Source organism: Geodermatophilus sp. FMUSA9-8 (genome assembly GCF_037034165.1).
Taxonomy (GTDB): domain Bacteria; phylum Actinomycetota; class Actinomycetes; order Mycobacteriales; family Geodermatophilaceae; genus Geodermatophilus; species Geodermatophilus nigrescens.
In genome coordinates this window covers 57,672-114,547 of record NZ_JBAGKE010000009.1, presented here as the reverse complement: position 1 = coordinate 114,547, position 56,876 = coordinate 57,672, and the positions used below count along the sequence as shown (strand labels likewise).

The window sequence follows — 56,876 nt, the reverse complement described above, 5'->3', positions numbered from 1 at the left end:
GCGATCACCGTGGCGTTGCAGCCGATGGAGATGTAGCCGCCGTAGTCGTTGTACCAGTGGCCCTCGGGGTCCTTCTGGCCCTCGGGGATCTCGTCCCAGGTCTCCACCTGGTACGGCGCGAGGAGGTCCTGTGCCTGCGCCTGGCGGGCGAAGGCGGTGCCGAGGTCGAGCACGTCGGGCGCCCGGTCCTGGCCGCGCTGGCTCTGGACGGCGTTGAGCTCGTCCTGGCTGGAGCCGTCGGGCAGGGCGCTGTTGACGGTGATCCCGTACTCCTCCTCGAAGGCGGAGATGATCTCGCCGTAGTTCGCCCAGTCCGGCGGGAGCGCGATGACGTTCAGCTCGCCCTCGGCCTGCGCGGCCTCGACCAGGGCGTCCATGCCGCCGAGGTCCTCGGCCGAGCGCGCGCTCGCCGCGTCGCCGCCGCCCCCGCCGCCGGAGCTGCCGTCGTCACTCCCCCCTCCGCAGGCCGTGAGCACGAGGGCAGCGGCCGCCAGCACGGACGCGGTCCTCAGGGTGGGGGTGCTTCGCACGGGGTCCTCCAGGGGAAGGGAACGGAACGGCCGGAAGGCCGTGCGGATGGTGACAGAACCGGACCGTCCGGGAGGCGGGATCCGGTGGCCGGCGGCGGAACAGTCGGCGACGGGGAGCCCTCAGCGGCCGGTGAAGGTCGCCTTGCCCGGGCCGCTCTCCAGGAACGAGCGCATGCCGGTGGCCTGGTCCTCGGTGTCGAAGAGCTCGGCGAACAGCCGGCTCTCCAGCTCCAGGCCGCCCTGCAGCGGCAGGTCCAGCCCCTCGTCGACCGCCCGCTTGGCCGCCGCGAGGGCCAGCGGCGGCCCGGCGGCGAACTTGCGCGCCATGGCGACGGCGGTGTCGTACACCTCGGCGTCGGGGACGACGGCGTCGGCCAGGCCCATCTCCAGGGCCTCCTCCGCGCCGACGTGCCGGCCGGTGAAGACGAGGTCCTTCGCCTTGGCCGGGCCGACCAGGCGGGCCAGGCGCTGCGTGCCGCCGGCGCCGGGGATGACGCCGAGCAGGATCTCGGGCTGGCCCACCTTCGCCCCGGCGCCCATCACCCGGAAGTCGGCGCACAGCGCGAGCTCGTAGCCGCCGCCGAGGGCGTAGCCGGTGATCGCCGCGACGACGGGCTTGGGGATCCGCGCGACGGCGGTGAAGGAGTTCGTCAGCTCGCGGCCCCAGGCGACCATCGCGGTGCCGTCGAGCTGCGACATGGCCTTGATGTCGGCGCCGGCGGCGAAGACCCGCTCGCCGCCGTAGAGCACCACCGCGCGGACGTCGGCGCGCTCGGCGGCCTGCACCGCGGCGGCGCGCACCTCGGTGTGCAGCTGCTCGTCGATGGCGTTCATCTTCGGCCGGTCGAGGCGGATCGTGCCCACCCCGTCCTCGACCGACAGGGTCACGAACTCCGGTGTTCCAACCATGCCCGGCACCCTAGCCAGGCGGGCGGCGTCAGGACCGGCGGCGAGCGGTGAACCGGCCGTCGGCGCGGGTGAGCTGCAGGGGCAGGCCGAAGGTCTCCGACAGCGTCTCGCCGGTGAGCACCTGGCCGAGCGGGCCGGAGGCCACCACCCCGCCGCCGCGCAGCAGCAGCGCGTGCGTGTAGCCCGGCGGGATCTCCTCGACGTGGTGGGTGACCAGCACCTGCGCCGGGGCGAACAGGTAGCGGGCGAGGTCGGACAGCCGGCTGACCAGGTCCTCGCGGCCGCCGAGGTCGAGGCCGGCGCCGGGCTCGTCGAGCAGCAGCAGCTCCGGGTCGGGCATGAGCGCGCGGGCGATCTGCACCCGCTTGCGCTCCCCCTCGCTGAGCGTGCCGAACGGCCGGTGGGCGATCGCCTGCACGCCCCACTGCTGCATGAGCAGCGCCGCGCGGGTGAGGTCGTGGATGTCGTAGCGCTCCCTGCCCCGCCCGACGACGGCGTAGCCGGCCGACAGGACGACGTCGCCGGTGCGCTCGCCCGGCTCGATGCGCTGGGCCAGGGCGGCGCTGGTCAGCCCGATCCGCGGCCGCAGCTCGAACACGTCGACGGCGCCCATCGTCTCGCCGAGCAGCCGCACCTCGCCGCGGGTCGGGTGCATGTGCGCGCCGGCCAGCTGCAGCAGCGTCGTCTTGCCCGCGCCGTTGGGCCCGAGGACCACCCAGCGCTGGTCGGGCAGGACGGTCCAGTCGACCCCGCGCAGCAGGTGCGAGGTGCCGCGCACGACGTCCACCCCGCGCATCTCGACGACCGGCTCGGCTCCGGGGGGTGCGGCGCTGCTCGACACGGCCCCATCCAAACAGCACCCCTGGTCCCGCCGCCCGGGAGGCGGACCGGGCACGATCGCGGCGTGAGGACTCCTGAGCACGGCACCGGCGGCCCGGAGGTGTGGCCCGGCTCCCCCGCGCCGCTCGGCGCGCACTGGGACGGCACGGGCACCAACTTCGCGCTGTGGTCGGCCGGGGCGAGCGCCGTCGACCTGTGCCTGTTCGACCCCGACGGGACCGAGTCCCGCCACCGGCTGCAGGAGACCACCCACCAGGTGTGGCACGGCCGGCTGGCCGGCGTCGGCCCCGGCCAGCGCTACGGCTACCGGGTGCACGGCCCCTACGACCCGGGCGCCGGGTCGCGGTGGAACCCGGCCAAGCTGCTGCTGGACCCCTACGCCCGCGCCGTCGACGGCGAGCTCGCCCTCGACCCGGCGCTGTTCGGCTTCCGCCCCGACGGCGTCGACGCCGCCTCCCCCGACCCGCGCGACTCCGCGCCGTTCGTGCCGCGCGGCGTCGTCGTCCACGACTCCTTCCCGTGGGACGGCGACCGGCGGCCGGCGACGCCGTGGTCGGACACCGTCATCTACGAGGTGCACGTCAAGGGCGCCACGATGGGCCACCCCGACGTCCCCCCGGCGCTGCGCGGCACCTACGCCGGCCTCGCGCACCCAGCGTTCGTCGAGCACCTGCAGTCCCTGGGCGTCACCGCCGTCGAGCTGCTGCCGGTGCACCAGTTCGTCAGCGAGCCGCACCTGCTGCGCCGCGGCCTGACCAACTACTGGGGCTACAACACCCTCGGCTACTTCGCCCCGCACGCCGCGTACAGCTCGGCGGGCTCGGGCGGCGCGCAGGTGACCGAGTTCAAGGCGATGGTCAAGGCGCTGCACGCCGCGGGCATCGAGGTCGTGCTCGACGTCGTCTACAACCACACCGCCGAGGGCGACTCGACCGGGCCGACGCTGTCGCTGCGCGGCATCGACAACCCGGGCTACTACCGGCTCGACGGCGCCAACCGGGCCCGCTACACCGACTACACCGGGTGCGGGAACACCCTCGACGTCCGCCGGCCGCAGGTGCTGGCGATGCTCATGGACTCGCTGCGCTACTGGGTCACCGAGATGCACGTCGACGGCTTCCGGTTCGACCTCGCCGCGGCGCTGGCCCGCTCGATGCACGACGTCGACCGGCTGTCGGCGTTCTTCGACGTCGTCCACCAGGACCCGGTGGTCAGCCAGGTGAAGCTCATCGCCGAGCCGTGGGACATCGGCGAGGGCGGCTACCAGGTGGGCAACTTCCCGCCGCTGTGGACCGAGTGGAACGGCAAGTACCGCGACACGGTGCGCGACGTGTGGTCCGGGGCGCGGGTGGGCGTGCGCGACCTCGCCTACCGGCTGACCGGCTCCTCGGACCTCTACCGCTCAGACGGCCGCCGGCCCTTCGCCAGCGTCAACTTCGTCACCGCGCACGACGGCTTCCCCCTGGCCGACCTCGTCACCTACGAGCACAAGCGCAACGAGGCCAACGGCGAGGACAACCGCGACGGCGAGAGCCACAACCGCAACTGGAACTGCGGCGTCGAGGGCCCCACCGACGACCCGGAGGTCACCGCCCTGCGCGCCCGCCAGGTGCGCAACCACCTGGCCACGCTGCTGCTGTCCACCGGCGTGCCGATGCTCACCGCCGGCGACGAGCTCGGCCGCACCCAGGGCGGCAACAACAACGCCTACTGCCAGGACAACGGGATCTCGTGGATCGACTGGGAGGCCGTCGACGGCGAGCTGCTGGAGTTCGTCAGCCGCCTGGTCGCGGTCCGCCGCGGCGCCCCGGTGCTGCGCCAGGAGGCGTTCTTCGAGGGCCACGAGATCCCCGGCACCGGCGGCACCCGCGACGTCGCCTGGTTCGCCCCGGGCGGCGGGCAGCTGACGACGGCGGAGTGGTTCGACGGCGGCCTGCAGACCGTCGGCATGTACCTCGACGGGCGCGGCATCCGGCACCGCGACGCCCGCGGCCGCCGGGTGGTCGACGACTCCTACCTGGTGCAGCTGCACGCCGGCCCCGACCCGGTGACCGTGCACCTGCCCGGGCCGCCGTGGGCCGACGGCTACGAGTTCGTCGTCAGCACCGAGTACCCGACCGGCGTCCCCCCGCGCCCGGCCGTCGTCGCGCCCGGCCCGATCGAGGTGCCCCCGCGCTGCGTCTGGCTGCTGCGCGTCCTGCGCCGGCCCTGACACGGCGAGAGCCCCGGTCCGCGGGGACCGGGGCTCTCGGCGTGAGCGGTGCCGCTACTCCTGCGGCTGCTCGTAGGTGATGACGGTCCAGCCGAGCAGGAGGCGGTCGCCGTCGGAGAGCGGGTGGGCGACGCCGGGCTCGAGCTGCGTCCACTCGGTGGCCTCGGGGCCGGCGACGTGGGTGCCGTTGAGCGAGCCGAGGTCGGTGAGGGTGACCTCGCGGCCCTGGCGCTGGATGGCGGCGTGCGCCGAGGACAGCACGTTCTGCGTGTCGGCGATCGGCACCGGGCGGGCGTTGCCCGCGGTCACCAGCTCGTGGCTGTCGGGGCGGCGGCCGAGGACCAGGTCCTCGTCGACGGTGACGACGAGGCCGTCGTCGAACCGGAGCACCGGCGCGGAGGCGCTGTCGGGCTTCCAGAACGCCGTCTCCTCGCCCTCGTCGGCGCGGGAGGGCGCCGACGACGCGGCCGAGGAGCCGCCCGGGGTGTAGGACGGCGCGGCGCCGAAGGAGGAGGGGCCGGCGAACCCGGCGTCGGAGCCGGCGGTGAACGACGACGGCTGCGCGGGGGCCGACGGCGGGACCGCGGCGCCGGCGGACGCGGCGGCGGCGAGGTGCAGCAGCGCGCCGGAGCCGGGCACGGTGCCCTCGGTGAGGTCGTAGGCGACGCCGGGCGGCATCGACGGGGCGGCCTGGCCGGGGCCGACGTACAGCGTGCCGCCGAGCGGGAAGCCCGCGGCGAGGCTGCAGCCCTCGGTGGGCTGGCCGGAGACCGGGACGCCGTCGACGGCGGGCTGGCCCTTGCCCGACCAGAGCGCGACGCCGGTGCCCGCGCCGCCCTGGGAGTCGGTCAGGACGAGCGCGAAGGACGCCGACCCGCTCCCCAGCGAGTGCACCTGCGCGGCGACGGCGGCCAGGACGCGGTCGGCGCCGGGGCCGGAGACGCCCAGGCAGGCGTGCAGGGCGGCGACGAGCGCCGGCGAGCCGGGAGCGTCCACCCAGAGCAGGCCACCGCCGCGTCGGGCGACGACGGCGTCTCCGGGCAGGACTTCACAGCGGTCGGGCATGCGCGCCAGCCTAGTGACCGGGCCGGGGTCCGCGCGGCCCGGCGGCCACCGCCACGCCGGTCGCCCGCGCCCGGTGGGGACGCTGCGACCGGCGTGACGGGTGATCCCGGGGGCTCGCCGGGGTCAGGCCGAGCGGACCAGCCCCAGCTCGGCCGGGTCGGCCAGGTGCTCGGAGTGCGGGAGCACGCGCACGGTGTAGCCGAAGGCACCGGTGCGCTCCAGCGGCAGCGTGGCGGTGAACCAGTGCCGGGAGCCCTCGGTGTGCTCGTGCGCCATCGGCACCGTGGTCACCTCGTGCAGCCCGTCGGCGTCGTCGACCCGCCCGTAGGCGGCCTGCACCTCGACGTCGCCCGGCGTCAGGTGCGGCAGCTCCACCTCGGCGCGCAGCGCGAGCGTCGAGCCGATCTCCGGGGTGTCACCGGCGCCGGTGGCCTCCACATGCGCCACCCGCACGCTGCTCCAGTTCTCCAGCAGCCGGGCCCGCCACTGCGCCTCGTCGCGCGCCGGGGCGTAGCCGCCGTCGGCCATCGACCGGGCCGAGCCCGCGGCCGGGACGTAGAGGTGCTCGACGTAGTCGCGGACCATCCGGGTGGCCAGCACCTTCGGCCCGGTCTCGCGCAGCGTGTGCCGCACCATCTCCACCCAGCGGGTCGGGATGCCGTCGCGGTCGGTCTCGTAGAACCGCGGCAGCACCTGGGTGGCCAGCAGGTCGTAGATGGCGCGGGCCTCGACGTCGTCGCGGCGGGTCGGGTCGCTGACGCCGTCGGCGGTCGGGATCGCCCAGCCGTTCTGGCCGTCGAACCACTCGTCCCACCAGCCGTCGCGGATGGAGAGGTTGAGCCCGCCGTTGAGCGCGGCCTTCATGCCCGAGGTGCCGCAGGCCTCCAGCGGCCGCAGCGGGTTGTTCAGCCAGACGTCGCAGCCCCAGTAGAGGTAGCGGGCCATGCCGATGTCGTAGCCGGGCAGGAACGCGATGCGGTGCCGGATGGCCGGGTCGTCGGCGAACTTCACCATCTGCTGGATCAGCTGCTTGCCGCCGTCGTCGGCGGGGTGGCTCTTGCCGGCGATGACCAGCTGCACGGGCCGGTCCGGGTCCAGCAGCAGCGCCCGCAGCCGCTCGGGGTCGCGCAGCATGAGGGTGAGCCGCTTGTACGACGGCACCCGGCGGGCGAAGCCGATGGTGAGGACGTCGGGGTCGAAGGCGGTGTCGGTCCAGCCGACCTCGGCCTCGGCCGCGCCGCGGGACAGCGCGGTCTCCCGCAGCCGGCGGCGCACCTCCTCCACCAGCCGGCCGCGCAGCATCCGGCGGGTGTTCCACAGCTCCAGCGCCGGGATCCGGTCCACGCCGTCGAACACCGCGGCGCCGGCGCCCTCGAACGGGTCGCCGCTGCGGGAGGTCTGGGTGCCGAGCTCGACGAGCTCCCGCGCGGTCCAGGTGGGCGCGTGCACGCCGTTGGTGATCGAGCCGATCGGGACGTCGGCCTCGTCGAAGCCCGGCCACAGGTCGCTGAACATGCCGCGGCTCACGTGCCCGTGCAGCTCGCTGACGCCGTTGGCCCGCTGACCCAGCCGCAGCCCCATGTGCGCCATGTTGAACTTCGCCGGGTCGTCCTCGGCGCCGAGCGGGATGAGGTGCTCGAGCGGGACGCCGAAGCCCGCGAAGTAGCGCTCGATCAGCGCGCGCGGGAAGCGGTCGATGCCCGCCGGGACCGGCGTGTGGGTGGTGAACACGGTGCCCGCCCGGACGGCCTGCAGCGCCTCGGTGAAGGTCAGCCCGTGCGACTCGGTGAGCTCGCGGATCCGCTCGACGCCCTGGAAGCCGGCGTGGCCCTCGTTGGCGTGGAACACCTCCGGCTGCGGGGTGCCGGTGAGCTGGCAGTAGGCGCGCAGCGCCCGCACGCCGCCGATGCCGAGCAGCATCTCCTGGCGCAGCCGGTGGTCCTCGTCGCCGCCGTAGAGCCGGTCGGTGACGACGCGCTCGGCCGGGGTGTTCTCCTCGATGTCGCTGTCGAGCAGCAGCAGCGAGACCCGGCCGACCTGTGCCCGCCAGACGTGCGCGTGCAGCGTGCGGCCCTCGGGCAGCGGCACGGAGATGACGACGGCCGACCCGTCGGGCTGGCGCAGCAGCTTCACCGGCAGGCCGTGCGGGTCGAGCGAGGGGTAGTGCTCGAGCTGCCAGCCGTCGGCCGACAGACCCTGCTCGAAGTAGCCGGCCCGGTAGAGCAGCCCGACGCCGATCAGCGGGACGCCGAGGTCGGAGGCGGCCTTCAGGTGGTCACCGGCGAGGATGCCGAGGCCGCCGGAGTACTGCGGCAGCACCTCGGTGATGCCGAACTCGGCGGAGAAGTAGGCGATCGACCGCGGGGCGTCGGGCCCCAGCGACTGGTACCAGTGCTCGGCGGACAGGTAGTCCTCGAGGTCGTCGACGACGTCCTGGAGGCGGCGCAGGAACCGGCGGTCGGTGGAGAGCGTGGCCAGCCGCTCGGCCGACACCTCCCCCAGGACCTTCACCGGGTCGTTGCCGCACCGGCGCCAGAGGTCGGGGTCCAGCGTCTCGAACAGGTCGCGGGTCTCGGCGTGCCAGGACCAGCGCAGGTTCATGACCAGCTGGGACGCGGGTGTGAGGGCCTCGGGGAGGGCCGCCCGGACGGTGAACCGACGGAGTGCTCGCACGGCGCGAGCCTAGTCAGGCGGGCCCCGCGCGACAGGGTGGACGGATCACACCCGTCACGGCACCGGGACGTGCCGGAACCGGACGGGTGGGCGGCCCCCGGCCGAGGTGTGGGCGACCCCCCGGCTGGATAGCGTGGCCGCGATGACTCGCCGACCTGACCTCCGCCTCGGCATCTCCGATGTCGCCCCCGTCGTGTCCTGCGGGTCCTTCTCGGCCCGCGCCGTGGTCGGTGAGCACCTGCCGATCACGGCCACCGTGTTCCGCGAGGGCCACGACGCCGTCGCCGCCGACGTCGTCTGGACCGCTCCCGACGGGACGCGCGGTGCCTTCACCCGCATGCGCCGCTTCGGCGAGGAGCCCGACCGCTGGATCGCCACGGTCGTGCCCGACCGGGAGGGCCGCTGGACCTTCCGCGTGGAGGCGTGGAGCGACCCGCTGGCCACCTGGCACCACGCCGTCGAGGTGAAGATCGACGCCGGCCAGGGCCCGGCCGAGCTCGCCAACGACCTCGAGGAGGGCGCGCGGCTGCTCGAGCGCGTCATCGCCGACACCGCCGCCGACGCCGACGCCGAGTGGCGCGGGCGGCTCACCGACGCGGTCACCGCGCTGCGCGACGGGACGCGCGGTCTGCACGAGCGCGTCGCCCCGGCGCTGGCCACCGGCCTGCAGCAGTACCTCGACGGCCACCCGGTCCGCGAGCTGGTCACCCCGACCGCCGACCACGAGGTGTGGGTCGACAGGCCGACCGCGCTCTACGGCTCCTGGTACGAGTTCTTCCCCCGCTCGGAGGGTGCCGTCGTCGGCGGGCAGCCCACGCACGGCACCTTCACCACCGCCGCCGACCGGCTGCCGGCGATCGCCGACATGGGCTTCGACGTCGTCTACCTGCCGCCGATCCACCCGATCGGCACGGTCAACCGCAAGGGCCCGAACACCGCCCAGTTCCCCGGCGGCAACCCGAACGAGATCGGCCCGGACGACGTCGGCTCGCCGTGGGCGATCGGCAGCGCCGAGGGCGGGCACGACGCCGTCCACCCGCAGCTCGGCACGATGGAGGACTTCCGCGCCTTCGTCGAGCGCACCCGCTCCCTCGGCATGGAGGTGGCGCTCGACCTCGCGCTGCAGGCCGCGCCCGACCACCCGTGGGTGGCCGAGCACCCGGAGTGGTTCACCACCAAGCCCGACGGCACGATCGCCTACGCGGAGAACCCGCCGAAGAAGTACCAGGACATCTACCCGGTCAACTTCGACAACGACCCCGAGGGCATCTACGCCGAGGTGCTGCGGGTCGTGCGCGTGTGGATGGACGCCGGCGTGCGGATCTTCCGCGTCGACAACCCGCACACCAAGCCGCTGGACTTCTGGCACTGGCTGATCTGGAAGGTCAAGGAGACCGACCCCGACGTGCTCTTCCTGGCCGAGGCGTTCACCCGGCCGGCGATGATGCACCAGCTCGCGCGGATCGGCTTCACGCAGTCCTACACGTACTTCACGTGGCGGACCGGCCGCGAGGAGATCGAGGAGTACGGCCGGGAGCTCGCCTCCAACGCGCACTACATGCGGCCGAACTTCTTCGTGAACACCCCGGACATCCTGCACGCGAGCCTGCAGTACGGCGGCCCGCCGATGTTCAAGATCCGCGCGGTGCTCGCGTCGATGATGAGCCCGACCTGGGGCGTCTACAGCGGCTACGAGCTCTTCGAGCACGTGGCGGTCAAGCCGGGCAGCGAGGAGTACCTCGACAGCGAGAAGTACCGGCTGCGTCCCCGCGACTGGGCCGGCGCCGAGGCCGCCGGGCGGAGCCTGGCGCCCTACCTGCGCAGGCTCAACGAGATCCGGCGCGCGCACCCCGCGCTGCAGCAGCTGCGCACGCTGCGCTTCCACGGCGTCGACAACGGCAACCTGCTCTGCTTCTCCAAGACCGACCCGGGCTCGCAGGACGCCGTCCTCGTGGTCTGCGCGCTCGACAGCCAGAACCGGCAGATCGGGACGACGTCGCTGGACCTGCCGGCGCTCGGTCTCGACTGGCACGAGCGGTTCGCCGTGACCGACGAGATCACCGGCGCGCGCTACGACTGGGGCCAGTTCAACTACGTCGAGCTCGACCCCTACTGGGAGCCCGCGCACGTCTTCTCGGTGCACCTCCCCCGGCCGGTCACCTGGCCGCCACCGGTCCGCTGAGCGCCGACCGCCCCTTCCCCGGACCACCGCTGAACCGCGAGGACGACCCGCTCCGATGACGCTCCCCGTGCCCGATCCCACCGACTCGACCTCCGGCCTGCCGCCGCGCGGCAGCGACCCGCTGTGGTTCCAGCGCGCCGTCTTCTACGAGGTGCTCGTCCGCGGCTTCGCCGACAGCAACGCCGACGGCATCGGCGACCTGCGCGGCATGCTCGACAAGCTCGACTACCTGCAGTGGCTCGGCGTCGACTGCCTGTGGCTGCCGCCGTTCTTCGCCTCGCCGCTGCGCGACGGCGGCTACGACGTCAGCGACTACACCGCGGTGCTGCCCGAGTTCGGCGACATCGACGACTTCCGCGCCCTGCTGCAGGCGGCCCACGCCCGCGGCATCCGCGTGATCATCGACTTCGTCATGAACCACACCTCGGACCAGCACCCCTGGTTCCAGGCCAGCCGCAGCGACCCCGAGGGCCCCTACGGCGACTTCTACGTGTGGGCCGACGACGACACCGGCTACGCCGACGCGCGGATCATCTTCGTCGACACCGAGAGCTCGAACTGGACGTTCGACCCGGTGCGCAAGCAGTACTTCTGGCACCGCTTCTTCTCCCACCAGCCGGACCTCAACTTCGAGAACCCGAAGGTGCAGGAGGCGATCATCGACGCCCTGCGCTTCTGGCTGGACCTGGGCATCGACGGCTTCCGGCTCGACGCGGTGCCCTACCTGTTCGAGGAGGAGGGCACCAACGGCGAGAACCTCCCCCGCACCCACGAGTTCCTCAAGCACGTGCGCAAGGTGGTCGACGCCGACTACCCCGACCGCGTGCTGCTGTGCGAGGCCAACCAGTGGCCGGCCGACGTCGTCGAGTACTTCGGCGAGAACGGCGACGAGTGCCAGATGGCCTTCCACTTCCCGGTCATGCCGCGGCTGTTCATGGCCGCCCGCCGGGAGCAGCGGTTCCCGATCTCGGAGATCATGGCCCAGACGCCGCCGATCCCCGACAACTGCCAGTGGGGCATCTTCCTGCGCAACCACGACGAGCTGACCCTGGAGATGGTCACCGACGAGGAGCGCGACTACATGTGGGCGGAGTACGCCAAGGACCCCCGCATGAAGGCCAACATCGGCATCCGCCGCCGGCTGGCGCCGCTGCTGGAGAACGACCTCAACACCCTCGAGCTGTTCAACGCGCTGCTGCTGAGCCTGCCCGGGTCGCCGGTCCTCTACTACGGCGACGAGATCGGCATGGGCGACAACATCTGGCTCGGCGACCGCGACGGCGTCCGCACCCCGATGCAGTGGACGCCCGACCGCAACGGCGGCTTCTCCACCGCCGACCCGCAGCGGATGTACCTGCCGCTGAACCAGGACCCGGTCTACGGCTACCAGACCACCAACGTCGAGGCGCAGCTGCGCAACAGCAACTCGATGCTGCAGTGGATCCGCCGGATGATCGCCGTCCGCAAGGAGCACCCGACCTTCGGCCGGGGCACCTATGAGGAGATCGGCTCGCGCAACCCGACGGTGCTGTCGTTCGTCCGCGAGTTCGGCGACGACGTCGTCCTGTGCGTCAACAACCTCTCGCGCTTCCCGCAGCCGGTGGAGCTCGACCTGCGCCGGTTCGAGGGCTACACGCCGATCGAGCTCACCGGCCGGGTCGAGTTCCCGCAGATCGGCGTGCTGCCCTACATGCTCACCCTCGCCGGGCACGGCTTCTACTGGTTCGAGCTGGCCAAGCCGGCGGAGCCGGTCGAGGAGCCCGCCGCGGAGCCGGAGTCCGCGACCAGCCCGGTCGCCGACGCGCTGCTCGCCGCCGGCCTCGTCAGCGAGGCCGAGCAGATCCCCGGCGGCAGCGACACGCGAACCGGCGACGACGTCCCGCCCAGCACCGGAGGACCCCGATGAGCACCGCCCTGGCCCACGTCCTGCGGGACTGGATGCCGCACCAGCGCTGGTTCGGCGGCAAGGGCCGCGAGTGGGCCGACGTGAGCGAGGAGGGCTTCTTCCTCTCCCGCTCCGAGCCGGTGCTCTCGGTCCACCGCGTCCGGGTCACCTACGCCGACGGCGCCGTCGAGACCTACCTCGTGCCGCTGTCGTGGCGGGCGCACCCGGAGGAGGACCTGACCTCGGCCTTCGTCGGCGCCGTACCGGTGAAGGACGCCGAGGGCGCCGACCGGGAGAACTACGCCTACGACGCGCTGCGCGACCGCGACGCCACGACGCCGTGGCTGACCCACCTGGCCGCCGCCTCGACCGTCGGGCCGATGCACTTCTCCCCCTCGGGGAGCTCCGCCATCCCCGAGGGCGTGCCCGGCGACGTCATCTCCACCGAGCAGAGCAACACCTCGCTCGTCTACGGCCAGGACGCCATCCTCAAGCTGTTCCGCCGGCTCGAGCCCGGGCTCAACCCCGACGTCGAGATCGGCGAGGCGCTGCGCCGCACCGAGAACCCGCACATCGCCCCACTGCTCGGCCACGTCGAGATCGACACCCCCGACGGCGAGCCCGCCACCGTGGCGATGCTGCAGACCTTCGTGCCGAACGCCAGCGACGGCTGGCGGCTGGCCACCGCGAGCGTGCGCGACCTCTACGCCGAGGGCGACCTGCACGCCGACGAGGTGGGTGGCGACTTCGCCGCCGACAGCGAGCGGCTGGGCGCGGCGACGGCGTCGGTGCACGCCGACCTCGCGCGGGTGCTGCCGACCGAGCCCGCCGACCGCGACTGGTTCGCCGCCACCGCCCGGGGCATGGTCGAGCGGCTCGAGGCGGCACTGGCCGTCGTCCCGCAGCTGGAGGAGCACCTCGAGCGGCTGCGGGCGGTCTACGCCGCCGTCGCCGACAGCCCCGAGACGGTCGTGCGCCAGCGGGTGCACGGCGACTTCCACCTCGGCCAGGTGCTGCGCACCGCGACCGGCTGGGTGGTGCTCGACTTCGAGGGCGAGCCGGCCCGGCCGCTGGCCGAGCGGCGGCAGCTCGACAGCCCGATGCGCGACGTGGCGGGCATGCTGCGCAGCTTCGACTACGCCGCACGTCACATGCTCGTGGAGCAGCCCGACGACCCCCAGCGCGCGTACCGGGCGCAGGAGTGGGCAGTGCGCAACCGCGGTGCCTTCTGTGCGGGCTACTCGGCGGCGAGCGGGATCGACCCGTGCGGGGACTCCCCTCTCCTGCGGGCCTTCGAGGCGGACAAGGCCGTCTACGAGTGCGTCTACGAGGCGCGCAACCGGCCGAACTGGCTGATGATCCCGCTCCAGTCGCTCTCCCGGCTCACCGCCGGCGAGGCCTGAGGCCCGCACCGCACCGCACACAGACGAGACGACGGCAGCAGAGGACGGCACCCCGACGATGACGACGAGCGACTCCACCGGCCACGAGACCCCCGAGGCGCCGGCGACCAAGGACGAGCTGCAGCGGGTGGTCGAGCAGAAGGCGGCTGCCGCCGAGGCGGCCGAGAGCGAGCCGATCGTGAACCCGACGCCGGCCCGCAAGCGCGCCCCGGCCAAGAAGGCCGCCGCGAAGAAGGCCCCGGCGAAGAAGGCCGCCGCCGCGCTCGCGGACGGCGACGGCGCGGCCGAGCCCGCCGCACCGGCCAAGGCCGCGAAGCGGACGACGAAGAAGGCCGCCGCGGCCGCCGGGGACGGCGCCCCCGCGAAGGCCACCCGCAAGCGCGCGCCGGCCAAGAAGACGGTCGCCGACACCGCCGCCGAGCCCGCCGAGCAGGTGATCGTCGAGCAGGGCGGCACCGCGACGCCGGTGGTGGCGCCGGCGCCGATCGCCGAGCCGGGGTCGCCGACCGGCGCCCCCGCGGAGCAGCCGGAGGCGCCCGACCCGGACCCGGCGACGCCGATGACGCCGCAGGCCCCGTCGGAGTCGCCGTCCGAGTCGCCGTCCGAGGCCCCGTCCCCGTCGCCGTCGGAGGCCCCCGCCCCGTCGTCGTCGCAGGCCCCCTCCGGCGCGTCTGCCGAGCCGGCTCCCGGCGACGGGGGCGGGCTCGCCTCCGGCGCCGGCGGCGAGGGCGACCACGACCCCGTCGACGAGGTGACCGAGGAGGACCTGCGGGCCATCGTCGACGGCTGGTCGCGCGACCCGCACCGGGTCCTCGGCGCGCACCCGTCCGGCGACGGCTGGGTGGTGCGCGCGCTGCGCCCCGACGCCGCCGCCGTGGCCGTCGTCGACCAGGACGACGCCCGCTACGACGCCCGGCAGATCCACCCGGGCGGCGTCTTCGAGGCCCGTCTCCCGAGCCAGCCCGGCGACTACCGGCTCGACGTCAGCTACGGCAACGGCGAGGGCGGCACCGACACCTTCCTCGTCGACGACCCCTACCGCTGGCTGCCGACCCTCGGCGAGCTCGACCAGTACCTGGTCGGCGAGGGCCGGCACGAGCGGCTCTGGGAGGTGCTCGGCGCGCACGTCCGTCGCTACGACACCCCGCGCGGCCGGGTCGAGGGCGTCTCCTTCGCCGTGTGGGCGCCCAACGCCCAGGGCGTGAAGGTCACCGGCGACTTCGACTACTGGGAGGCCCGCTCCTACCCGATGCGCCAGCTCGGCTCGATCGGCGTCTGGGAGATCTACGTCCCGGGCGTGCAGGCCGGCAGCCGCTACCGCTTCCACGTGCTCGGCGCCGACGGCGTGTGGCGCGAGAAGGCCGACCCGATGGCGTTCGCCACCGAGGTGCCGCCGCTCAACGCCTCCGTCGTCACCGAGTCCACCCACGAGTGGCGCGACGACGAGTGGCTGGCCGCCCGCGAGCGCGGCGGCTGGCACGAGCGGCCGATGAGCATCTACGAGGTGCACCTCGGCTCGTGGCGGCAGGGGCTGTCCTACCGGGAGCTGGCCGAGGAGCTCGTCGACTACGCCGTCTCCGCCGGGTTCACCCACCTGGAGTTCCTGCCCGTCGCCGAGCACCCGTTCGGCGGCTCGTGGGGCTACCAGGTCACCAGCTACTACGCGCCGACGTCGCGGTTCGGCAGCCCCGACGACTTCCGGTACCTCGTCGACCGGGCGCACCAGGCCGGCCTCGGGATCATCGTCGACTGGGTGCCCGCGCACTTCCCCAAGGACGCCTGGGCGCTGGGCCGCTTCGACGGCACCGCGCTCTACGAGCACGCCGACCCCCGCCGCGGCGAGCAGCCGGACTGGGGCACGTTCGTGTTCAACTTCGGCCGCACCGAGGTGCGCAACTTCCTCGTGGCGAACGCGCTGTTCTGGGCGCAGGAGTTCCACGTCGACGGCCTGCGCGTCGACGCGGTGGCCTCGATGCTCTACCTCGACTACTCGCGCGAGGACGGCGAGTGGGTGCCCAACGTGCACGGCGGGCGGGAGAACCTGGAGGCGGTGTCCTTCCTCCAGGAGGTCAACGCCACCATCTACCGCGAGGTCCCCGGCGTGGTCACCATCGCCGAGGAGTCGACCGCCTGGCCGGGCGTCACCCGGCCCACCCACCTCGGCGGCCTGGGCTTCGGCTTCAAGTGGAACATGGGCTGGATGCACGACTCGCTGGCCTACGTGGCCCGCCAGCCGGTGCACCGCAGCTACCACCACAACCAGCTGACGTTCTCGATGATGTACGCCTACTCCGAGAACTACGTGCTGCCGATCAGCCACGACGAGGTCGTGTACGGCAAGGGCTCGCTGCTGCGGAAGATGCCCGGCGACCGGTGGCAGCAGCTGGCCGGCGTCCGCGGCTACCTGGCCTACATGTGGGCCCACCCGGGCAAGCAGCTGCTGTTCATGGGCTCGGAGTTCGCGCAGGACGGCGAGTGGGCCGAGAGCCGCTCGCTGGACTGGTGGCACCTCGACGACCCCGCGCACCGCGGCGTGCTGGAGCTGGTGACCGACCTGAACGCCCGCTACCGCGAGACCGAGGCGCTGTGGTCGCTCGACGTCGACCCGGCCGGCTTCCAGTGGATCGACGCCAACGACGCGGGCGGCAACGTCGTCACCTTCCTGCGCTACGGCCGGCCGAAGGTCGCCGACGTCCCCACGCCCACGGAGGCGGCCGAGTCCGGCGACGGCGGCACGACGCCCGCCGGCGGGCAGACGCCGGGGCAGGCGCTGGCGGTCGTCTGCAACTTCTCCGGGTCGCCGCACCACGGCTACCGCATCGGCCTGCCGCGCGGCGGCCGGTGGCGCGAGGTGCTCAACACCGACGCCGAGGGCTACGGCGGCTCCGGCGTCGGCAACTACGGCGGCGTCGACGCCGTCGAGGAGTCCTGGCACGGCCAGCCGTTCTCGGCCACCGTGTCCGCTCCCCCGCTCGGCACCCTCTGGCTGCTGCACGAGGGCTGACGCCCGCCCGACGCTCCCCGGCCCCGCCGCGCTCCCCGGCCCCGCCGCGCTCCCCGCGCGGCGGGGCCGCGCGCAGACCCGTTCCGCGCTCCTCCCGGTCCGTGCATCATGGCCCGGCTCCGCGCCGCCCCCGGCGGCGCCGGGCGGTCCCGCCGGCTCCGCTGCCGGCACCGGCAGAGGAGGAACACCGCGCGATGAGGCATGCCCGACGACCCGGACTCGCCGTCCTCGTGGTGGGCAGCGTGCTGCTCGCCGGGTGCTCGGGCACCGTCGCGGGTGCCGCGGCCCCCGGCCCGGGGGTGCCGGCCGACGTCGCCGCCGCCGACTTCCCGATCACCGGCTCGGCCGACACCGAGGCCGACCGGCGGGCGCGCAACGCCCTCGCCGACCTCGACGCCTTCTGGTCCGAGGCGTACCCGGAGTTCTTCGGCGAGGAGTACCAGCCGATCACCGGCGGCTACTTCTCGGTCGACTCCACCGCGATCGACGCGTCGGCCTACCCGGCCACCGGGATCGGCTGCGCGGAGGCGCCGGAGGACCCGGAGGGTGTCGCGAACAACGCCCACTACGACCCGAACTGCGACGTCGTCGCCTACGACCGGGCGCTGCTGCAGCAGCTCAGCGAGGCCAACGGGCCCTACCTCGGCCCCGCGGTGATGGCGCACGAGATCGGCCACGCGATGCAGGGCCGGTTCGGCTTCGCCGACTCCACGATCGTCGTCGAGACCCAGGCCGACTGCCTGGCCGGCGCCTTCACCCGCTGGGTGGTCGACGGCAACGCCGAGCACACGGCGCTGCGGATGTCGGAGCTCGACAGCGTCGTCCTGGGCTTCATCGGCCTGCGCGACCCGGTGGGTCTCGCCCCCGACGACGACCGGGCGCACGGCTCGGGCTTCGACCGGCTGTCGGGCTTCTACGCCGGCTTCGAGGGCGGCGTCGGCACCTGCCGCGACGACTTCACCGAGGACCGGCTGTTCACCGCCACCGAGTTCCTCACCGAGGACGACCTCGACAACGAGGGCAACGCCCCGATCGACGAGATCGGTGGCCTGGTCGAGCAGACCCTGCCCGCGTTCTACGAGTCGGTGTTCCCGGGTCTGGGCGCGCAGTTCACCGCGCCGGCGATCGAGACGTTCGAAGGCACGGCACCCGACTGCGGCGACATGGGCGCCGAGGACCGCGACGTCGGCTACTGCGAGGCCGACGACACCGTCTACGTCGACGGCGAGCTGCTCAGTGGCGCCTACGAGCAGATCGGCGACTTCGCCGTCGCGGCCGCCGTCTCGGTCGGCTACGCGCAGGCCGTCCGCGCGCAGCTGGACCTGCCGGTCGACGACGCCGCCGCGATCTCGTCGGCCGTCTGCCTGACCGGCTGGTACACCGCCCGGTTCTGGACCGGCGACTTCGAGCAGATCGGCAGCCTCTCCCCCGGCGACGTCGACGAGGCCGCCGTCTTCCTGCTCACCTACGGCCAGGAGGACGGCGTCTTCCCCAACACCGACCTGTCGGGCTTCGAGATGGTCGACGCCTTCCGCGACGGCTTCCTCGAGGGCGGGGCCGGCTGCGACATCGGGCTCTGACCTCCTCATCCGCGCCGGCGCCGCGTTCGGACGGCGCCGGCGCGGGTAAGGGCGCGCTGATGAGCCAGACAGCGCGCTCCCGGGGCCTGCTCGCCGCCGTGGCCACGCTCGGCGTCCTCGCGACGTCGGCGTGCTCCTACGTCGTCATCGGCACGCCGTCGTTGCAGGGCATGCCCTCGCAGTCGGTCGACGACGGGACGCTGCAGATCGTCGGCTCCACGGACAACCCGATCGATGCGCTGTCGCGCAACGCCCTGGCCGACCTGGAGACCTACTGGTCGCAGACGTTCCCCGACGTCTACGGCGAGCCGTTCCCGCCGCTGGCCGGCGGCTACTTCAGCGTCGACCCGAACGACATCGACCCGGCGGCCTACCCCGAGGGCATCGGCTGCGGCACCGACCCGCGCGACCTGGAGAACAACGCCTTCTACTGCTCCTCGCAGGGCGTGCCGAACTCCGACTCGATCAGCTACGACCGCGCCTTCCTCGGCGAGCTGGCCTCCCAGTACGGCGAGGTGCTGCCGCAGCTGGTGATGGCGCACGAGTTCGGCCACGCCGTGCAGGGGCGGGTGGGCTACCCGCGGACGTCCATCGCCACGGAGACCCAGGCCGACTGCCTCGCCGGCGCGTGGACGGCCTGGGTGGCCGACGGCAACGGCGAGTACGCCTCGGTCGACACCGCCGACCTCGACCAGCTGCTGCGCGGCTACTTCCTGCTGCGCGACCCGGTCGGCACCGGCTCCGGCGAGCAGCAGGCGCACGGCTCCTACTTCGACCGGGTCTCGGCCTTCCAGGAGGGCTTCGACGACGGCGCGACGGCCTGCCGCGACCGCTTCGGCCCCGACCGGGTCTTCACCCAGGGCGAGTTCACCAGCGATGCCGACTTCGCCAGCGGCGGCAACGCGCCCTTCCCCGACACCGAGGACATCCTCGCGGCGTCGCTGCCGGAGTTCTGGGACCGGGCGTTCACCGAGGTCCTCGACGCGCAGTTCACCGAGCCGGAGCTGCAGAGCACCGACGGCCCACCGTCCTGCGCGCCGTCCGACGTCGCGCTCGTGTACTGCCCCGACGGCGGCGACGGGTCGGGCCTGGTCGCCTACGACGCCGACTTCGCCTCGGCCGCCTACGACCTCGGCGACTTCGCGCTGGTCACCGGGGTCGCGATCCCGTACTCGCTCGCCGCCCGGGACCAGCTCGACCTGTCCACCGACGACACCGCGGCCCTGCAGTCGGCGGTCTGCCTCACCGGCTGGTACTCCGCGCAGGTCTACAACGCCCAGCTGACCTCGGTGACGATCTCGCCCGGCGACCTCGACGAGAGCGTGCAGTTCCTGCTCGAGTACGGCAACGACCCGGACGTGCTCGCCGACGTCGAGCTGACCGGCTTCCAGCTCGTCGACCTGTTCCGCGCCGGCTTCCTGAACGGCGCGGCCAGCTGCGACGTCGGCGTGTGACCCCGGGTCAGTACAGGGCGGCCATCAGCTGACGGCGGGCGGCGACGACCCGCGGGTCCTCGGCACCCACGACGTCGAACAGCCCGACCAGGTGCACGCGCGCGGCGTCGCGGTCCTCGCCGGCGGTGCGCCGCACGGTGTCGACCAGGCGGGCGAAGGCGCCCTCGACGTCTCCGGTGCCGAGCAGGAAGTCGGCGGCGCGGGTCTGCGCGGCCACGTCGTCGGGGGCGGCGTCCGCCTGCGCGACGGCGTCGGGGCCGGCGTCCTCGGCGCGGCGGATGAGCCGCACCTGGCTGAGCGCGAGGCCGGCGACCGGGTGGTCGGGCTCGGCCTCGAGGATCGCGGCGTAGGCGGCCTCGGCGGCCTCGAGGTCACCGCGCTCGAGCGCGGCCTCGGCGGCGTCGAGGCGGGGGTCCTCGAGGCCGTCGTCCTCGCCCTCGGCCGCGCCGGGGACGGCGCCGCCGGTGGTGGCGCGCACCAGCTCGGTGACGAACTGGCGGGCCTGCTCCTCGGGGATGGCGCCGGTGAACTCGGCGACCAGCTGCCCCTGCCAGACGGCCTTGACCGCCGGGATGCCCTGCACGCGCAGACCCTGGGCCAGCGCCGGGTTGGCGTCGACGTCGACCTTGGCGAGCACCCACGAGCCGCCGCCCTCGGCGGCGAGGCGCTCGAGCACCGGGGACAGCTGCTTGCAGGGGCCGCACCACTCGGCCCACAGGTCGAGGACGACCGGCACCTGGAAGGAGCGGTCGAGGACCTCGGTCTGGAAGGTGGCCTCGGTGACGTCGACGACCGCCGAGCCGGGAGCGCCCGCGGGGGCCGCGGCGCTGGGCGGCGGGGCTGCCTGGGCCCGGGCGGCGGCCTCGGAGCGCGCCTTGACGGCGGCGAGGTCGACCGCACCGGCGAGGGAGGCGGCCAGCTGTGCCTGCTGGGCCTGCGCGCGCGGGTCGGGGCGTCCGGGACGGGTGGGCTGCATGGCTCCCATGATCCCACCGGCGCGGGCGCGCCGCGTCAGCCCTCGGCGGACGGGGCGGGGTCGAGCCCGGCAACGTCGCCGGCGCCCAGGCGGACCCGGCGCAGCAGCTCGAACAGCGTCTCCTGCTCGGCCTCCGGCAGGTCGTCGAGGCCGAAGCCGAGCGCGGTCAGCTCCCCGGTGGCGGCCTCCACCACGGCGCGGCCGCGCTCGGTGATTCCGGCGAGCACGCCGCGGCCGTCGGCGGGGTTGGGCCGGCGGTCGACGTACCCGGCAGCGGCCAGCCGGTCGATGGCGTTGGTGACGCTCGTCGGGTGCACCATCAGCCGGCTGCCGATGACCTTGAGCGGCAGCTGCCCGGCGCGGCTGAAGGTGAGCAGCACGAGCACCTCGTAGCGGGCGAAGGTCAGCCCGTGGGGGCGCAGCACCTCGTCGAAGCGGGCGAGCAGGATCTGCTGGACCCGGAACACCGACGTCGCCGCGCGCATCGCCGAGGCCGGCCCGAAGTGCTGCTCCCAGGTCTCCCCCGCGCGCTCGATCGGGTCGAACGGCAGCCCCAGCGCCCGGACCATGCGCCCGACGCTACCTGCCGCGCCCCGCCACCCCCTCCGCGACGCCGACCGGTCACCCAGTCGCGCCACGTCGACCTGCGGCGGTCTCGGCCGTCCCGAGGGGACACCAGGTCGACAACGGGCGCCCCGCCTGTGGACGGCTCCAGCGCGGGATCGGCCCGCTCGGCCATCCTCCGCCGGTGCCGATCCGCCCCTTCCGACCTGCACGGCTGCGTGGCCGTGTGTTCCGCGGCTCCTCCCAGGTGGCCGCCGGCCGTCTCACGCGGGGACAGCTGCGCAGCACCGCCTGGCAGCGCCTGTTCCGTGACGTCTACGCCTGCTCGACGGTCGCCGTGACCCACGAGGTGCGCGCCGGTGCCGCGGCCCTGCTGCTCCTGCCCGGAGCGGTGGTGTCGGGCAGGAGCGCAGCGGTCCTCTGGGGCGTGGACGCTGCCGGCCCGGACGACGACGTCGAGCTCACCGTGCCGCCCGGCTCGTCGGCGTCGACCGTGCCAGGCGTCCACGTCCGCCGGTGGGCCCTGGCGGCCGACCAGGTGACCACCCGGCGCGGCATCCCGGTGACCACTGCGGCGACCACCGCGGTCGATGTCGGCCGCGGCCGGGGAGCACTGGAGGACTCCGTCGCACTCGTCGACGCACTCGTCGTCGCGAGGGCGACCGGCCTTGGCGCCGTCCGTGCGGCTGCTGCGGCGGCGACCGGACCCGGCTGCCGACGTACACGGCGCGTCGCCGACCTGGCCGACGGGCTGGCCGGCTCGCCGCAGGAGACCCGGCTCCGACTGCTCCTGCACGGGTCTCGCCTGCCCCGGCCGCTCGCCCAGCACACCGTCCTGGACGACGACGGCCGATTCGTGGCGCGGGTGGACTTCGCCTGGCCCGAGCAGCGGGTCGCCGTCGAGTACGAGGGCCGGTGGCACGGGCGGCCGCAGCAGGTGGCCCCCGACCGCGCTCGTCTCAACCGGCTCACCGCGGCGGGGTGGCGGGTGGTCTTCGTGACCGCCGAGGACCTCCGCGAGCCCGGTCTCGTCGTCGCCCGTGTGGCCGCGGCGCTCGCGATGACCCCGCCCGTTGTCGACCTGCGGCTGTCTCGGCGGGGCTGAGGCAGCCGTAGGTCGACAACGGGCGCAGGGCGCGAGGCCGAATGGGTGTCAGGCGGCGGGGCGCAGGCGCGGGACCCCGCGGACGCCGAACACCTCGCGCAGCGCGACGCGGGCCGCGTTGTCGCCGCACGCGCCGTGCACCGCGGGCCCGGGCGGGGTGGCCGCCGAGGCGAGGTACACGCCGTCGACCGGCGTCTTGTAGGTGTTCCACCGCGGCACCGGGCGGGCGAGCATCTGCCGCAGCGACGCCTCGCCGTTGGAGATGTCCCCGCCGACGTGGTTGGGGTTCCACGCCTCCATCGCCGGGGCGTTCTTCACCGCGCGCGCGACGATCGTGTCCCGGAAGCCGGGCGCGAACCGCTCCACCTGCGCCTCGATGGCGTCGGTCATGTCCACCGGCGAGCCGTGCGGCACGTGCACGTACGCCCAGAACACGTGCCCGCCCTCGGGCGCCCGGGTCGGGTCGACGACGGTCGGCTGGACGGCGAGCACGTAGGGCTTGTCGGTGATCCGGCCGGCCGCGGACGCCGCCTCGCCGGCGATCGTCTCGGTGAGGTCCCCGGCGACGTGGACGGTGCCCGCCCGGCGCACCTGGGGGTTGGTCCAGGGCACCGGCTCCGACAGCACCCAGTCCATCTTGAAGACGCCTGGCCCGTGCTTGTACCGCGACACCCAGCGCCGGTAGCCCGGGTTCACGCGGTCCCCGGCCATCTCGACGAAGGCCCCGGGCGTCGTGTCGAGCAGCACCGCGGGGACGCCGTCGAACTCGCGCAGGTCGGTGACCCGGTGCCCGGTCACCACCTCGCCGCCCTGCTGCTCGAGCGCGGTGACCATCGCGTCGGCCAGCCGCTGCGAGCCGCCCTCGACCAGCGGCCACCCGCGGTGGTGGGCCAGCATCCCGAGCACCATGCCCAGGCCCGCGGTGAGCGGCCGGCCGAGGTCGAGCATCCCGTGCGCGGCCGCCCCGCCGATGAGCGCCCGCGCCTCGTCGGTCTCGAAGTACCGGTGCACCAGCCAGCGCACGTTGGGCAGCGCGTTGAGCGCGAAGTGCGTGATCGCGCCGACGCTGCGGGTGGGCAGCCGCCGCAGCCGGCTCATGAGGAAGAAGTCGATGACGTCCTGGCCGTGCTCGACCAGCGGCTCGAACAGCCGCCGGTAGGCCGCGCCGTCGGAGCCGAGGCCCTCGGCGGTCTCCTCCAGCGAGTACCGCGACACCGCCGCCCGCCCGCCGTCGAGCGGGTGCGCGTAGGCGATCTCCGGGTGCACCAGCCGCACACCGCGGCTGGGCAGGTCGAACTCGCGGAAGAAGGGCGCGGCGGCGGCCATCGGGTGCACGCTCGAGCAGGTGTCGTGCCGGTAGCCGGGCCGGGTGAGCTCCTCGGTGCGCATCCCGCCACCGGGCTTGTCGGCCGCCTCGACCACCTGCACCCGCAGTCCCGCGGCGGCCAGCCGGAGAGCTGCGGCCAGGCCGTTGGGTCCCGATCCGACGACGACGGCGTCCGGCTTCCCGTTCACCGGGACAGTCTGCTCGCGGGACCTGGGAGCCGCCCGGTCACAACGAGGCGAGGAGCCGGTCGGCGGCGCGGTAGGGGTCGGTCTCCCCCGCCACCACCTCGGCGGCGAGCGCGCCCAGCGCCGCCGACCCGCGCACCTCGCCCATCCGCTCGCGCAGTCCGGCCAGCGCGATCGCCTCGATCTCGCGGGCGGCCCGCTCGGCGCGGCGGCGGGCGCCCTCGCCGGAGGAGTCCAGCCAGCGGCGGTGCTCCCCGACCTCGGCGAGGACCCGGTCGACCCCCTCGTCGCGCGAGGCCACGGCCCGCACGATCGGCGGTCGCCACGCGCCCGGGCCGGTGTGCCGCCCGCCGAGGGACTGCATGTACCGCAGGTCGCGCACGGTGGCGTCGGCGCCGTCGCGGTCGGCCTTGTTGACGACGAAGACGTCGGCCACCTCGAGGATCCCGGCCTTCGCCGCCTGGATGCCGTCGCCCATCCCGGGCGCGACGAGCACGAGCGTGGTGTCGGCGAGCGAGGCGATCTCCAGCTCCGACTGCCCGACGCCGACGGTCTCCACCAGCACCACGTCGCAGCCGGCGGCGTCGAGCACGCGCAGCGCCTGCGGGGTCGCCCAGGCCAGCCCGCCGAGGTGGCCGCGGGAGGCCATCGACCGGATGTAGACACCGCGGTCGCCGGCGTGGTCCTGCATCCGCACGCGGTCGCCGAGCAGGGCGCCGCCGGAGAACGGCGAGGACGGGTCGACGGCGAGCACGCCCACCCGCCGGCCGGCGGCGCGCAGCGCGCGGACCAGCGCCGTCGTCGTCGTGGACTTGCCCACCCCGGGCGAGCCGGTCAGGCCGATGACCTGCGCGTGCCCGGTGTGCGGGGCCAGCGCCGCGGCGACCTCGCGCAGGACCGGGCTCGCGTCCTCGACCAGCGAGATCAGCCGGGCGACCGCGCGGGCCTCGCCGTCGCGGGCCCGGGCGACGAGGTCGGGGACGTCGACAGCGCGCCGGCCCCGCCGCCCACGGGGGGCGACGGGGCCGGGCGTCGCGACGGCCGTGCCGTCCAGGACGACGCCGTCCGAGGTCACGCCTTCGCGGGCACGTGCAGGATCAGCGCGTCGCCCTGGCCGCCACCGCCGCACAGCGCGGCCGCCCCGACGCCGCCGCCGCGACGGCGCAGCTCCAGGGCCAGGTCGAGGACGATCCGGGCGCCGCTCATGCCGACCGGGTGGCCCAGCGCGATCGCGCCGCCGTTCGGGTTGACCTTCTCCGGGTCGATGCCGAGCTCGCGGGTGGACACGATGCCCACGGCCGCGAAGGCCTCGTTGAGCTCGACGAGGTCGAGGTCCTCCGGGGCGATGCCCTCGCGGGCGCAGGCCTTCTGGATCGCCCGCGACGGCTGGCTCTGCAGCGTGGCGTCCGGCCCGGCGACGACGCCGTGCGCCCCGATCTCGGCGAGCACGGTGCAGCCGAGCTCGGCGGCCTTCTCCGCGGACATGACGACCACCGCGCACGCGCCGTCGGAGATCTGCGAGGCGGTGCCGGCGGTGATGGTGCCGTCCTTGGCGAAGGCCGGCTTGAGCTTGGCGAGCGTCTCGACCGTGGTGTCGGCGCGGATGCCCTCGTCCTCGCGGAACTCGATGGGGTCGCCCTTGCGCTGCGGGATGAGGACGGGGGTGATCTCCTCGTCGAAGACCCCGTTCTTCTGGGCGCGGGCGGCCTTCTGGTGGCTCTCCGCGGCGAAGGCGTCCTGCTCCTCGCGGGTGAGCTGGTACTGCGCGTTGGCCCGCTCGGTCAGGGCGCCCATGGCGATCTGGTCGAAGGTGTCCGACAGGCCGTCGTGGGCCATCGAGTCGACCAGCGTGGCGTCGCCGTACTTGGTGCCGGTGCGGGAGCTCGGCAGCAGGTGCGGCGCCTGCGTCATCGACTCCATGCCGCCGGCGACGACGACATCGAACTCGCCGGCGCGGATGAGCTGGTCGGCCAGCGCGATCGCGTCGAGGCCGGACAGGCAGACCTTGTTCAGCGTGAAGGACGGGACCGTCATCGGGATGCCGCCGGCGACCGCGGCCGGGCGGGCCGGGTTCTGGCCGGCGCCGGCCTGGATGACCTGGCCCATGATCACGTAGTCGACCTGGTCGCCGCTGATGCCCGCGCGCTCGAGGGCCGCCTTGATGGCGACGCCGCCGAGGTCGGCGGCGGAGAAGTCCTTGAGCGAGCCGAGGAGCCGGCCCATCGGGGTCCGGGCGCCGCCGACGATGACCGAGCGGGACATGCTGCCTCCAAGGGCGCGTCGCCGACGCTGGCGACCGCGGATCGGGCCGCACCCGCAGGACAGCGAGTCGCGGCGAACGGGCTGCCGGTCAGGATAGATCGGTTCTCCAACCGGGTCGACGGGCCGCCCGGGGGTCCCGTCGTCCACCGGGCGGCGGGCGGTCCGGGGTGGACCCGCAGGGCGTGATGCCCGCCACACGGCAGAGTCGTCTCAGACGTCTTGCGCCAAGATGGTCCGATGACCGCCGACGCCCCCGCGGGTCTACCCGCCGAGCTGTTCACGACCATCGACCACGTCGGGATCGCCGTCCCCGACCTGGACGAGGCGATCGCCTTCTACGCGACCACCCTCGGCGTGCGCTCGGTGCACGAGGAGACCAACGAGGAGCAGGGCGTCCGCGAGGCGATGCTCGCCGTCGGCACCGGGGAGACGCGCATCCAGCTGCTCGCGCCGCTCACCCCCGAGTCGACGATCGCCAAGTTCATCGGGCGGTCCGGCCCCGGCCTGCAGCAGCTCGCCTTCCGCGTGGACGACGTCGAGGCCGTGAGCGCCACGCTGCGCGAGCGCGGCCTGCGCCTGCTCTACGACACCCCGAGGCGGGGGACGTCGGACAGCCGCGTCAACTTCGTCCACCCCAAGGACGCCGGCGGCGTGCTCGTCGAGCTCGTCGAGCCCGCCCGCACCGCGCACTGACCCGTCGCCGGGCCCGGTGAGACGTCCGCCACGGTCTCGCCGCCCACCCTCGCGACGCCCGGTTACCCATCGGTAACCTCCGCCGCACCGCACCGCCCTCCGAGCCAATGAAGACCCGGGAGACACACGTGGACGCCATTCGGGACGCCATCCTCGCCGACCAGCTCAGTGACATCGGCGGCCTGCCGGTGCCGGAGTCCTACAAGGCCGTGCTGGTCCGCAAGGACGAGCAGGACATGTTCGCGGGCCTGCCTCCGAAGGAGAAGGACCCGCGCAAGTCGCTGCACGTGGAGGAGGTCGCCACCCCCGAGCTCGGCCCGGGCGAGGCGATCGTCGCCGTCATGGCGTCGTCGGTGAACTACAACACCGTCTGGACGTCGATCTTCGAGCCGGTCAGCACCTTCGGCTTCCTCGAGCGCTACGGCCGCCAGAACGACCTCACCAAGCGCCACGACCTGCCCTACCACGTGGTCGGCTCCGACCTCGCCGGCGTCGTGCTCAAGGTCGGCGCGGGCGTCAACAAGTGGAAGCCCGGCGACGAGGTCGTGGCCCACTGCCTGTCGGTGGAGCTGGAGGACCCGGCCGGCCACGACGACACGATGATGGACCCGCAGCAGCGGATCTGGGGCTTCGAGACCAACTTCGGCGGCCTGGCCGAGCTGGCGCTGGTCAAAAGCAACCAGCTCATGCCCAAGCCCGCCCACCTGTCGTGGGAGGAGGCGGCCGCCCCCGGGCTGGTCAACTCCACCGCCTACCGGCAGCTGGTCAGCCGCAACGGCGCGGCGATGAAGCAGGGCGACGTCGTCCTCATCTGGGGCGCCTCGGGCGGCCTGGGCTCCTACGCCACCCAGATGGCGCTCAACGGCGGCGCCATCCCCGTCTGCGTCGTCTCCTCCCCCGAGAAGGCCGACATCGTCCGGTCGATGGGCGCCGAGCTGGTCATCGACCGCTCCGCCGAGGGCTACCGGTTCTGGAAGGACGAGCAGACCCAGGACCCCAAGGAGTGGCAGCGCTTCGGCAAGCGGATCCGCGAGCTCACCGGCGGCGACGACGTCGACATCGTCTTCGAGCACCCCGGCCGCGAGACCTTCGGCGCGAGCGTCTACGTCGCCAAGAAGGGCGGCACGATCGTCACCTGCGCCTCCACCAGCGGCTACATGCACTCCTACGACAACCGCTACCTGTGGATGAACCTCAAGCGGATCGTCGGCTCGCACTTCGCCAACTACAAGGAGGCGTGGGAGGCCAACCGGCTCATCGACAAGGGACTGATCCACCCGACCCTGTCGAAGACCTACGCCATGGACGAGGTCGGCCAGGCCGCCTACGACGTCCACCACAACCTCCACCAGGGCAAGGTCGGCGTGCTGACCCTCGCCCCCGAGGAGGGCCTCGGCGTCAAGGACGCCGAGAAGCGCGAGAAGCACCTCGCCGCGATCAACCGCTTCCGCGGCGTGTGACCACGGTCCCCGGGCCCGGTCGACCGGGCCCGGGGACCGTGGCATGCTGCCCGCCCGGGCGCCCCTCGCGGGCGCCCGGGCACCCCGGGGGGGACCGCTTCGTTGACCGACGGGGCGCGGTCCGGGGGCTCGGTGGCCCGCGGTGCGGGCCCCGTCCGACACGCTGACGACACCCCCCGACTCTGCGAGGATGAACCGCATGACCGATCCCCGCCGCGACCTGCTGCCCATGCGCGAGGCACAGCACTCGTTCGACGTGGTGCTGCGGGGCTTCGACCGCCACCAGGTGGCCGAGACGATCGAGCGTCTCGAGGCCGACATCCGGGTGGCACTCGCCGACCGGGACGCCGCGGCCGGCCGCGTCAGCGACCTCGCCGGGCAGCTCTCGGCGATGCACGCGGAGATCGACCAGCTGCGCCGCAGGGCCGCCAACCAGGGCCCGGCCACGTTCGAGAACATGAGCGAGCGCATCTCGCACATGCTCCGGCTGGCCGAGGAGGAGGCCGCCGACATCCGCGGCGCCGCCGAGCAGGAGGCCCGGGCGCTGCGCGAGCAGACCGCCGCCGAGGAGCGCGCGATGCTCGAGCGGCACGCCGCCGGGCGGGCCGAGGTCGAACGGATGCTCGCCGAGGCCCGGCAGAACGCCGAGCAGATCGCCAGCAAGGCGCAGATCCGCGCCGACGAGCTGGTCACCAAGGCGCAGGAGAAGGTCGCCCGCCTCGACGCCGAGTCCCAGGCCCGCCGCACCAAGGTCGAGCAGGACTTCGACATCGCGCAGCGCGCCCGCCGCGACGAGGCCGCGCGCGCCGCCGACGAGCGCGAGCGCGCGTCGGTGCAGGCCGCGCAGGACCGGGTCGCCGCCGCCGAGGCGCACGCCGCCCGCATCGTCGGCGAGGCCGAGGCCTCCGCCGCCGCCATCCGCCGCGTCCGTGACGAGCTGACCGGCCGCCTCGTCGAGGCCCGGCGGGTGCTGTCCGCCCTGCCCGAGCTCGGCGACCGCCCGCAGCCCCGCCCGGCGGGCCCGCAGCAGCCCCAGCAGGGTCCCGCCCCGCAGGGCCAGCAGGCCCCGGCGGCCCAGGGCCCGGCCCCGCAGGCCCCGGCGCAGCAGCCGCGGCCGGGGGCGACCCAGGAGGCGCGCCTCCCCCGCCGCGAGCCGCAGGGCCCGCCCACGGCCATGCAGCCCGCCGTCGGCCCGCAGACCGGGATGCAGCCGGCGGTCGGCCCGCAGACCGCCGTCCAGACGGCCGTCCAGGCCGGGGCGCAGCCCGCCGGGGGCCCGCAGACGGCGCCGCCGCGGCCCGCGCCCGGCCGAGCGGTGACCGCGCCGCAGCCGGTGACCCAGCCGGCCACCCAGCCGCCCGGCGCCTCGCCCGAGCAGACGCAGTCGATCCGCCCGGTGCACACCAGCGCGCAGGACGAGGGCCGGCACTCCGGCGGCTCGACGCGCGTCGACAGCGCCCGGTCCGACAGCGCCCGGCCCGAGGGCGCCCCGGCCGAGGAGTCCCGGGCCCCGGGCGAGGGCCCGCAGACGCAGGTCCAGCCGGCGGTCGACCCGCGGGACACGGGCAGCCAGCCGGCCGTGCCCGGGCGGCGCTGAGACCCGCCCGCAGTTCTCCGGCGACGCAGCGCGACCGGCGCGCGGACGGCGGCCCGGCAGGGTAGGCAGGACCCGTGCCTGACGCCGCCGGACCGGAGGGCACCGGACCACGGCACGCCGCTCCCGAGGACGACGGCGGCCCCGCGCCCGGCGCCGCCCCGGCGCGGACGCCCTCCCGCGCCCGGCACCGGCGGCGCCCGGCCCTGTCGGGACCGCCGGGCCGGGGCGCGCTGCTGGCCCCCGTGCTCGCCGTGCTGGTCGTCGGCGCCGCGTTCGTCCCGCGGCTGACCGGCGACGCCGGCGGCAGCACCACCGGCCCGTCCCCGGCGCCGTCGTCCGGGTCGACCGCCGCCGCGGCGTCTCCCGCCGCCGGCGCGACCTCGCCCGCCGACTGGCTGGCCGCCGCGCTGCCGCCGTCGACCGACCTCGCCGCCTCGGCCGGCGTCCGCGAGGAGCTCGCGGCGGAGGGCGTGCCCGCCGACCGGCTGCGCCCCGCCGAGCAGGGCGCGTCCTCGGGGAGCCTGCTCGCCGTCGTCGGGCCGGCGCCGGAGGGCGCGCGGGTGGTGGCCGCCTTCGACCGGCCCGGGGACGGCAGCCGGATGTTGGTCGTCGACCCCGCACCGGCCGAGCCCACCGCGGAGGAGCTCGACCGCCGCCGCGCGCTGGCCGACGCGCTGCTGGCCAACCCGGCCACCGGCGAGGACCCCGCGGTCACGGCCGTCCTGCGGGCCGGCGACGTCGACGCGCGGCTGCTGAGCATGCTCGCCGCCGTCGCCGCGCGGGAGGGCGTGCGCATCGCCGGGTTCCCCGCGCTGCCCGGCGAGGAGGCCGGCGACGCCCCGGCCCGGCGGGTGCTGGTCGGCGCCGTGGCGGGCGCGCCGGTGCCCGCAGACGCGGCGGCCACGGCGGCGCTGCGCGAGTGGCTCGACGCCCAGCTGCCGCCCTACCGCCCCGACGACGTGCAGGTGAGCGACGCGGGCGTGCTGGTGTCCTTCCACTACGTCTCGGCGCCCGACGCCCTGGTCAGCGCCGCGGCGGGCTGACGGCGCGCCCGGGCGGACCTCGGCGTGCGACCCGCCCGGGCGGCGGGTAGACGTGGGGCGGTCGCCCGGCTCCGCCGGTGCGCGGGGTGCCGCGAGCAGCGCGGGTCCGGACACGGGGAGGACGCAGTGACGAGGACGAGCCGGGTCCTGGCGGTGGCGGCATTGACGGCGGGCCTGGCAGGCCTGCCGCTGCCCGCGGCGAGCGCCGCCGACGGGGGGCTGCTGCGCCTGGCGCACCTGTCGCCCGACACCCCCGCGGTCGACGTGTACGTCGACTCGGTCGCCGACCCCGCCGCCGGGCAGGTGTTCCCGGCGGTCGGCTACGGCACGGTGTCGGACTACCAGACCGTCCCCGTCGGCACGTACGCGATCAGCATGCGGGCCGCGGGCGCCGCCCCCGACAGCCCGCCCGTGCTGTCGACGACGGTGCAGGTGGGCACCGACTCCGCCCGCACGGTGGCCGGCGTCGGGCCCTTCGCCGACCTGGGCCTCGAGGTGCTCGAGGACGACCTGACGCCGCCCGCGGCCGGGTCCTCGCGGGTGCGCGTGATCGCGGCCGCGGCGAGCGCGCCGACCCTCGACGTCGCCGTGCCCGGCGGCCCGTCGGTGGCCACCGACCTCGCCTTCGCCGAGACCACCGGCTACGTGGACGTGCCCGCGGGCGTCACCAGCATCAGCGTCACGCCCGAGGGCGGGCAGGCCACCGACCTGCCGGTGCAGGTGGACGCGGGCTCGGTCTACAGCGTGCTCGTCCTCGACCGCCCGGGTGGCGGCCTGAGCGTGCAGACGGCGCTCGACGCGGCCAGCCCGGGGGTGGTGCCCGCGGGCGGCGTGGAGGCGGGCGCCGGCGGGACGGCCGGGGACTCCCCGTCGCTGCCGGTCGTGCTCACCGCGACGGCCGGTTCGCTGGCCGCGGGCGGCGGGCTGCTGCTGGTCGCCTCCCGGCGCACCGCAGCCGCGGGCCCGCGGCACGCCGCCGGCCCGCGGGCGCGGTGACCTCCCCCCGGCGACGTCCCGCCCCCCGCCGTGCGCGGCACCGCGCACCCCGCCGGCGGGGGGCGGTGCTGCTGCGCGTCGTCGTCGGGGTGCTCGCCCTGGCCGCCGGGGCGGCCGTCCTGCTGGCGCCCGGGTCCCCATCGCCGGCCGGCGCGGCGGAACCGTCGCCGGCCCCGTCGCCGGGCGGCCCGGTGGTGCTGGCCGCTCCGCCGCCCGCGACGACGGCGGTGCCCACCCGGGTGCGGGTGCCGGCGATCGGCGTCGACAGCGCGCTGGTCGACCTCGGCCTCGACAGCGCCGGCGCGCTCGGGGCGCCCGCCGACTTCGCGCTGGCCGGCTGGTACGCCGACGGGCCGGTGCCCGGCGAGACCGGCCCCGCGGTCGTGGCCGGGCACGTCGACTCGACCGCGGGGCCGGCGGTGTTCTTCCGGCTGCGCGAGCTCGCCCCCGGCGACGAGGTGCTCGTCGACCGCTCCGACGGCGCGACCGCCCGGTTCACCGTCACCCGTGTCGAGCGGCACCCGAAGGACGCCTTCCCCACCGAGGCGGTCTATGGCCCCACCGCCGACGCCCAGCTGCGGCTGGTCACCTGCGGCGGCGCCTTCGACCGCTCGGTGCGCAGCTACGAGGACAACGTGGTGGTCTTCGCGCGGCTCGTCTAGCGACGGCGGTCGCGGGCCCGCCAGCAGGCGGTGTGCCAGTGCCGGCGCAGGTCGGCCGCGGAGTCGGTGTCCCACGGCTCGAGGTCGGAGTCGCGGGCGTAGGCGGGCCACGTGACCACGTGCGGCGTGCCGGGCCGGATCTCCTGGTCGCAGCCGGGGCAGCGGTAGGCCTTGGTGCTCGCGGCGCCGCTCAGCTGCCGGACGACCCAGTCGCCGTCGCTGGCCTCCTCGACCGGCTCGGGGCGACGCGACAGCGGGGGGCGGCCGCCCGGCCGCCCCCCGCTGCTCCGTCGTCCCCGGCGCGGCACGGCCTCAGCGGCCGGAGTGGTCCCGGAACCCGCGGCCGGTCTTGCGGCCGAGGTACCCGGCGGTGACCAGGTGCTCGAGCAGCGGAGCCGGCGCGAAGCCGGGCTCGCGGAACTCGGTGTAGAGCTCCCGCTCGATCGCCAGCGACACGTCGAGGCCGACGACGTCGAGCAGCTCGAAGGGACCCATCGGGTAGCCGCAGCCGACCTTCATCGCGGCGTCGATGTCGTCGGCGGTCGCGTAGTGCGCCTCGAGCATCTTCACCGCGTCGTTGAGGTAGGGGAACAGCAGCGCGTTGACGATGAACCCGGCGCGGTCGGTGCAGGATACCGCGTGCTTGCCCAGCTGCGCGCAGACCGCGTGCGCGGTGGCCGCGACGTCGGGGGCGGTGGCGATGGTGCTGACCACCTCGACGAGCTTCATCACCGGCGCGGGGTTGAAGAAGTGCAGGCCGACGACGTCACCGGGGCGCTCGCTGGCCTTGGCGCACTCGATGACCGGCAGGCTCGACGTCGTCGTGGCGAGCACCGCGCCCGGCTTGGCGATCTCCCCCAGCGCCGCGAACAGCGCCTGCTTGACCGGCAGCGACTCGACGACGGCCTCGATGACCAGGTCGCGGTCGGCGAGGTCGTCGAGCGACGTCGTGCCGCGGACCCGGCCGAGCGCCTCGTCGCGGGCGGCCTCGTCCAGGCGCCCGCGGGCCACCTGCTTGTCCAGCGACCGGGCCAGCGCCGTGCGGACGGCCTCGACCTTCTCCGGCGAGCGGGCCTGGAAGACGACGTCGTAGCCGCCCTTGGCGACGACCTCGATGATCCCGGTGGCCATCGTGCCCGAGCCGACGACGCCGACCAGCGAGACCGGGCGGGCGCCCTCGGCGGCGCCACCGGCCGGCGGGGTGGCGGCGTCGGGGACGACCTCGGCGGAGTCGCGGCCGGCGTAGGTGTAGAAGCCGCGGCCGGACTTCCGGCCCAGCAGGCCCGCGGTCATCATCTGCTTGATCACCGGGCTCGGGGCGTGCAGCCGGTCGCGCGACTGCTTGTACATCGTGTCGAGGATCTCGTAGGCGGTGTCGATGCCGATGAGGTCCATGAGCGCGAGCGGGCCCATCGGCAGGCCGCAGCCCAGCCGCATGGCGGCGTCGATGTCCTCGCGGCTGGCGTAGCGGTTCTCGTACATGGAGACCGCGTGGTTGAGGTAGCCGAACAGCAGGGCGTTGGCGATGAAGCCGGCCTTGTCGCCGATCGTCACGTCGACCTTGCCGAGGCGGGCGGCCAGGGCCTCGACGTCCTCGATGACCGAGGGTTCGGTGACGACGGTGCGCACCACCTCGACCAGCTTCATGACCGGCGCCGGGTTGAAGAAGTGCATCCCGATGACCTTGCTCGGGCGGCCGGTGGCCACCGACAGCTCGGTCACCGACAGGCTCGAGGTGTTCGTGGCCAGGATGGTGTCCGGCGGGCAGATCTTGTCGAGCTTGGCGAACAGGTCGGTCTTGAGCTCCATCCGCTCCGGGACGGCCTCGACGACCAGCTCGGCGGAGGCGAGGTCCTCCAGCGAGGTGCTGAACCGGATCCGGCCGAGGATCGCGTCGCGCTCCGCCGGCTCCAGCTTGCCGCGCGAGACCGCCTTGTCCGTCGACTGCTCGACGTGCCCGCGGCCGCGGCCGAGCGCGTCCTCGCTGATCTCCACGGCGGTCACCGACAGGCCCGCGCGGGCCAGCACCTCGGTGATGCCCGCACCCATGGTGCCGAGCCCCACCACGCCGACCTCGGTCAGTTCTCTGGCCACGCTGCCATCCCTCCGTACCCGTTCCGACCGGGGCAGTCTCCCACCCGGGACGGCGGCGGTTACCCCTGGGTAGGGTTCAGAACAGGCGCTGCGTGGGGTCGTCGGTGCCCTTGAGGACGGCGTAGTCGACGGTCACGCAGTCGATGCCGCGGTCGCCGGCCAGCACCCGCGCCTGCGGCTTGATCTCCTGCGCGGCGAACACGCCCTTGACCGGCGCGAGCAGCGGGTCGCGGTTGAGCAGCTCGAGGTAGCGGGTGAGCTGCTCGACGCCGTCGATCTCCCCGCGCCGCTTGATCTCCACCGCCACCGTGCGGCCGTCGGCGTCGCGGCACAGCAGGTCCACCGGGCCGATCGCCGTCGGGTACTCCCGGCGCACCAGCGTCCAGCCGGCGCCGAAGGTCTCCACGTGCAGCGCGAGCAGCCGCTGCAGCTCGGCCTCGACGCCGTCCTTCTGCAGGCCCGGGTCCACGCCGAGCTCGTGCGAGCTGTCGTGCTCGACGGCCTCGATCGTGATGACCAGCTGCTCCCCGGCCTTGTTGGTGACCGTCCAGGTGCCGGCCCGGCCGTCGGGGGTGTCGACGAGCTCGTCCTTGAGGGTGCAGGGCGGGGTCATCCAGTTGAGCGGCTTGTAGGCGCGGTCGTCGGCGTGCACCGACACCGAGCCGTCGGCCTTCACCAGCAGCAGCCGGGTGGCGAGGGGCAGGTGGGCGGTCAGCCGCCCGATGTAGTCGACCGAGCAACGGGCGATGACCAGGCGCACGGGCGCCGACGGTACCGGTCCGGTCACGACGGGAACCCCGCGGCCGGGGTCGGGCGTCGCACGACCGTGACGACGACGTCGACGGCCCGCGCGGCCGGCCTGCTCGCCCTGGCGCTCTCGCTCGCGGCCTGCGCCGGGGGCGGCGGGGACGCCGCGGCGCCCTCCCCCGACCCGGCGCCGCTGCCGCCCGGGCTGGTGCTGCAGGTGGCGCACACGGGCGGCTTCACGACACCGGACGAGCTCGCCGCCCGGCTGCCCGTGGTGAGCGTCTACGGCGACGGGCGGATCCTCACGCAGGGCCCGCAGATCGAGATCTGGCCGGCGCCGGCGTTGCCGAACGTGCAGGTGCAGCAGGTCGGCGAGGACGTCGTCCGCGACCTCGTGCAGGCCGCCGTCGACGCCGGCGTCGAGGAGTCCGGCGACCTCGGCGAGCCGCCGGTGGCCGACGCGCCGACGACCCGGTTCACCCTGGTGACCGGCGGTGGGACGGCGGTGCGGGAGGTCTACGCGCTGTCCGAGACGCCCGACGACTCGGTGACGCCCGAGCAGGCGGAGGCCCGCACGCGGCTGCGCGGGCTGGTCGACGAGCTCACCTCGCAGACCGGGCCGAGCGAGCCCTACGTCCCGCAGACCGTCGCCGCCGTGGTGCAGCCGCATCCCGGCGGCGACCCGGAGCTGCCGCAGCCCGACGTCGCCTGGCCCGGGCCGGAGCTGCCCGGGACGCCGCTCGGCGCGGGCCTGACCTGCGTGAGCGCCACCGGCCGCGAGGGCGCCGACGTGCTGGCCGCGGCCGCGTCGGCGAACGCCCTCACACCGTGGGTCACGCCCGACGGCGGCCGCTGGTCGGTCACGTTCCGGCCGGTCCTCCCGCACGAGACGGGCTGCGCCGACCTCGGGCGCTGACCCGGTGGCTCAGACGCCGAGGTGGGCCAGCGCCTGCAGGAGGAGCGTGCCCTGCCCGCCGGCCAGCTCGGCCAGCACGGTCGACCCGCGCACCTCGTCCGGGGTGAACCAGGTGAGCTCCAGCGCGTCCTGCTGCGGCGCGCAGTCGCCCTCCACGGGCACCACGTACGCCAGCGAGACGGCGTGCTGGCGGGGGTCGTGGAACGGCGTGACGCCCGGCGTCGGGAAGTACTCGGCGATGGTGAAGGGCTGCGGCGCCGGGGGGACGCGCGGCAGCGCGAGCGGGCCGAGGTCCTTCTCCAGGTGCCGCAGCAGCGCCGAGCGGACCCGCTCGTGGTGCAGCACCCGGCCCGAGACCAGCGCCCGCTTCACCTGCCCGTCCTCGCCGATCCGCAGCAGCAGGCCGACGGCGGTGACGACGCCCTGGCCGTCCACCCGCACCGGCACGGCGTCCACGTAGAGGATCGGCAGGCGCTCCCGCGCGAGGTCCATCTCCTCGCGGGAGAGCCAGCCGGCGTCGGACCGCGTCACCTCGGACATGCGGACTGTCTATCCGACGCGGCCGCGGGCGGCCCGGCAGGGTCCCCCGATCAGTCGGTCCAGACCGCGGGTCGCTTCTCCAGGAACGAGCGCATGCCCTCGCGGGCGCCGTCGAGCTGGCTGGCCGCGGCCATGACCTCGACGGCCGTGGCGTAGGCGTCGCGCTCGGGCCGGTCGAGCTGGGCGTACATCGTCCGCTTGCCCCACGCCTTGCTGGCCCGCGAGCCGCGGGTCGCCCGCGCCACGAGCTCGTCGACGGCGGCGTCCAGCTCGTCATCGGGGACCACGCGGTTGACCAGGCCCCAGTCCAGCGCGGTGCGGGCGTCGATGACGTCGCCGGTGAGGGCCAGCTCCATCGCCCGCTTGCGGCCGACGTTGCGGGCGATCGGCACCATCGGCGTGTGGCAGAACCAGCCGCCCTTGCCGCCCGGCGCGGCGAAGCCGGCCGACTCGGCGGCGACGGCCAGGTCGCAGGAGGCGACCAGCTGGCACCCGGCGGCGGTGGCCAGCGCGTGCACCCGGGCGACGACGACCTGCGGCACCTGCTCGATGGCCTGCATCAGCTCGGTGCACAGCGCCAGCAGGCTGCGCACGTCGGTCAGCGGGGCGTCGAGGACGTCGGCGAAGTCGTGACCCGCGCTGAACACCGGCCCCTCGCCCGCGAGCACGATGCCGGCGGCGTCGCCCTCCCCCACCTCGCGCACCGCGGCCAGCAGCTGCTCCAGGTGGTCGCGGGACAGCGCGTTGCGCCTCCGCGGCCGGCACATGGTGATGCGGACGACGTCGCCGTCCCGCTCGACGCGGGGCGCACCCTCAGCGGTCATGTGGCCGACCTCACCACGGCGGGGTCGCCGCGGGCAACGCCGCTGGGGAGGCTGGAGGCGTGCAGCCCGAGGAGGTCACCGACACCGCGCCGCGCGCCGCCGGCCGGACGCTGTTCACGCAGGGCTGGCGCGACGTCGCGTTCGTGCACTGGGCGGTCGACCCCGCCGTCGTCGCGCCGCTGCTGCCCGCCGGCACCGAGCCCGACGTGCACGACGGCGCGAGCTGGGTGGGTCTCGTGCCGTTCCGGATGCGGCGCATCGGCGTCCTGGGCTCCCCCGGCCTGCCGTGGGTCGGCTCGTTCCTCGAGACCAACGTGCGGCTGTACTCGGTCGACGCGCAGGGCCGCCGCGGCGTCGTCTTCCGGTCCCTCGACGCCGACCGGCTGCTGCCGGTGCTGGTCGCCCGGGCCGCCGGGCTGCCCTACCTGTGGTCGCGGATGCGGTTCGCCCGCGACGGCGACCGGCTCACCTACACCTCGCGCCGCCGCTGGCCCGGCCCCCGCGGCGCCGGCGGGCGGGTGGAGCTGCGCGTGGGCAAGCGGCTGGCCGCGCCCGGCCCGCTCGAGCGGTTCCTCACCGGCCGGTGGGGGCTGCACCAGACGACGCTCGGCCGCACCCGCTACTGGCCCAACGAGCACCCGGCCTGGCCGCTGCACCGCGCCGAGCTGCTGACCTGGGACGGCGACCTGCTGACCGCCGCCGGGCTGCCCGGGGTCGGCGGCCCGCCGGACAGCGTGCTGTTCTCCCCGGGCGTCGACGTGCGCTTCGGCCCGCGCCGGTAGCCGTCCGACGCCGTTCCGCCACCGCTGGGCAAGCGCTCTCCCAACCGTCAGGATGCCGGGGTGGGCTCTCCCCGGTCGCTCGCCGCTCCCCCGACGTCCGCTCCCTCCGACGACTGGGTGCACCGGCTGCTCGACCTCGCCCGGACCCGGCTCGACATGGACGTCGCGTGGCTGTCGGTGTTCACCGAGGGCAGGCAGGAGGTCACCTCGGCCACCGGCGCGCTCGACGCCATGAACGTGAGCGAGGGGATGTCGCTGCCGCTGGAGGAGTCCTTCTGCGTGCGGGTGCTCTCCGGCCAGCTGCCGCCCGTGGTGACCGCGGCCGACCGCAACCCGGTCACCCGCGACCTGGCGGTCACCGAGGCGCTGGGCATCGGTTCCTACGTCGGCGCCCCCGTCCGCGACGTCGACCGGCGCCCGCTGGGGATGCTCTGCTGCCTCAGCCGCGACGCCGGCGAGCACCTCGACGGCGCCGCGGTGCGCACGGTGGAGATGCTGGCCGACCTGATCGGCGAGCGGCTGGCCGCGGAGGAGTTCGCCGAGGCCGAGCTCACCGCGCGGCGCGACCGCGTCGTCGACGTCCTCACCCGCCGGGCGGTGACGATCCACCTGCAGCCGGTCGTGGACATGCGCTCGGGCCGGGTGGTGGCGCACGAGGCGCTGGCCCGCTTCCCCGGCCGGGAGGAGGGCCCCGCGACGCTGTTCTCCGACGCCGCGGCGGTCGGGCTCGGCGTCGAGCTGGAGCTGCTGGCGGTGCGCTCGGCGCTGGAGCTGGCCGACCGGCTCCCGCCCGGCACCCGCCTGGCGGTCAACGTCTCCCCCGAGGCGCTGCTCGTGCCCGCCGTGGGCCGCACGCTCGTCGAGGGTGCCGCCGCCACGCCGCTGACGGTCGAGGTCACCGAGCACTCCCCGATCGAGGACTACCCGGCCGTGCTGGTCGCCGTCGAGCCGCTGCGGCGGGCGGGGATCCGGCTCAGCGTGGACGACGCCGGCGCGGGCTACGCGAGCCTGCGGCACATCCTGCGGCTGCGCCCGGACACCATCAAGCTCGACATCGCCCTGGTCAGCGGCGTGGACACCGACCCGGCCCGGCAGGCGATGACCGCCGCGATGGTGGCCTTCGCCGCCGAGACCGGGTCCGCGCTGGTGGCCGAGGGCGTGGAGACCGCCGCCGAGCGGGACGCGCTGCTCGCCCGCGGCGTCCGGCTGGGGCAGGGCCACCTGTTCGGCCGCCCCGCCCCGCTGGACCGCGCGGCCGGCGAGCAGACCGGCTAGGCCGGCGCGGGGACCCGCTCGTCGAGGCCGTTCGCCTCGCGGACGACGTCGACGACCTGGCCCATGATGTCGGTGAGCCCGAAGTCCTTGGGCGTGAACACCCGGGCCACGCCCTGCTCGCGCAGCCGGCGCGCGTCGCTGTCGGGGATGATCCCGCCGACCACGACCGGGACGTCGTCGAGCCCGGCGTCCCGGAGGCCCTGGAGCACCGCCGGCACCACCTGCAGGTGCGAGCCGGACAGCACCGACAGCCCGACGACGTGCACGTCCTCCTCGACCGCCGCCGACACGATCTGCGCGGGCGTGAGCCGGATGCCCTGGTAGACCACCTCGAAGCCGGCGTCGCGGGCCCGGACGGCGATCTGCTCGGCACCGTTGGAGTGCCCGTCGAGGCCGGGCTTGCCGACCAGGAACCGCAGCCGCCCGCCGAGCTCCTCGCCGGTGGCGCGCACCCGCTCGCGGACGGCCACCAGCGTCTCGTCGGCCTCGCCGCCGCCGGTGGCCGCGGCCACGCCGGTCGGGGCGCGGAACTCGCCGAACACCTCGCGCAGGACCCCCGCCCACTCCCCCGTCGTCACGCCCGCGCGGGCGCACGCGAGCGTCGCGGGCACGAGGTTGACGTCGCTGCCCGCGGCCTCCCGCAGGGCGGCCAGCGCGGCCTCCACCGGCGCCGGGTCGCGCTCGGCACGCCACCGGCGCACCGCCTCCTGGGCGGCGCTCTCGACGGCGGGGTCGACGACCTGGATGGCGGCGTCGAGGTCGGCCAGCAGCGGGTTGGGCTCGGTGCCCTCGAACCGGTTGACGCCGACGACGACGTCGTCCCCGTTCTCCATCCGGCGCCGCCGCTCGGCCAGCGAGGCGACGAGCTGGCCCTTCATGTAGCCGGACTCGACGGCGGCCACCGCCCCGCCCATCTCCTGCACCCGGGCGATCTCGGCGCGGGCGCCCTCGACCAGCTCGGACACCTTCCGCTCCACGACGACCGAGCCGGTGAACAGGTCGTCGTACTCGAGCAGGTCGGTCTCGTAGGCGAGCACCTGCTGCAGCCGCAGCGACCACTGCTGGTCCCACGGCCGCGGCAGGCCGAGCGCCTCGTTCCAGGCGGGCAGCTGCACCGCGCGGGCGCGGGCGTCCTTCGACAGCGTGACCGCGAGCATCTCCAGCACGATCCGCTGCACGTTGTTCTCCGGCTGCGCCTCGGTCAGGCCCAGGGAGTTGACCTGCACGCCGTAGCGGAACCGGCGGTGCTTCGGGTCCTGCACGCCGTAGCGCTCCTGCGTCAGCTCGTCCCACAGCTGGGTGAAGGCGCGCATCTTGCACATCTCCTCGACGAAGCGGACGCCCGCGTTGACGAAGAAGGAGATGCGCGCGACCACCTCGCCGAAGCGCTCCTGCGGCACCTGGCCGGAGTCGCGCACGGAGTCCAGGACGGCGATCGCGGTGCTCATCGCGTAGGCGATCTCCTGCACCGGCGTCGCCCCGGCCTCCTGCAGGTGGTAGCTGCAGATGTTGATCGGGTTCCACTTCGGCATGGCCGTCACCGTGTAGGCGACCATGTCGGTGATCAGCCGCATCGAGGGCCCGGGCGGGAACACGTAGGTCCCGCGCGACAGGTACTCCTTGATGATGTCGTTCTGCGTCGTCCCCGCCAGCTTCGCGACGTCGTGGCCGTGCTCCTCGGCGACGGCCTGGTAGAGCGCGAGCAGCCACATCGCCGTCGCGTTGATGGTCATCGACGTGTTCATCTCGTCGAGCGGGATGCCGTCGAACAGTGCGCGCATGTCGCCGATGTGCGTCACCGGCACGCCGACCTTGCCCACCTCGCCGACGGCCAGCTCGTCGTCGGGGTCGTAGCCGGTCTGCGTCGGCAGGTCGAAGGCGACCGACAACCCGGTCTGCCCCTTCGCGAGGTTGCGCCGGTACAGGGCGTTCGACTCGGCGGGTGACGAGTGGCCGGCGTAGGTGCGCATGACCCAGGGGCGGTCGCGGTCCTTCGGCGCTGAAGGGAACGGCATGCCCGCGGAGTGTAGGGCTGTTACCGGCCAGTAGCAGCACCGGTCCGGAAGCTCCGGCGGTGGCACACTCGATCGTGGACGACCGTGCCGGCGGGGCGCGGCCGGGGTCGACGGAGGGGGCCGGGATGCTGCAGCCGGGCAGTCTCAGCTACATCGCCGGGCCGGTCATCGCGATCGTCGTCATGGTCCTGCTGGCGCTCTTCATGCGCTGGGCCTTCGGCGGCAGCTCGACCGGCGGCATGCGCCGCGGCCGTCCCACGCCGTCGGACGACGGCCTGCTGACCCGCGTGGCCACGCTGTCGCGGCGGGAGTCGGCGCTGGCCCTGCGCGCGGTCCTGTCCGACGCCGGGATCCGCTCGACGATCCGCTTCCCCGAGGCGCACCGGGCCGACGTGCTCGTCTTCCCCGAGGACGCCCCCCGCGCCCGCGAGCTCGCGGCCTCGTTCCCGGCCCGTTAGCGGCCCCCGTGCAGGGGCCCGGGCCGAGCGCAGCGAGGTCCGGGGGGCACGGGGGTCCTTCCTCAGTCGGGGCGCTCGACCCGGCGGATCTCGGCGCCGAGGCCGGTGAGCAGCTCGACGAAGTCGGGGTAGCCGCGGTCGACGTGGTGCACGTCCTGCACCTCGGTGACGCCGTCGGTGAGCAGCCCGGCGAGCACCAGCCCGGCGCCGGCGCGGATGTCGGTGGCCAGCACCGGCGCGCTGGAGAGCCGCTCGCGGCCCCGGACGACGGCGTGGTGGCCGTCGATGCGCACGTCGGCGCCCAGCCGGACCAGCTCGTTGACGAACATGAACCGGCCCTCGAACACGTTCTCGGTGATCAGCGCCGTGCCGGTGGACACCGCGGCGAGGGCGACCGCCATCGGCTGCAGGTCCGTGGGGAACCCGGGGAAGGGCAGCGTGACGACGTCGACCCCGCGGGGCCGCTCCTCCATGGCCACCCGGATGCCGTTCTCGACCACCTCGACGGTGGCTCCGGCGCTGACCAGCTTGTCCAGCGGGACGGCGAGGTGGGCGGGCACGGCCCGCTCCACGACGACGTCGCCGCGGGTCATCACCGCGCCGATGGCCCAGGTGCCGGCCACGATCCGGTCGGGGACGGTGCTGTAGGTGACCGGGCGCAGGGCGTCGACGCCCTCGATCGTCAGCGTGGACGAGCCCGCGCCGTCGATCCGCGCGCCCATCGCGGTGAGCATCGAGCAGATGTCGACGATCTCCGGCTCGCGCGCGGCGTTGTCGATGACGGTCGTGCCCTCGGCGAGCACCGCGGCCATGAGCAGGTTCTCGGTGGCGCCGACCGACGGGAAGTCCAGCCAGATCGAGGTGCCCTGGAGCCTCGGCGCGGTGGCCACGAGGAAGCCGTGCTCGCTGTGGATGGAGGCGCCGAGCCGCTCGAGGCCGGAGATGTGCATGTCCAGGCCGCGGGAGCCGATCGCGTCGCCGCCGGGGAGCGCGACCTTGGCGCTGCCGCAGCGGGCCACCAGCGGGCCGAGCACGCTGATCGAGGCGCGCATCTTGCGGACCAGGTCGTAGTCGGTCTCGGTGTCCGGCTGCTCCGGCACGTCGACGACGACCCGGCCGCCGCCCCCGGGCTGCCCCGAACGCTCGTAGGTGACGCCGCAGCCCAGCCGGCGCAGCACCTCGCTCATGATCGCCACGTCGAGGATGTCGGGGACCTCGTCGATGGTCGTCCGGCCGGAGGCCAGGAGCGCCGCCGCCATGAGCTTGAGGGCGCTGTTCTTGGCGCCCGTGACGCGGACCCTGCCCGTGAGGGCCGTGCCCCCGGTCACCTCGAAGCACTGCACCGGCCCACCCTACGGCCGGCGGCCTCCGGCCAGCGCCTAGTCTCCTGGCCATGACCGTCCGGCTCACCCGCATCTACACGAAGACCGGTGACGCCGGGCAGACCCACCTCGGCGACATGAGCCGGGTGTCGAAGACCGACCCGCGCCTGGTCGCCTACGCCGACGTCGACGAGGCCAACAGCGTCATCGGCGTCGCGCTCGCGCTGGGCTCGCCGACGCCGGAGCTGAGCGAGCTGCTGCGCAGCGTGCAGAACGACCTGTTCGACGTCGGCGCGGACCTCTGCACCCCGATCGTCCCCGACCCCGCGTACCCGCCGCTGCGGGTGACCGCCGCCTACACCGAGCGGCTCGAGGCCGCCTGCGACGAGCACAACGAGGCGCTGCCGAAGCTGACCAGCTTCGTGCTGCCCGGCGGCACCCCGCTCGCGGCGCTGCTGCACCAGGCGCGGGTGGTGGTCCGGCGGGCCGAGCGGAGCGTCTGGGCGCTGCTGGAGGCCGACGGCGAGCGCACCAACCCCGAGACGGCGCGCTACCTCAACCGGCTCTCGGACCTGGTGTTCATCCTCGCCCGCGAGGCCAACCCCGACGGCGACGTCCTCTGGGAGCCGGGGGCGCACAGCGGGGTGCACGCCCAGCGCGCCGCCCGCGGCTGACCGCCCGGGTCGGCCGCCGGGCTCGCCCGCCCGGCCGGCTCCTAGGCCGTGGGCGGGGCCGACTCCACCCAGGACAGGAAGCCGGTCACCGTCGCGGGGTCCATCGCCAGCTCACGGGGCCCGTTGTCGGTCTCGCAGGACACCACGACGGCGTCGTCAGGCAGCGCGACGTCGTCGCGGCCGGGCGCCCGGCGGCCGGCGACGTGCAGCTCGGTGCGGCACAGCCGCTGCTGCGGGCGCACCGACAGCGACACGGCGCGGTACCAGAGCAGCGCGTCCCCGCCGTACCAGGCCACGCCCACCGCCCAGCGCGAGCTGCCGCCGGGGCGCAGCCACATGGTCACCGCGCCGAGGCCGGAGAGCAGGAACCGGCGGCGCAGCAGGAAGGCGACCACCAGGGCGACGACCAGCCCCGCGGCGACGACGAGGAGGGCGGTGGTCACCGGCGGGTCGTGCGGGAGCGGTCCGGTCGGGTCAGGCCGGCCGGGTCAGGCCTGGCCGGCGGCGCGCAGCCGGGACTGGGCGCGGCGGGCGGCGGCGAGCGCGTCGGGGTCGTCCCCGTCGGCCTCGGCGCGGCGCAGGGCCTCGCGGGCCCGCTCGACGTCGATCTCGGAGCTGATCTCCGCCGTCTCGGCGAGGATCGAGACGCCCTGCGGCGTCACCGACAGGAAGCCGCCGTGGGCGGCCGCGACGACGTCCTGGCCCTCGGTGCTGCGGATGGTGACGACGCCGCCGGGGGCGAGCTCGCCGAGCAGCGGGGCGTGGCCGGGCAGGACGCCGATCTCACCCTCGGTGGTGCGGGCGATGACCATGCTCGCCTCGCCGGACCAGATGGTCCGCTCGACGGCCACCAACTCGACCTGCAGGGTCGCCACGACACTCCTCCGGGTCCACCGACGCTGCGGTGCTGGGACGCCGGCCGGACGGGCACGGCGACGGTCGCCCTCACTCTAGCCGCGCGCGTCGCGGGGTCCGGCGCGGGTCGGCCGCGGCCACCCCTTCGGGCGGCGGCCTGCCCGGGTGCTCAGGCGGCGCGGCGGTAGAGCAGGGTCCAGCGGCCGACGCGGACCCAGGGGTGGCGCACCGTGGAGGCCGGCGCCCAGTCGTCGGTGTCGTAGCAGATGTCGTCGACGGAGGAGACCGGCGCCGACGGCGGCCATGTCCAGCCGGGGTCCGGGGTGCTGACCGGCAGCCGGCTCACCGTGCCGTGCGTGCTCGTCCCGTCCAGCCAGTCCATCGTCACTCCCGTGCTGCGCGTCCGGTCCCTCCGGGGCGCCACCTGCTGTGTCGGCACGCAGGCTCCCGCTCTTGAGGGTCGATCCGCCAGCCACCTGCCCACGGGGGTGCCCCGCTCAACCCCCCGTCCCGGCGCGCCCGGGCAGGTCCCGACGCTGTGTCACCGGTCCGGCACAGAGGACATCGGCGCAGGTCACGGACCCGTAACGGCGGGACGGGGAGCCGGGGAAGCACGACGGCCGGGCACCCCCGTTCGGGGTGCCCGGCCGTCGACGGACCGCGAGAGGTCAGCCGCGCTTGAGCTTCTCCGCGTTGCGCTCGAGGTCCTCGAGCCCACCGCACATGAAGAAGGCCTGCTCCGGCACGTGGTCGTAGCTGCCCTCGGTGAGCGCCTTGAAGGCCTCGAGGGTCTCCGACAGCGGCACGAAGGAACCGGGCTGACCGGTGAAGGCCTCGGCCACGAACATGTTCTGCGAGAGGAACCGCTCGATCCGCCGCGCGCGCTGCACGGTGACCTTGTCCTCCTCGGAGAGCTCGTCGATGCCGAGGATGGCGATGATGTCCTGCAGCTCCTGGTAGCGCTGCAGGATCTGCTTCACCGTCTGGGCGACCTGGTAGTGCTCCTGCCCGACGTACTGCGGGTCGAGGATCCGGCTGGTGGAGTCCAGCGGGTCGACGGCCGGGTAGATGCCCTTCTCCGAGATCGGCCGCGAGAGCACGGTCGTCGCGTCGAGGTGGGCGAAGGTGGTGTGCGGCGCCGGGTCGGTGATGTCGTCGGCGGGCACGTAGATCGCCTGCAGCGACGTGATCGAGTGACCACGCGTCGAGGTGATCCGCTCCTGCAGCTCGCCCATCTCGTCGGCGAGGGTCGGCTGGTACCCCACGGCGGAGGGCATGCGGCCCAGCAGCGTGGAGACCTCGGACCCGGCCTGGGTGAACCGGAAGATGTTGTCGATGAAGAGCAGCACGTCCTGGTTCTGCTCGTCGCGGAAGTACTCCGCCATCGTCAGCGCCGAGAGCGCCACCCGCAGGCGGGTGCCCGGCGGCTCGTCCATCTGGCCGAAGACCAGCGCGGTCGAGTTGATGACGCCGGACTCCGTCATCTCCGTGATGAGGTCGTTGCCCTCACGGGTGCGCTCGCCGACGCCGGCGAACACCGACACGCCACCGAACTCCTGGGCGACGCGGCGGATCATCTCCTGGATGAGCACCGTCTTGCCCACGCCGGCCCCGCCGAACAGGCCGATCTTGCCGCCGGCCACGTAGGGGGTCAGCAGGTCGATGACCTTGATGCCGGTCTCGAGCAGCTCGGTGCGGCCCTCGAGCTGGTCGAACCGCGGCGCGTGGCGGTGGATCGACCAGCGGGTGAGGTCGCTGCCGTAGCCGGGCTGGTCGAGGCACTCGCCGAGGGCGTTGAACACGTGCCCGGTGACGCCCTCGCCGACGGGCACCGAGATCGGGGACCCGGTGTCGGTGACCGCGGCGCCGCGGACGAGGCCGTCGGTCGGGGCCATGGAGATGGTGCGGACCACGTTGTCACCCAGGTGCTGGGCGACCTCGAGGGTCAGGGTCTTGCCCAGGTCGGCGAGGGTGACGTCGACGTGCAGGGCGTTGAACAGGTCGGGCATCGCGTCGCGCGGGAACTCGACGTCGACGACCGGCCCGGTGACCCGGACGACGCGGCCGGTCGTCTGGGTGGTCGGACGGTCCTCGGTGACGGTCATGGGGTGCTCCTGGGATCTCAGGTCCGGACTCCCCGTCGCGGGCGACGGGGCGGGGTGGTCAGTCGTCGGCGTTCGCTGCGACCAGCGCGTCGGCGCCACCGACGATCTCGCTGATCTCCTGGGTGATCTCCGCCTGCCGGGCCTGGTTGGCCTGGCGGGACAGGTTCTTGGCCAGCTCCTCGGCGTTGTCGGACGCCGACTTCATCGCCCGCCGGCGCGACGCCGACTCCGAGGCCGCGGCCTCGAGCAGCGCCGCGTAGATGCGGGTGGTGACGTACTTGGGGAGCAGCGCGTCCAGCAGCGCCTCGGGTGAGGGCTCGAACTCGTAGGAGGTGGGGACGCCGGAGTCACTGGGGCGCTCGCCGTCCTCCTCCCCCGCGTCCTCGAGCTCCGAGGTGTCCATCGGGGCCAGCCGGCGGGCGGTCGGCACCTGGGACAGCAGCGAGACGAACTCGGTGTAGACGATGTGCACCTCGTCGACGGCGCCGCTGCGGTCGGCGTCGTCCCCCGGCGCGAACACGTCGATCAGCGCGCGGCCGACCTCCTGCGCGTCGGAGTAGGCCGGCTGCTCGGAGAACCCGGTGAAGGTCCGCTCGACGGCCCGGTCGCGGAAGGAGTAGTAGGTCTCCCCCTTGCGGCCGACGACGTAGAGCACCGGCTCCTTGCCCTGCTGGCGCAGCTGGCCGAGGAGCTCCTCGGTGCGGCGCAGCACGTTGACGTTGTACGAGCCGGCGAACCCACGGTCGGAGGTGACCACCAGGACCGCCGCCCGGCGCGTCTCGGTCCGCTCGTTGAGCAGCGGGTGCTCCAGCGTCGCGGAGGACGCCAGGGCCGAGAGCACGCGGGTGATCACCCGGGCGTAGGGCTTGGAGGCCTCCACCCGGGCCTGGGCGCGGACGATGCGGGCGCCGGCGATCAGCTCCTGGGCCGAGAAGATCTTCTTCGTCGACTGGGTGGAGCGGATGCGGCGCCGCAGCGCGCGGAGGGAACCGGCCACGTCAGGCGCTCTTCGTCGTCGAGACGCCCTGGGCGGTCGCGCCGCCGTCGCCGTCGTCGGTGAGCGAGGAGCCGTCCGACGTCGTGAACGAGCCGTAGAACGACTGCACCGCGCGCTCGAGGCTGCTGACGGCGTCGTCCCCTAGGGCCCGCGAGGTGCGGATCTCGTCGTAGACGCCGGGCTCGGACCGGCCGATGTGGTCGAGGAACTCCGACTCGAAGCGCCGGACGTCGCCGACCGGGATGCGGTCGAGCTTGCCGGTGGTGCCGAGCCACAGCGAGACGACCTCGCGCTCGACCGGGTAGGGCTGGTACTGGCCCTGCTTGAGCAGCTCGACCAGGCGCTGGCCGCGGTCCAGCGTGGCGCGGCTGGAGGCGTCCAGGTCGGACGAGAAGGAGGCGAAGGCCTCGAGCTCGCGGTACTGGGCGAGGTCCAGGCGCAGCCGGCCGGCGACGGACTTCATCGCCTTGATCTGCGCCGAGCCGCCGACGCGGGACACCGAGATGCCGACGTTGATGGCCGGGCGGACACCGGAGTTGAACAGACCCGTCTCGAGGAAGATCTGCCCGTCGGTGATCGAGATGACGTTGGTCGGGATGTAGGCCGACACGTCGTTGCCCTTGGTCTCGATGAGCGGGAGACCCGTCATCGAGCCGGCACCCAGGTCGTCGGAGAGCTTCGCGCAGCGCTCCAGCAGGCGGGAGTGGAGGTAGAAGACGTCGCCCGGGTAGGCCTCGCGGCCCGGCGGGCGGCGCAGCAGCAGGGAGACGGCGCGGTAGGCCTCGGCCTGCTTGGACAGGTCGTCGAACACGATGAGGACGTGCTTGCCCTCGTACATCCAGTGCTGGCCGATGGCCGAGCCGGTGTAGGGGGCGATGTACTTGAAGCCGGCCGACTCCGACGCCGGTGCGGCGACGATCGTCGTGTACTCCATCGCGCCGGCCTCCTCGAGGGAGGCGCGGATCGCCGCGATCGTCGAGCCCTTCTGGCCGACGGCGACGTAGATGCAGCGCACCTGCTGGGCCGGGTCACCGGTCTCCCAGGCCTGCTTCTGGTTGATGATCGTGTCGGTGACGATCGCCGTCTTGCCGGTCTGGCGGTCGCCGATGACCAGCTGGCGCTGACCGCGGCCGATCGGCGTCATGGCGTCGATGGCCTTGATGCCGGTCTGCATCGGCTCGTGCACCGACTGCCGCTGCACCACGGTCGGGGCCTGCAGCTCCAGGGCCCGGCGCCCGGTGGTGGCGATCTCGCCGGCACCGTCGATCGGGTTGCCCAGCGGGTCGACCACGCGGCCGAGGTAGCCGTCGCCGACCGGCACCGAGAGGACCTCGCCGGTGCGGCGGACCTGCTGGCCCTCCTCGATCCCGGCGAAGTCACCCAGGATGACGACGCCGACCTCGCGGACGTCGAGGTTCAGCGCCAGGCCGCGGACACCGCTCTCGAACTCGAGCAGCTCGTTGGTCATGACCGAGGGCAGGCCCTCGACCCGGGCGATGCCGTCGCCGGCCTCGGTGACGATCCCGACCTCTTCCCGGGACACGTCCGGGGAGAACTCGGTGACGTAGTTCTGGATGGCACTGCGGATCTCGTCTGCGGAGATCGTCAGCTCGGCCATGGCTCGCGTCCTCTTCCCTGCTGGGTCGTGCTGTCTGTGGTCTGGGGTGGGGCGGGTCAGCCGGCGAGCCGGCGGCTCGCGACCTCGAGCCGGTTCGCCACGCTGCCGTCGATGACCTCGTCACCGACGCGGACGACGAGACCGCCGAGCACCGCCGGGTCGACGGTCACCTGCAGTCCGATGGTCCGCCCGTAGATCCGGCCGAGCACGTCCTGCAGCCGGCGCTCCTGCGCCGCGGTCAGCGCCACCGCCGTCGTCACGTGGGCGACGGAACGGCCGCGCCGGGCGGAGGCCGCCTCGGACAGCCGGACGATCCGGTTCTCCGCGTTCCCCACGTGCCGCGCGGTCAGCGAGTTCCGCAGCAGCGACTCGGTGACCGGGCTGACCCGGCCCGTGAGCAGCCGGTCGAGCAGGGCCGACTTGCCCGCCACGGGCGCGCGGTCGTCACCGAGGATGCGGCTGAGCTCGGGGTCGCCGCCGACGATCCGGCCAAACCGGAAGAGCTCGTCCTCGACGCCCTCGAGCTCGCCGCGCGCCTCGGCGGCGTCGAGCCCCGCCTCCGTGGCGAGCACCTCGGTGGCCTCGACCAGGTCCAGCGGGCGCGACCAGCGCTGCCGGGCCGCGGTCTGGACCAGGTCGACGGTCGCCTCCGACACCCGCGAGCCGAGGACCCGCTGGGCCAGGCCCGCGCGGTCGGCCGGCTTGACGGCCGCGTCCGACAGCGCCCGCCGCAGCGCGACGCTGCCGTCGAGCAGCCGCGCGACGGCGAACAGCTCGTCGGCGAAGGCGAGCAGGCCCGGGCCGGCCGCCCCGCGGGTGGTCGCCGCCAGGCGCTCGCGGGTGACCGCGAGCGCCTCCCGGCTCGAGGCGTCCATCAGCGGTCCGTGCCGGGGACGAACACGGTGCTGCCGGTCCGCCCGTCGGTGGCGCCGCCGGCGCTCATGCCGTCGAGCGTGTCGAGGAAGCGGTCGACGGTGCCCCGGCGACGCGCCTCGTCCTCGAGGGACTCCCCGACGACGCGGCCGGCCAGGTCGACGGCGAGCGTGCCGATCTGGCCACGCAGCTCGTTGATGACCGACTGGCGGTTGGCCGCCAGCTGCTCCTCGCCGCGCGCGACGATCCGCGCGGACTCCTCCTGCGCCTGCGTCCGCAGCTCCTCGAGGATCTGCTGGCCCTCGGCGCGCGCCTGGTCGCGGATCTGCGCGGCCTCGGTCCGGGCCTCGGCGAGCTGGGCGCGGTACTGCTCCAGCGCCGCCTTCGCCTCGGCCTGCATGGCCTCGGCACGCTCGATGCCGCCCTCGATCGCCTCACGACGAGCGCGGAAGACCTGCTCGAACCGCGGCGCGATGAGCCGGAAGAACACCACCATGACGATCGCGAAGGCGATCAGGCCGATGATGATCTCACCGAGCGGCGGGATGAGCGGGTTGGCACTCTCCGCAGCGAGGATGCTCATGGTCTCAGTGTCCTGTCTCTGTGGTCGCTGTCCCTACCCGGAGGCGGGGATCAGGTGCCGAAGACGAAGGGGACGACGAAGCCGATCAGGGCGAGCGCCTCGGAGAGGGCGAACCCGAGGAAGGCGTAGGTGCGGGTCAGGCCGGCCGACTCGGGCTGCCGGGCCGTGGCCTGGATGTAGGCCGCCCACACGATGCCGACGCCGATGCCGGGGCCGATGGCGGCGAGGCCGTAGCCCACGGAGCCGATGCTGCCGGTCAGCTCAGCGAGAAGATCCATGACGGGGTGTTCCTCCTGTGTCGTCGCCCGGTGTCGTCCGGGCGGCTTGCGGGGGTCGTGCGGGTGGTGCGGTCCGGGTGGTGCGCGGGGAAGCCCCGGGGCTCAGTGCTCGGCCTCGATGGAGCCGTTGAGGTAGGTCCCCATCAGCACGGTGAAGACGTAGGCCTGAAGGAAGATGACCAGCAGCTCGAAGAAGGTCATCACGATCGCCATCAGTGCCGAGATCGGGCCGAAGACGATGGAGAAGTTGTCCCGGCTGAACAGGTAGACCGCGCCGAGCGAGAAGACGACCAGCAGCATGTGGCCGGCGAACATGTTCGCGAAGAGCCGGACCGCGAGGGTGAACGGCCGGACGACGAAGTTCTGCAGGATCTCGATCGGGGTGACCAGGATGTACATCGGCTTGGGCACACCGGGCAGGAACAGGATGTCCTTGAAGTACCGGCCGGCACCCTGCTCACGGATGCCGATGTAGATGTAGATGACCCAGCAGATGGCGGCGAGCACCAGTGGGAAGGCGAACTTCGACATCGGCGAGATCTGCGCGAACGGGATGATCGCCATCAGGTTGTTCGCGAGGATGAAGAAGAACAGCGACGCGAGGAACGGCGCGAAGGGGATCCCCCGGGGCCCGACGACGTCGCGGGCGATGCCGTCACGGACGAGCGAGTAGCCGCTCTCACCGATGAACTGCATCTTGCCGGGGACGATGGACGGCTTGCGCACCGTCATGACCATGAAGACCAGCATCGCGAGCGTGGCGAACCACAGGCCCAGCGTGATGCGGGTGATGGCGAAGTCGACGCCCAGCAGCGAGAACTCGGCGATCGGCTCGGGGTAGAACTCGCTCAGGCCGGGGGCCTGGAAGCCGTCGCCGGCGCCACCGCCCTCGGCGGCGAGCACGTCCACGAGCGCGAGGGCGCTGGAGGTCACCGTTGTCCCTTCTGCGTCCTGGGCCGGCTCCGTCGTCCGCCCGGGGTCCTGCTGTTCTCGGTCGCCCCCGGTGTCGGAGGCGGACCGCCGTACCGTTTGACGACCAGGTAGATGGCCACGGTGATGCCGAGGAGGATCCCGACCGGCAGGAACACCCGCGTGTCCAGCCACCGGTCGATCAGCCAGCCGGCTCCGCCCCACACTGCCAGCCCGGAGATCATCGTCCCGATGACCGCATAGCCGGTCTCGGCACCGCTGCCCCGAGGAGCGGCTGGTCGCGCAGGTCGGGGCCGGGGCTCCCCACGGGTGAGGTCGTCCTCGGCCATCGCCCGGACACTATCAGCCGCGTGTCGCGGGCCCTCCCGGTGCCGGGGAGCCGGTCCCCTGACCGGGTGGCGCGGGGGGCGTGACGTAGTAGAGCGGCCGGGTCCACACCCAGCGGAGCTGGACGCCGCTCCACAGCAGCGCCCCGACGATGACCGTCCACGCGAGGGTGAGCCGGTCGAGCCAGCCGTCCTCGGGCAGGGCGTCGAGCACGGCGAAGAGCACGAGCGCCTTGACGAAGAACATGCCGAGGGCGGCGGGCAGCGTGAACGTGTCGTTGATCCGGCCCGCCCAGGCGATGACCACGCCGCTGACCACGAAGAACGCCGTCACCACGGCGGCCCCGACCAGGACGCCGACGGCGTCGGCCCAGCCCAGCGTCAGGCCGACGACGAGCGCGGCGACGGCGGCGACCGCGCCGGTGACCAGCGCGCCGACGCGGAGGAAGGACAGGTCCCAGGGGACCTCGGTCCCGGGGCGCGGCGCGCTCACCGGGTCACCTGGCCGGCGCCGGCCGCGCGCGGCGCGGTCGTCCCGGGCGCCGACGCGCTGTTGGGAGAGGACGGTGGCGCCGCGACCGGGCCGGCCGGCCGGCGCTCGCGGGCGGCGCGGGCGGTCGGGTGCGCGGCGCGGCTGCGCCGGCGCTGCGCGGCGATCTCGGCCGCCCGGGCCTCGCGGGCCGCCCGTCGGGTGTGCGGGCTGAGGACGACGACGACACCCACGGCGAGCAGGACTCCGATCACGACGAGCAGCTCCGCCGTCCCGCCGGTGATCGAGAGGGCCACCGCGCCGAAGGACAGGAGAGCCGCCCAGAAGTACATGGTCAGCACCGCCCGGCGGTGCGAGTGCCCGATGGACAGCAGCCGGTGGTGCAGGTGCATCTTGTCGGGTGAGAACGGCGACTGTCCGCGGCGGGTCCGGCGGATGACGGCCAGGACCAGGTCGACGAACGGGATGAAGAGCACCGCGACCGGCACGAGCAGCGGCAGCGTCAGCGGCAGCAGGCTGGCCGCGGAGTCGAAGGTCTGGGCGTCGACGCGGCCGGTGGCGCTGACCGCGGCCGCCGACAGCATCAGGCCGACGAGCATCGAGCCCGAGTCGCCCATGAAGATGCGCGCCGGGCTGAAGTTGTGCGGCAGGAACCCGAGGCACGCGCCGGCGAGCACCGCCGTGATGAGGGCCGGGGCGCTGGCCACCTCGTCGTAGCCGACCCGCCCGAGGTTGTAGCTGTAGGCGAAGAACGCCAGGGCCGCGATGGCCGAGACGCCGGCGGCCAGCCCGTCGAGCCCGTCGATGAAGTTGAGCGCGTTCACGACGAGGACGGTCAGCAGGATCGTCAGCGGCACGCCGACGTCGGGGCCGAAGGAGATCGTGCCGATGTCGGCGACCGGCAGGAACAGGAACGCCAGCTGGACGCCGAGCAGCACCATCACGCCGGCCGCGGCGATCTGGCCGGTGAGCTTGGTGAGCGCGTCGAGGCCGAACTTGTCGTCGAGCACGCCGAGCAGGCAGATGAGGCCGCCCGCGGCCAGCACCGCGGCGGTCTGGGAGTCCTCGAACGTGCGCTGCAGGGCCGGCAGCCGGGTGGCGACCAGCACGGCGGCGGCCACGCCCAGGTACATGGCGACCCCTCCCCCGCGCGGGGTCGGGATGACGTGCACGTCGCGCTCGCGGGGGGCGGCCATCATCCGCAGCCGGACGGCGGCCACGCGGACCACCGGCGTCGCCAGGAACGTCACCAGCGCCGCGGTGAGCAGGACGACGGCGTACTCGCGCACGGCTCAGCCCCGCTCGGGACCGCGCCGGACCCCGGCCGGGCGCGCGGCGGAGGGGCTCATCGCGACGGTGCTCCCGGGGCGAGACGACGACAGCGGACTCCCCACGGTATCCCCCGGGACGGGACCGGAGCGGGACGTCGGCCCCTGCGCAGGGTCCCGCCGCGCGCGGAGCGCGTGGTGGGGGGCGGAGGGGTCCTTCCTCAGTCCGTGGTGTCGGGCAGCACCTCGCGCACGCGGTCCACGGGGACGGCACCCACCCGCAGCACCCGCGGCACGGGGCCGGTGCAGTCGACGATCGTGCTGGCCGCGGAGCCCGCGCGCGGGCCGCCGTCGAGCACCACGGCGGCGTGCTCGCCGAGCTGGGCCACCGCCTCCTCCGCCGTCGTCGCGGCCGGGCGGCCGGACCGGTTGGCGCTGGACACCGCGAGCGGGCCGGTGCGGCGCAGCAGGTCGCGGGCGACGTCGTCGTCGGGCAGGCGGACGGCCACCGTGCCCTCGGCGTCGCCGAGGTCCCAGGCCAGCGACGGGGCGTGCTCGACGACGATCGTCAGCCCGCCGGGCCAGAACGCCTCGGCGAGCCGTTGCGCCGGCTGCGGCACGCTCATCGTCAGCCCGGCGAGCGTGGAGGCCTCGCCGACGAGGACGGGCACCGGCATCGCGCGGCCGCGGTTCTTCGCTCCCAGCAGGCGGGCCACCGCGGCGGGCGAGAACGCGTCGGCGCCGACGCCGTACACGGTGTCGGTGGGCAGCAGGACCAGCTCGCCGCGGGCGATCGCCGCCGCGGCGGCGTCGAGGCCGGCGGCGCGGGCCTCGGGGTCGGTGCAGTCGTAGACGTCGGCCACGGGACGCGAGTCTCCCCCACGTACCGTCCGCGCCGTGCGCAGGGAGGCGGCGGCGTCGCTGGTCGGGGCGCTGCTGACGGCCGGCTGCGCGACCGGGGCACCCTCGACGCCGGCCGGGCCCCCGGCGGGCGTCCGCTGGGACTACCAGCTCGGCGGGGCGTCGGAGCCGGGCGAGGGCGTGGGGATCGTCGTCCGCGACCGGACCGCGGCGCCGGCCGCGGACGTCTACTCGGTCTGCTACGTCAACGCCTTCCAGACCCAGCCGGGCGGCGACGGGGTGCCGCCGGACCTGCTGCTGCGGACCCCGGGCGGCGCCCCGGTCGAGGACCCCGACTGGCCGGGCGAGTTCCTGCTCGACGTGTCGGCGGACGGCGCGCGGGACCGCGTGGTGGAGCTGGTCGGCGGCTGGGTGGCGGTGTGCGCGGCGGACGGCTTCGACGCCGTCGAGCTCGACAACCTGGACAGCTGGACGCGGTCGGCGGGGCTGCTCGCCCGCTCCGACTCGGAGGCGGTCGCCCGGGCGCTGACCGCGCGGGCGCACGAGGCGGGGCTCGCCGCGGCGCAGAAGAACGCCGCCGAGCTGGCCGGGACCGACCTGGGGTTCGACTTCGCCGTCGCCGAGGAGTGCGCGGCGTACGGCGAGTGCGGGTCCTTCGCCAGTGCCTACGACGTCGTGCTGGCGGTCGAGTACGCCGACGGGCCGTTCGCCGCGGCCTGCGCCGCCGGGCTCGACGGCGTCTCGGTCGTGCGCCGGGACCGCGACGTGCGCCCGCCCGGCGAGCCGGGCGCGGTCACCCGCTGGTGCCCCTGACCGTCAGCGGCGCACGGCGGTGGTGAAGCGCGGGCGGCCGGCGAGGTCGGGGTGGTCGGCGACGTCGCCGAAGTCGCCGCTGCCGCGGACCAGCGCCGGGAGGGAGTCGCCCTGGGCGTCGGCGTGCTCGATGCCCAGCCCGCCGCCGGCCGGCAGCAGCCGGGCCGCGGTGCGCAGCAGCCCGCGGACGACGTCGAGGCCGTCGGGGCCGCCCCACAGCGCCAGCGGCGGGTCGTGGTCGGCGACCTCGCGGGGCACGCGCGCGCCGTCGGGCACGTAGGGCGGGTTGGAGACGACGAGGTCGACGGCGCCGTCGAGGTCGCGCAGCAGGCCGGGGTCGGTCATGTCACCGGCGAGCACGGTGACGGGGGCGTCCCCCGCCGCGGCGCGCAGGGCGGCGTTGTGCCGGGTCCACTCGATCGCCTGCGGGTCGCGCTCGACGGCGGTGACCCGCGCGCCGGGGTGCTCGTGCGCGATGGACAGCGCGATCGCGCCCGAGCCGCTGCCCAGGTCGACGACGACCGGCTCGGCGACGCCGGCCAGCCGGGCCAGCGCCCACTCGACGAGCTGCTCGGTCTCCGGCCGGGGCACGAACACCCCCGGCCCGACGGCGAGCTCGAGGTGG

At 74.6% G+C, this 56,876-nt stretch carries 52 protein-coding genes (2 of these 52 cut by a window edge); 20 read left to right on the top strand and 32 right to left on the bottom strand.

Annotated elements, in window-relative coordinates; genetic code table 11:
- The 3 genes from WA616_RS18225 to WA616_RS18215 all read right to left on the bottom strand — a co-directional run.
- A protein-coding gene (locus WA616_RS18225) for an ABC transporter substrate-binding protein (protein WP_336032072.1) crosses the window boundary here: on the bottom strand, positions 1-530 show its beginning. The gene continues 622 nt to the left of window position 1, outside the view; only the first 530 of its 1,152 coding nucleotides appear in the window; the start codon lies at positions 528-530; its stop codon lies beyond the left edge, outside the window.
- 120 nt (positions 531-650) lie between these two features.
- On the bottom strand, positions 651-1,439 hold the full coding sequence (locus WA616_RS18220; protein ID WP_336032069.1) for an enoyl-CoA hydratase/isomerase family protein: 789 nt from the start codon (positions 1,437-1,439) through the stop codon (positions 651-653).
- A 28-nt stretch (positions 1,440-1,467) separates the two neighbouring features.
- Positions 1,468-2,280, bottom strand: a complete 813-nt coding sequence (locus WA616_RS18215; RefSeq protein WP_336032066.1) for an ABC transporter ATP-binding protein — start codon at positions 2,278-2,280, stop codon at positions 1,468-1,470.
- A 63-nt stretch (positions 2,281-2,343) separates the two neighbouring features.
- Between WA616_RS18215 and glgX the strand changes: the two genes are divergently transcribed.
- Positions 2,344-4,491, top strand: a complete 2,148-nt coding sequence (glgX, locus tag WA616_RS18210) for a glycogen debranching protein GlgX (protein WP_336032064.1) — start codon at positions 2,344-2,346, stop codon at positions 4,489-4,491.
- A gap of 54 nt (positions 4,492-4,545) precedes the next feature.
- Here glgX and WA616_RS18205 read toward each other — a convergent pair whose 3' ends face one another.
- Positions 4,546-5,556 carry an FHA domain-containing protein gene (locus WA616_RS18205; protein ID WP_336032061.1) on the bottom strand — a complete coding sequence of 337 codons (1,011 nt, stop codon included), beginning with the start codon at positions 5,554-5,556 and terminating at the stop codon, positions 4,546-4,548.
- 123 nt (positions 5,557-5,679) lie between these two features.
- A complete protein-coding gene (glgP, locus tag WA616_RS18200; protein ID WP_336032059.1) occupies positions 5,680-8,229 on the bottom strand; it encodes an alpha-glucan family phosphorylase in 2,550 nt (849 codons plus the stop codon).
- Between the two features lie 142 nt (positions 8,230-8,371).
- Here glgP and WA616_RS18195 point away from each other — a divergent pair, with 142 nt between their 5' ends.
- From WA616_RS18195 to WA616_RS18170, 6 genes are all read left to right on the top strand, one after another.
- Positions 8,372-10,411 (top strand): alpha-1,4-glucan--maltose-1-phosphate maltosyltransferase, encoded by a 2,040-nt coding sequence (locus WA616_RS18195; RefSeq protein ID WP_336032057.1) that lies wholly within the window; start codon positions 8,372-8,374, stop codon positions 10,409-10,411.
- A 55-nt stretch (positions 10,412-10,466) separates the two neighbouring features.
- Complete coding sequence (gene treS, locus WA616_RS18190) at positions 10,467-12,317, top strand: maltose alpha-D-glucosyltransferase (RefSeq protein WP_073421736.1); 1,851 nt, start codon at positions 10,467-10,469, stop codon at positions 12,315-12,317.
- Positions 12,314-13,699 carry a maltokinase N-terminal cap-like domain-containing protein gene (locus WA616_RS18185; protein ID WP_336032056.1) on the top strand — a complete coding sequence of 462 codons (1,386 nt, stop codon included), beginning with the start codon at positions 12,314-12,316 and terminating at the stop codon, positions 13,697-13,699. Before treS ends, WA616_RS18185 begins: the two co-directional genes overlap by 4 nt.
- Before the next feature lie 58 nt (positions 13,700-13,757).
- Complete coding sequence (gene glgB / locus WA616_RS18180; protein ID WP_336032054.1) at positions 13,758-16,703, top strand: 1,4-alpha-glucan branching protein GlgB; 2,946 nt, start codon at positions 13,758-13,760, stop codon at positions 16,701-16,703.
- A 194-nt stretch (positions 16,704-16,897) separates the two neighbouring features.
- Complete coding sequence (locus tag WA616_RS18175) at positions 16,898-18,283, top strand: hypothetical protein (RefSeq protein WP_336032052.1); 1,386 nt, start codon at positions 16,898-16,900, stop codon at positions 18,281-18,283.
- 59 nt (positions 18,284-18,342) lie between these two features.
- Positions 18,343-19,737, top strand: a complete 1,395-nt coding sequence (locus tag WA616_RS18170) for a hypothetical protein (protein WP_336032050.1) — start codon at positions 18,343-18,345, stop codon at positions 19,735-19,737.
- Between the two features lie 7 nt (positions 19,738-19,744).
- Here WA616_RS18170 and WA616_RS18165 read toward each other — a convergent pair whose 3' ends face one another.
- The gene (locus WA616_RS18165) at positions 19,745-20,713 is read right to left on the bottom strand and encodes a tetratricopeptide repeat protein (RefSeq protein ID WP_336032047.1); all 969 of its coding nucleotides are present in this window, start codon (positions 20,711-20,713) and stop codon (positions 19,745-19,747) included.
- A 35-nt stretch (positions 20,714-20,748) separates the two neighbouring features.
- Positions 20,749-21,282, bottom strand: a complete 534-nt coding sequence (locus WA616_RS18160; RefSeq protein WP_336032045.1) for a MarR family winged helix-turn-helix transcriptional regulator — start codon at positions 21,280-21,282, stop codon at positions 20,749-20,751.
- A gap of 242 nt (positions 21,283-21,524) precedes the next feature.
- Between WA616_RS18160 and WA616_RS18155 the strand changes: the two genes are divergently transcribed.
- A complete protein-coding gene (locus WA616_RS18155; RefSeq protein ID WP_336032043.1) occupies positions 21,525-22,382 on the top strand; it encodes an endonuclease domain-containing protein in 858 nt (285 codons plus the stop codon).
- 48 nt (positions 22,383-22,430) lie between these two features.
- On the opposite strand, the gene WA616_RS18150 is transcribed toward WA616_RS18155, so the two are convergent.
- Genes WA616_RS18150 through WA616_RS18140 form a run of 3 tightly spaced genes read right to left on the bottom strand, consistent with a single transcriptional unit; the run spans position 22,431 to position 26,156 of the window.
- Complete coding sequence (locus tag WA616_RS18150) at positions 22,431-23,897, bottom strand: phytoene desaturase family protein (protein ID WP_336032041.1); 1,467 nt, start codon at positions 23,895-23,897, stop codon at positions 22,431-22,433.
- Between the two features lie 37 nt (positions 23,898-23,934).
- A complete protein-coding gene (gene meaB, locus WA616_RS18145) occupies positions 23,935-24,969 on the bottom strand; it encodes a methylmalonyl Co-A mutase-associated GTPase MeaB (RefSeq protein WP_336032039.1) in 1,035 nt (344 codons plus the stop codon).
- Positions 24,966-26,156 carry an acetyl-CoA C-acetyltransferase gene (locus WA616_RS18140; RefSeq protein ID WP_336032038.1) on the bottom strand — a complete coding sequence of 397 codons (1,191 nt, stop codon included), beginning with the start codon at positions 26,154-26,156 and terminating at the stop codon, positions 24,966-24,968. The genes meaB and WA616_RS18140 overlap by 4 nt, the downstream gene beginning before the upstream one ends.
- Before the next feature lie 237 nt (positions 26,157-26,393).
- On the opposite strand from WA616_RS18140, the gene mce reads away from it, so the two are divergent.
- The 6 genes from mce (at position 26,394) to WA616_RS18110 (ending at position 32,607) form a co-directional block, all read left to right on the top strand.
- A complete protein-coding gene (gene mce / locus WA616_RS18135; RefSeq protein WP_336032036.1) occupies positions 26,394-26,849 on the top strand; it encodes a methylmalonyl-CoA epimerase in 456 nt (151 codons plus the stop codon).
- Between the two features lie 128 nt (positions 26,850-26,977).
- Positions 26,978-28,309, top strand: coding sequence for a crotonyl-CoA carboxylase/reductase (gene ccrA, locus WA616_RS18130; protein WP_336032035.1), 1,332 nt, complete (start codon positions 26,978-26,980; stop codon positions 28,307-28,309).
- Positions 28,310-28,508: 199 nt separating this feature from the next.
- Positions 28,509-29,906 carry a hypothetical protein gene (locus WA616_RS18125; RefSeq protein WP_336032034.1) on the top strand — a complete coding sequence of 466 codons (1,398 nt, stop codon included), beginning with the start codon at positions 28,509-28,511 and terminating at the stop codon, positions 29,904-29,906.
- A 74-nt stretch (positions 29,907-29,980) separates the two neighbouring features.
- Positions 29,981-30,949 (top strand): hypothetical protein, encoded by a 969-nt coding sequence (locus tag WA616_RS18120; RefSeq protein ID WP_336032033.1) that lies wholly within the window; start codon positions 29,981-29,983, stop codon positions 30,947-30,949.
- A 126-nt stretch (positions 30,950-31,075) separates the two neighbouring features.
- Complete coding sequence (locus WA616_RS18115) at positions 31,076-31,945, top strand: DUF4397 domain-containing protein (RefSeq protein WP_336032031.1); 870 nt, start codon at positions 31,076-31,078, stop codon at positions 31,943-31,945.
- Between the two features lie 65 nt (positions 31,946-32,010).
- A complete protein-coding gene (locus WA616_RS18110; RefSeq protein WP_336032029.1) occupies positions 32,011-32,607 on the top strand; it encodes a class F sortase in 597 nt (198 codons plus the stop codon).
- Here WA616_RS18110 and WA616_RS18105 read toward each other — a convergent pair.
- From WA616_RS18105 to nucS, 3 genes are all read right to left on the bottom strand, one after another.
- A complete protein-coding gene (locus tag WA616_RS18105) occupies positions 32,604-32,915 on the bottom strand; it encodes a hypothetical protein (protein WP_073421722.1) in 312 nt (103 codons plus the stop codon). The genes WA616_RS18110 and WA616_RS18105 overlap by 4 nt on opposite strands.
- Positions 32,916-32,919: 4 nt before the next feature.
- On the bottom strand, positions 32,920-34,701 hold the full coding sequence (locus tag WA616_RS18100; RefSeq protein ID WP_336032025.1) for a 3-hydroxyacyl-CoA dehydrogenase family protein: 1,782 nt from the start codon (positions 34,699-34,701) through the stop codon (positions 32,920-32,922).
- 76 nt (positions 34,702-34,777) lie between these two features.
- Positions 34,778-35,461, bottom strand: a complete 684-nt coding sequence (gene nucS / locus WA616_RS18095) for an endonuclease NucS (RefSeq protein ID WP_073421720.1) — start codon at positions 35,459-35,461, stop codon at positions 34,778-34,780.
- Between the two features lie 66 nt (positions 35,462-35,527).
- Here nucS and WA616_RS18090 point away from each other — a divergent pair, with 66 nt between their 5' ends.
- On the top strand, positions 35,528-36,364 hold the full coding sequence (locus tag WA616_RS18090) for a hypothetical protein (RefSeq protein ID WP_336032024.1): 837 nt from the start codon (positions 35,528-35,530) through the stop codon (positions 36,362-36,364).
- Positions 36,365-36,373: 9 nt separating this feature from the next.
- Here WA616_RS18090 and WA616_RS18085 read toward each other — a convergent pair whose 3' ends face one another.
- Positions 36,374-36,904 carry an NUDIX hydrolase family protein gene (locus WA616_RS18085; RefSeq protein WP_073421718.1) on the bottom strand — a complete coding sequence of 177 codons (531 nt, stop codon included), beginning with the start codon at positions 36,902-36,904 and terminating at the stop codon, positions 36,374-36,376.
- Between the two features lie 50 nt (positions 36,905-36,954).
- Positions 36,955-37,728 carry an enoyl-CoA hydratase-related protein gene (locus WA616_RS18080; protein WP_336032022.1) on the bottom strand — a complete coding sequence of 258 codons (774 nt, stop codon included), beginning with the start codon at positions 37,726-37,728 and terminating at the stop codon, positions 36,955-36,957.
- Between the two features lie 59 nt (positions 37,729-37,787).
- Between WA616_RS18080 and WA616_RS18075 the strand changes: the two genes are divergently transcribed.
- Both WA616_RS18075 and WA616_RS18070 read left to right on the top strand, forming a co-directional pair.
- A complete protein-coding gene (locus WA616_RS18075) occupies positions 37,788-38,510 on the top strand; it encodes a YqjF family protein (RefSeq protein ID WP_336032020.1) in 723 nt (240 codons plus the stop codon).
- Between the two features lie 60 nt (positions 38,511-38,570).
- Positions 38,571-39,785 carry a sensor domain-containing phosphodiesterase gene (locus tag WA616_RS18070; protein ID WP_336032019.1) on the top strand — a complete coding sequence of 405 codons (1,215 nt, stop codon included), beginning with the start codon at positions 38,571-38,573 and terminating at the stop codon, positions 39,783-39,785.
- Here WA616_RS18070 and WA616_RS18065 read toward each other — a convergent pair.
- Complete coding sequence (locus tag WA616_RS18065; protein WP_336032018.1) at positions 39,782-41,800, bottom strand: protein meaA; 2,019 nt, start codon at positions 41,798-41,800, stop codon at positions 39,782-39,784. The two genes, WA616_RS18070 and WA616_RS18065, sit on opposite strands and share 4 nt — an antisense overlap.
- A 125-nt stretch (positions 41,801-41,925) precedes the next feature.
- On the opposite strand from WA616_RS18065, the gene WA616_RS18060 reads away from it, so the two are divergent.
- Positions 41,926-42,258 carry a hypothetical protein gene (locus tag WA616_RS18060; RefSeq protein WP_073422003.1) on the top strand — a complete coding sequence of 111 codons (333 nt, stop codon included), beginning with the start codon at positions 41,926-41,928 and terminating at the stop codon, positions 42,256-42,258.
- Positions 42,259-42,320: 62 nt separating this feature from the next.
- Here the strand turns inward: WA616_RS18060 and murA are convergent, their stop codons facing one another.
- Entirely contained in the window at positions 42,321-43,601 is a 1,281-nt protein-coding gene (gene murA, locus WA616_RS18055) for a UDP-N-acetylglucosamine 1-carboxyvinyltransferase (RefSeq protein WP_336032017.1), read from the bottom strand.
- A 50-nt stretch (positions 43,602-43,651) separates the two neighbouring features.
- Here murA and WA616_RS18050 point away from each other — a divergent pair, with 50 nt between their 5' ends.
- Entirely contained in the window at positions 43,652-44,254 is a 603-nt protein-coding gene (locus tag WA616_RS18050) for a cob(I)yrinic acid a,c-diamide adenosyltransferase (RefSeq protein WP_336032015.1), read from the top strand.
- Between the two features lie 41 nt (positions 44,255-44,295).
- Here the strand turns inward: WA616_RS18050 and WA616_RS18045 are convergent, their stop codons facing one another.
- The 14 genes from WA616_RS18045 to WA616_RS17980 form a co-directional block, all read right to left on the bottom strand.
- Positions 44,296-44,697, bottom strand: a complete 402-nt coding sequence (locus tag WA616_RS18045) for a DUF2550 domain-containing protein (RefSeq protein WP_336032013.1) — start codon at positions 44,695-44,697, stop codon at positions 44,296-44,298.
- Between the two features lie 45 nt (positions 44,698-44,742).
- On the bottom strand, positions 44,743-45,129 hold the full coding sequence (locus WA616_RS18040; RefSeq protein ID WP_336032011.1) for a F0F1 ATP synthase subunit epsilon: 387 nt from the start codon (positions 45,127-45,129) through the stop codon (positions 44,743-44,745).
- Positions 45,130-45,278: 149 nt separating this feature from the next.
- Complete coding sequence (locus WA616_RS18035; protein WP_139253032.1) at positions 45,279-45,491, bottom strand: hypothetical protein; 213 nt, start codon at positions 45,489-45,491, stop codon at positions 45,279-45,281.
- A gap of 286 nt (positions 45,492-45,777) precedes the next feature.
- On the bottom strand, positions 45,778-47,214 hold the full coding sequence (gene atpD, locus WA616_RS18030; RefSeq protein ID WP_336032010.1) for a F0F1 ATP synthase subunit beta: 1,437 nt from the start codon (positions 47,212-47,214) through the stop codon (positions 45,778-45,780).
- Between the two features lie 58 nt (positions 47,215-47,272).
- Positions 47,273-48,211 (bottom strand): F0F1 ATP synthase subunit gamma, encoded by a 939-nt coding sequence (locus tag WA616_RS18025; RefSeq protein WP_336032008.1) that lies wholly within the window; start codon positions 48,209-48,211, stop codon positions 47,273-47,275.
- A gap of 1 nt (position 48,212) precedes the next feature.
- The gene (atpA, locus tag WA616_RS18020; protein ID WP_336032007.1) at positions 48,213-49,829 is read right to left on the bottom strand and encodes a F0F1 ATP synthase subunit alpha; all 1,617 of its coding nucleotides are present in this window, start codon (positions 49,827-49,829) and stop codon (positions 48,213-48,215) included.
- 56 nt (positions 49,830-49,885) lie between these two features.
- Complete coding sequence (locus WA616_RS18015) at positions 49,886-50,704, bottom strand: F0F1 ATP synthase subunit delta (RefSeq protein WP_336032006.1); 819 nt, start codon at positions 50,702-50,704, stop codon at positions 49,886-49,888.
- On the bottom strand, positions 50,704-51,285 hold the full coding sequence (locus WA616_RS18010) for a F0F1 ATP synthase subunit B (protein WP_073421705.1): 582 nt from the start codon (positions 51,283-51,285) through the stop codon (positions 50,704-50,706). The genes WA616_RS18015 and WA616_RS18010 overlap by 1 nt, the downstream gene beginning before the upstream one ends.
- Before the next feature lie 50 nt (positions 51,286-51,335).
- Positions 51,336-51,563: an ATP synthase F0 subunit C gene (atpE, locus tag WA616_RS18005; protein WP_029432783.1), complete on the bottom strand. Its 228-nt coding sequence runs from the start codon at positions 51,561-51,563 to the stop codon at positions 51,336-51,338.
- A gap of 102 nt (positions 51,564-51,665) precedes the next feature.
- On the bottom strand, positions 51,666-52,496 hold the full coding sequence (gene atpB / locus WA616_RS18000; protein WP_083628837.1) for a F0F1 ATP synthase subunit A: 831 nt from the start codon (positions 52,494-52,496) through the stop codon (positions 51,666-51,668).
- Entirely contained in the window at positions 52,493-52,822 is a 330-nt protein-coding gene (locus WA616_RS17995) for an AtpZ/AtpI family protein (protein ID WP_073421704.1), read from the bottom strand. Before WA616_RS17995 ends, atpB begins: the two co-directional genes overlap by 4 nt.
- Positions 52,823-52,835: 13 nt before the next feature.
- On the bottom strand, positions 52,836-53,312 hold the full coding sequence (locus tag WA616_RS17990; RefSeq protein WP_336032003.1) for a hypothetical protein: 477 nt from the start codon (positions 53,310-53,312) through the stop codon (positions 52,836-52,838).
- Positions 53,309-54,598 (bottom strand): glycosyltransferase family 4 protein, encoded by a 1,290-nt coding sequence (locus WA616_RS17985; RefSeq protein ID WP_336032001.1) that lies wholly within the window; start codon positions 54,596-54,598, stop codon positions 53,309-53,311. Before WA616_RS17985 ends, WA616_RS17990 begins: the two co-directional genes overlap by 4 nt.
- 200 nt (positions 54,599-54,798) lie before the next feature.
- Positions 54,799-55,440 (bottom strand): L-threonylcarbamoyladenylate synthase, encoded by a 642-nt coding sequence (locus WA616_RS17980; protein WP_073421701.1) that lies wholly within the window; start codon positions 55,438-55,440, stop codon positions 54,799-54,801.
- A 34-nt stretch (positions 55,441-55,474) separates the two neighbouring features.
- Between WA616_RS17980 and WA616_RS17975 the strand changes: the two genes are divergently transcribed.
- Positions 55,475-56,251 (top strand): endo alpha-1,4 polygalactosaminidase, encoded by a 777-nt coding sequence (locus WA616_RS17975; RefSeq protein ID WP_336031999.1) that lies wholly within the window; start codon positions 55,475-55,477, stop codon positions 56,249-56,251.
- A gap of 3 nt (positions 56,252-56,254) precedes the next feature.
- On the opposite strand, the gene prmC is transcribed toward WA616_RS17975, so the two are convergent.
- A protein-coding gene (gene prmC, locus WA616_RS17970) for a peptide chain release factor N(5)-glutamine methyltransferase (RefSeq protein WP_336031998.1) crosses the window boundary here: on the bottom strand, positions 56,255-56,876 show its 3' portion. The gene runs 239 nt beyond the window's last position; only the last 622 of its 861 coding nucleotides appear in the window; the start codon falls outside the window, past its right edge; it ends in the stop codon at positions 56,255-56,257.

What these genes read in the sequence shown, in the direction of transcription:
- WA616_RS18080 (WP_336032022.1), bottom strand. Translation starts at nt 37,728, where the DNA reads ATGACCGCTGAGGGTGCGCCCCGCGTCGAGCGGGACGGCGACGTCGTC.
- atpD (WP_336032010.1), bottom strand. Translation starts at nt 47,214, where the DNA reads ATGACCGTCACCGAGGACCGTCCGACCACCCAGACGACCGGCCGCGTC.
- WA616_RS18015 (WP_336032006.1), bottom strand. Translation starts at nt 50,704, where the DNA reads ATGGACGCCTCGAGCCGGGAGGCGCTCGCGGTCACCCGCGAGCGCCTG.
- WA616_RS18185 (WP_336032056.1), top strand. Translation starts at nt 12,314, where the DNA reads ATGAGCACCGCCCTGGCCCACGTCCTGCGGGACTGGATGCCGCACCAG.
- WA616_RS18195 (WP_336032057.1), top strand. Translation starts at nt 8,372, where the DNA reads ATGACTCGCCGACCTGACCTCCGCCTCGGCATCTCCGATGTCGCCCCC.
- WA616_RS18165 (WP_336032047.1), bottom strand. Translation starts at nt 20,713, where the DNA reads ATGCAGCCCACCCGTCCCGGACGCCCCGACCCGCGCGCGCAGGCCCAG.
- WA616_RS18085 (WP_073421718.1), bottom strand. Translation starts at nt 36,904, where the DNA reads ATGTCCGAGGTGACGCGGTCCGACGCCGGCTGGCTCTCCCGCGAGGAG.
- WA616_RS17995 (WP_073421704.1), bottom strand. Translation starts at nt 52,822, where the DNA reads ATGGCCGAGGACGACCTCACCCGTGGGGAGCCCCGGCCCCGACCTGCG.
- treS (WP_073421736.1), top strand. Translation starts at nt 10,467, where the DNA reads ATGACGCTCCCCGTGCCCGATCCCACCGACTCGACCTCCGGCCTGCCG.
- WA616_RS18205 (WP_336032061.1), bottom strand. Translation starts at nt 5,556, where the DNA reads ATGCCCGACCGCTGTGAAGTCCTGCCCGGAGACGCCGTCGTCGCCCGA.
- WA616_RS18050 (WP_336032015.1), top strand. Translation starts at nt 43,652, where the DNA reads ATGACCGTCCGGCTCACCCGCATCTACACGAAGACCGGTGACGCCGGG.
- mce (WP_336032036.1), top strand. Translation starts at nt 26,394, where the DNA reads ATGACCGCCGACGCCCCCGCGGGTCTACCCGCCGAGCTGTTCACGACC.
- WA616_RS18065 (WP_336032018.1), bottom strand. Translation starts at nt 41,800, where the DNA reads ATGCCGTTCCCTTCAGCGCCGAAGGACCGCGACCGCCCCTGGGTCATG.
- WA616_RS18035 (WP_139253032.1), bottom strand. Translation starts at nt 45,491, where the DNA reads ATGGACTGGCTGGACGGGACGAGCACGCACGGCACGGTGAGCCGGCTG.
- WA616_RS18170 (WP_336032050.1), top strand. Translation starts at nt 18,343, where the DNA reads ATGAGCCAGACAGCGCGCTCCCGGGGCCTGCTCGCCGCCGTGGCCACG.
- glgB (WP_336032054.1), top strand. Translation starts at nt 13,758, where the DNA reads ATGACGACGAGCGACTCCACCGGCCACGAGACCCCCGAGGCGCCGGCG.
- WA616_RS18160 (WP_336032045.1), bottom strand. Translation starts at nt 21,282, where the DNA reads ATGGTCCGGGCGCTGGGGCTGCCGTTCGACCCGATCGAGCGCGCGGGG.
- WA616_RS18220 (WP_336032069.1), bottom strand. Translation starts at nt 1,439, where the DNA reads ATGGTTGGAACACCGGAGTTCGTGACCCTGTCGGTCGAGGACGGGGTG.
- WA616_RS18060 (WP_073422003.1), top strand. Translation starts at nt 41,926, where the DNA reads ATGCTGCAGCCGGGCAGTCTCAGCTACATCGCCGGGCCGGTCATCGCG.
- WA616_RS18140 (WP_336032038.1), bottom strand. Translation starts at nt 26,156, where the DNA reads ATGTCCCGCTCGGTCATCGTCGGCGGCGCCCGGACCCCGATGGGCCGG.
- WA616_RS18125 (WP_336032034.1), top strand. Translation starts at nt 28,509, where the DNA reads ATGACCGATCCCCGCCGCGACCTGCTGCCCATGCGCGAGGCACAGCAC.
- atpA (WP_336032007.1), bottom strand. Translation starts at nt 49,829, where the DNA reads ATGGCCGAGCTGACGATCTCCGCAGACGAGATCCGCAGTGCCATCCAG.
- WA616_RS18175 (WP_336032052.1), top strand. Translation starts at nt 16,898, where the DNA reads ATGAGGCATGCCCGACGACCCGGACTCGCCGTCCTCGTGGTGGGCAGC.
- atpE (WP_029432783.1), bottom strand. Translation starts at nt 51,563, where the DNA reads ATGGATCTTCTCGCTGAGCTGACCGGCAGCATCGGCTCCGTGGGCTAC.
- WA616_RS18010 (WP_073421705.1), bottom strand. Translation starts at nt 51,285, where the DNA reads ATGAGCATCCTCGCTGCGGAGAGTGCCAACCCGCTCATCCCGCCGCTC.